60 protein-coding genes (1 of these 60 cut by a window edge) are annotated in these 56,413 nt (G+C 64.5%); 35 read left to right on the top strand and 25 right to left on the bottom strand.

Going from position 1 to position 56,413, the window contains the following annotated elements; translation table 11 throughout:
- From CHB74_RS12160 to CHB74_RS12130, 7 genes are all read left to right on the top strand, one after another.
- A protein-coding gene (locus CHB74_RS12160; protein WP_089219891.1) for a type IV secretion system DNA-binding domain-containing protein crosses the window boundary here: on the top strand, nt 1-552 show its end. It extends 1,530 nt beyond the left edge of the window; the window shows 552 of its 2,082 coding nt (coding positions 1,531-2,082); its start codon lies off the left edge, out of view; it ends in the stop codon at nt 550-552.
- Nucleotides 549-3,524, top strand: coding sequence for a MobF family relaxase (gene mobF, locus CHB74_RS12155; protein ID WP_089219890.1), 2,976 nt, complete (start codon nt 549-551; stop codon nt 3,522-3,524). Before CHB74_RS12160 ends, mobF begins: the two co-directional genes overlap by 4 nt.
- 8 nt (nt 3,525-3,532) lie before the next feature.
- A complete protein-coding gene (locus CHB74_RS12150; protein WP_089219889.1) occupies nt 3,533-4,123 on the top strand; it encodes a restriction endonuclease in 591 nt (196 codons plus the stop codon).
- Entirely contained in the window at nt 4,120-4,644 is a 525-nt protein-coding gene (locus tag CHB74_RS12145) for a lytic transglycosylase domain-containing protein (protein WP_245842863.1), read from the top strand. The genes CHB74_RS12150 and CHB74_RS12145 overlap by 4 nt, the downstream gene beginning before the upstream one ends.
- Nucleotides 4,645-4,713: 69 nt before the next feature.
- Complete coding sequence (locus CHB74_RS12140; RefSeq protein WP_144033787.1) at nt 4,714-5,574, top strand: hypothetical protein; 861 nt, start codon at nt 4,714-4,716, stop codon at nt 5,572-5,574.
- A gap of 82 nt (nt 5,575-5,656) precedes the next feature.
- Nucleotides 5,657-6,106, top strand: a complete 450-nt coding sequence (locus CHB74_RS12135) for a hypothetical protein (protein ID WP_144033786.1) — start codon at nt 5,657-5,659, stop codon at nt 6,104-6,106.
- Between the two features lie 255 nt (nt 6,107-6,361).
- Complete coding sequence (locus CHB74_RS12130) at nt 6,362-6,820, top strand: hypothetical protein (protein WP_089219886.1); 459 nt, start codon at nt 6,362-6,364, stop codon at nt 6,818-6,820.
- On the opposite strand, the gene CHB74_RS12125 is transcribed toward CHB74_RS12130, so the two are convergent.
- The 22 genes from CHB74_RS12125 to CHB74_RS12015 all read right to left on the bottom strand — a co-directional run bounded on the left by CHB74_RS12125 (nt 6,817) and on the right by CHB74_RS12015 (nt 28,726).
- A complete protein-coding gene (locus tag CHB74_RS12125; protein ID WP_089219937.1) occupies nt 6,817-10,587 on the bottom strand; it encodes a conjugal transfer protein TraG N-terminal domain-containing protein in 3,771 nt (1,256 codons plus the stop codon). The two genes, CHB74_RS12130 and CHB74_RS12125, sit on opposite strands and share 4 nt — an antisense overlap.
- Nucleotides 10,588-10,603: 16 nt before the next feature.
- Entirely contained in the window at nt 10,604-12,025 is a 1,422-nt protein-coding gene (locus tag CHB74_RS12120) for a conjugal transfer protein TraH (protein WP_089219885.1), read from the bottom strand.
- A gap of 55 nt (nt 12,026-12,080) precedes the next feature.
- Nucleotides 12,081-12,656 carry a hypothetical protein gene (locus CHB74_RS12115; RefSeq protein ID WP_089219884.1) on the bottom strand — a complete coding sequence of 192 codons (576 nt, stop codon included), beginning with the start codon at nt 12,654-12,656 and terminating at the stop codon, nt 12,081-12,083.
- Nucleotides 12,653-13,492: a conjugal transfer protein TraF gene (locus CHB74_RS12110; RefSeq protein WP_089219935.1), complete on the bottom strand. Its 840-nt coding sequence runs from the start codon at nt 13,490-13,492 to the stop codon at nt 12,653-12,655. The genes CHB74_RS12115 and CHB74_RS12110 overlap by 4 nt, the downstream gene beginning before the upstream one ends.
- Nucleotides 13,493-13,524: 32 nt before the next feature.
- Complete coding sequence (locus CHB74_RS12105; RefSeq protein WP_089219936.1) at nt 13,525-14,124, bottom strand: S26 family signal peptidase; 600 nt, start codon at nt 14,122-14,124, stop codon at nt 13,525-13,527.
- A complete protein-coding gene (locus CHB74_RS12100; protein WP_089219883.1) occupies nt 14,096-14,977 on the bottom strand; it encodes a type-F conjugative transfer system pilin assembly protein TrbC in 882 nt (293 codons plus the stop codon). Before CHB74_RS12100 ends, CHB74_RS12105 begins: the two co-directional genes overlap by 29 nt.
- On the bottom strand, nt 14,949-16,040 hold the full coding sequence (gene traN / locus CHB74_RS12095) for a conjugal transfer protein TraN (protein WP_089219882.1): 1,092 nt from the start codon (nt 16,038-16,040) through the stop codon (nt 14,949-14,951). The genes CHB74_RS12100 and traN overlap by 29 nt, the downstream gene beginning before the upstream one ends.
- Nucleotides 16,040-17,962, bottom strand: coding sequence for a hypothetical protein (locus CHB74_RS12090; RefSeq protein ID WP_089219881.1), 1,923 nt, complete (start codon nt 17,960-17,962; stop codon nt 16,040-16,042). The genes traN and CHB74_RS12090 overlap by 1 nt, the downstream gene beginning before the upstream one ends.
- A gap of 352 nt (nt 17,963-18,314) precedes the next feature.
- On the bottom strand, nt 18,315-19,331 hold the full coding sequence (locus CHB74_RS12080; protein WP_089219879.1) for a TraU family protein: 1,017 nt from the start codon (nt 19,329-19,331) through the stop codon (nt 18,315-18,317).
- Entirely contained in the window at nt 19,328-19,939 is a 612-nt protein-coding gene (locus CHB74_RS12075; RefSeq protein ID WP_245842875.1) for a conjugal transfer protein TraW, read from the bottom strand. Before CHB74_RS12075 ends, CHB74_RS12080 begins: the two co-directional genes overlap by 4 nt.
- A 55-nt stretch (nt 19,940-19,994) precedes the next feature.
- Nucleotides 19,995-20,231, bottom strand: coding sequence for a hypothetical protein (locus tag CHB74_RS12070; protein WP_089219877.1), 237 nt, complete (start codon nt 20,229-20,231; stop codon nt 19,995-19,997).
- Nucleotides 20,228-20,656 carry a hypothetical protein gene (locus CHB74_RS12065; protein ID WP_089219876.1) on the bottom strand — a complete coding sequence of 143 codons (429 nt, stop codon included), beginning with the start codon at nt 20,654-20,656 and terminating at the stop codon, nt 20,228-20,230. The genes CHB74_RS12070 and CHB74_RS12065 overlap by 4 nt, the downstream gene beginning before the upstream one ends.
- The gene (locus CHB74_RS12060) at nt 20,653-20,973 is read right to left on the bottom strand and encodes a hypothetical protein (RefSeq protein WP_089219875.1); all 321 of its coding nucleotides are present in this window, start codon (nt 20,971-20,973) and stop codon (nt 20,653-20,655) included. The genes CHB74_RS12065 and CHB74_RS12060 overlap by 4 nt, the downstream gene beginning before the upstream one ends.
- Nucleotides 20,973-23,456, bottom strand: coding sequence for a TraC family protein (locus tag CHB74_RS12055; protein ID WP_089219934.1), 2,484 nt, complete (start codon nt 23,454-23,456; stop codon nt 20,973-20,975). The genes CHB74_RS12060 and CHB74_RS12055 overlap by 1 nt, the downstream gene beginning before the upstream one ends.
- Before the next feature lie 26 nt (nt 23,457-23,482).
- Complete coding sequence (locus tag CHB74_RS12050; RefSeq protein WP_089219874.1) at nt 23,483-24,061, bottom strand: TraV family lipoprotein; 579 nt, start codon at nt 24,059-24,061, stop codon at nt 23,483-23,485.
- Nucleotides 24,062-24,096: 35 nt separating this feature from the next.
- On the bottom strand, nt 24,097-25,389 hold the full coding sequence (locus CHB74_RS12045) for a TraB/VirB10 family protein (RefSeq protein WP_245842862.1): 1,293 nt from the start codon (nt 25,387-25,389) through the stop codon (nt 24,097-24,099).
- Nucleotides 25,386-26,144, bottom strand: a complete 759-nt coding sequence (locus tag CHB74_RS12040; protein WP_089219873.1) for a type-F conjugative transfer system secretin TraK — start codon at nt 26,142-26,144, stop codon at nt 25,386-25,388. The genes CHB74_RS12045 and CHB74_RS12040 overlap by 4 nt, the downstream gene beginning before the upstream one ends.
- Nucleotides 26,128-26,760, bottom strand: a complete 633-nt coding sequence (locus CHB74_RS12035) for a TraE/TraK family type IV conjugative transfer system protein (protein WP_089219932.1) — start codon at nt 26,758-26,760, stop codon at nt 26,128-26,130. The genes CHB74_RS12040 and CHB74_RS12035 overlap by 17 nt, the downstream gene beginning before the upstream one ends.
- A gap of 8 nt (nt 26,761-26,768) precedes the next feature.
- Entirely contained in the window at nt 26,769-27,035 is a 267-nt protein-coding gene (locus CHB74_RS12030; RefSeq protein ID WP_089219872.1) for a type IV conjugative transfer system protein TraL, read from the bottom strand.
- A 135-nt stretch (nt 27,036-27,170) separates the two neighbouring features.
- Nucleotides 27,171-27,488, bottom strand: coding sequence for a hypothetical protein (locus tag CHB74_RS12025; protein WP_089219931.1), 318 nt, complete (start codon nt 27,486-27,488; stop codon nt 27,171-27,173).
- Between the two features lie 196 nt (nt 27,489-27,684).
- Nucleotides 27,685-28,455 carry a DsbC family protein gene (locus CHB74_RS12020; RefSeq protein ID WP_089219871.1) on the bottom strand — a complete coding sequence of 257 codons (771 nt, stop codon included), beginning with the start codon at nt 28,453-28,455 and terminating at the stop codon, nt 27,685-27,687.
- Nucleotides 28,445-28,726 (bottom strand): hypothetical protein, encoded by a 282-nt coding sequence (locus CHB74_RS12015; RefSeq protein ID WP_089219870.1) that lies wholly within the window; start codon nt 28,724-28,726, stop codon nt 28,445-28,447. Before CHB74_RS12015 ends, CHB74_RS12020 begins: the two co-directional genes overlap by 11 nt.
- A 385-nt stretch (nt 28,727-29,111) precedes the next feature.
- Between CHB74_RS12015 and CHB74_RS12010 the strand changes: the two genes are divergently transcribed.
- From CHB74_RS12010 to CHB74_RS11990, 6 genes are all read left to right on the top strand, one after another.
- A complete protein-coding gene (locus CHB74_RS12010) occupies nt 29,112-29,513 on the top strand; it encodes a helix-turn-helix domain-containing protein (RefSeq protein ID WP_089219869.1) in 402 nt (133 codons plus the stop codon).
- A gap of 186 nt (nt 29,514-29,699) precedes the next feature.
- On the top strand, nt 29,700-30,080 hold the full coding sequence (locus CHB74_RS21625) for a hypothetical protein (protein ID WP_144033783.1): 381 nt from the start codon (nt 29,700-29,702) through the stop codon (nt 30,078-30,080).
- A 190-nt stretch (nt 30,081-30,270) separates the two neighbouring features.
- A complete protein-coding gene (locus CHB74_RS12005; protein WP_089219868.1) occupies nt 30,271-31,944 on the top strand; it encodes a recombinase family protein in 1,674 nt (557 codons plus the stop codon).
- A 343-nt stretch (nt 31,945-32,287) separates the two neighbouring features.
- Nucleotides 32,288-32,743 (top strand): helix-turn-helix domain-containing protein, encoded by a 456-nt coding sequence (locus CHB74_RS12000; protein WP_144033782.1) that lies wholly within the window; start codon nt 32,288-32,290, stop codon nt 32,741-32,743.
- 187 nt (nt 32,744-32,930) lie between these two features.
- Complete coding sequence (locus tag CHB74_RS11995) at nt 32,931-33,611, top strand: hypothetical protein (RefSeq protein ID WP_144033781.1); 681 nt, start codon at nt 32,931-32,933, stop codon at nt 33,609-33,611.
- A 129-nt stretch (nt 33,612-33,740) separates the two neighbouring features.
- A complete protein-coding gene (locus CHB74_RS11990) occupies nt 33,741-34,076 on the top strand; it encodes a hypothetical protein (RefSeq protein ID WP_237449622.1) in 336 nt (111 codons plus the stop codon).
- 117 nt (nt 34,077-34,193) lie between these two features.
- Here the strand turns inward: CHB74_RS11990 and CHB74_RS11985 are convergent, their stop codons facing one another.
- Nucleotides 34,194-34,418, bottom strand: coding sequence for a hypothetical protein (locus tag CHB74_RS11985; RefSeq protein ID WP_237449623.1), 225 nt, complete (start codon nt 34,416-34,418; stop codon nt 34,194-34,196).
- 41 nt (nt 34,419-34,459) lie between these two features.
- A complete protein-coding gene (locus CHB74_RS11980; protein WP_048575834.1) occupies nt 34,460-34,798 on the bottom strand; it encodes a hypothetical protein in 339 nt (112 codons plus the stop codon).
- Nucleotides 34,799-35,063: 265 nt separating this feature from the next.
- Here CHB74_RS11980 and CHB74_RS11975 point away from each other — a divergent pair, with 265 nt between their 5' ends.
- From CHB74_RS11975 to CHB74_RS11870, 21 genes are all read left to right on the top strand, one after another.
- Entirely contained in the window at nt 35,064-35,978 is a 915-nt protein-coding gene (locus CHB74_RS11975; RefSeq protein ID WP_082166042.1) for a DUF7146 domain-containing protein, read from the top strand.
- 90 nt (nt 35,979-36,068) lie between these two features.
- Nucleotides 36,069-37,706: a PRTRC system ParB family protein gene (locus tag CHB74_RS11970; RefSeq protein ID WP_048575832.1), complete on the top strand. Its 1,638-nt coding sequence runs from the start codon at nt 36,069-36,071 to the stop codon at nt 37,704-37,706.
- Between the two features lie 36 nt (nt 37,707-37,742).
- Nucleotides 37,743-38,177, top strand: a complete 435-nt coding sequence (locus CHB74_RS11965) for a PRTRC system protein E (protein WP_048575831.1) — start codon at nt 37,743-37,745, stop codon at nt 38,175-38,177.
- Between the two features lie 47 nt (nt 38,178-38,224).
- Nucleotides 38,225-38,431: a PRTRC system protein C gene (locus CHB74_RS11960; RefSeq protein ID WP_048575830.1), complete on the top strand. Its 207-nt coding sequence runs from the start codon at nt 38,225-38,227 to the stop codon at nt 38,429-38,431.
- A gap of 154 nt (nt 38,432-38,585) precedes the next feature.
- A complete protein-coding gene (locus CHB74_RS11950; RefSeq protein ID WP_231923290.1) occupies nt 38,586-39,596 on the top strand; it encodes a hypothetical protein in 1,011 nt (336 codons plus the stop codon).
- 8 nt (nt 39,597-39,604) lie between these two features.
- The gene (locus CHB74_RS11945; RefSeq protein WP_048575828.1) at nt 39,605-40,420 is read left to right on the top strand and encodes a PRTRC system protein B; all 816 of its coding nucleotides are present in this window, start codon (nt 39,605-39,607) and stop codon (nt 40,418-40,420) included.
- Nucleotides 40,417-41,079 carry a PRTRC system protein A gene (locus CHB74_RS11940; protein ID WP_048575827.1) on the top strand — a complete coding sequence of 221 codons (663 nt, stop codon included), beginning with the start codon at nt 40,417-40,419 and terminating at the stop codon, nt 41,077-41,079. Before CHB74_RS11945 ends, CHB74_RS11940 begins: the two co-directional genes overlap by 4 nt.
- Nucleotides 41,069-41,827 carry a PRTRC system ThiF family protein gene (locus CHB74_RS11935; protein ID WP_048575826.1) on the top strand — a complete coding sequence of 253 codons (759 nt, stop codon included), beginning with the start codon at nt 41,069-41,071 and terminating at the stop codon, nt 41,825-41,827. The genes CHB74_RS11940 and CHB74_RS11935 overlap by 11 nt, the downstream gene beginning before the upstream one ends.
- Nucleotides 41,828-41,995: 168 nt before the next feature.
- Entirely contained in the window at nt 41,996-42,217 is a 222-nt protein-coding gene (locus CHB74_RS11930; protein ID WP_048575825.1) for a hypothetical protein, read from the top strand.
- Nucleotides 42,218-42,280: 63 nt separating this feature from the next.
- Nucleotides 42,281-42,556, top strand: coding sequence for a hypothetical protein (locus CHB74_RS11925; RefSeq protein ID WP_048575824.1), 276 nt, complete (start codon nt 42,281-42,283; stop codon nt 42,554-42,556).
- Nucleotides 42,553-42,825: a hypothetical protein gene (locus CHB74_RS11920; protein ID WP_048575823.1), complete on the top strand. Its 273-nt coding sequence runs from the start codon at nt 42,553-42,555 to the stop codon at nt 42,823-42,825. Before CHB74_RS11925 ends, CHB74_RS11920 begins: the two co-directional genes overlap by 4 nt.
- Nucleotides 42,826-42,889: 64 nt before the next feature.
- The gene (locus CHB74_RS11915; protein WP_048575822.1) at nt 42,890-43,369 is read left to right on the top strand and encodes a hypothetical protein; all 480 of its coding nucleotides are present in this window, start codon (nt 42,890-42,892) and stop codon (nt 43,367-43,369) included.
- Between the two features lie 20 nt (nt 43,370-43,389).
- A complete protein-coding gene (locus CHB74_RS11910) occupies nt 43,390-44,628 on the top strand; it encodes a hypothetical protein (RefSeq protein WP_048575821.1) in 1,239 nt (412 codons plus the stop codon).
- A 115-nt stretch (nt 44,629-44,743) separates the two neighbouring features.
- Nucleotides 44,744-45,070, top strand: a complete 327-nt coding sequence (locus CHB74_RS11905; RefSeq protein ID WP_048575820.1) for a hypothetical protein — start codon at nt 44,744-44,746, stop codon at nt 45,068-45,070.
- Nucleotides 45,071-45,248: 178 nt separating this feature from the next.
- The gene (locus CHB74_RS11900; protein ID WP_048575819.1) at nt 45,249-50,405 is read left to right on the top strand and encodes a helicase-related protein; all 5,157 of its coding nucleotides are present in this window, start codon (nt 45,249-45,251) and stop codon (nt 50,403-50,405) included.
- A complete protein-coding gene (locus CHB74_RS11895; protein ID WP_342746592.1) occupies nt 50,405-50,749 on the top strand; it encodes a type II toxin-antitoxin system ParD family antitoxin in 345 nt (114 codons plus the stop codon). The genes CHB74_RS11900 and CHB74_RS11895 overlap by 1 nt, the downstream gene beginning before the upstream one ends.
- Nucleotides 50,746-51,042: a type II toxin-antitoxin system RelE/ParE family toxin gene (locus CHB74_RS22780; RefSeq protein WP_048575817.1), complete on the top strand. Its 297-nt coding sequence runs from the start codon at nt 50,746-50,748 to the stop codon at nt 51,040-51,042. The genes CHB74_RS11895 and CHB74_RS22780 overlap by 4 nt, the downstream gene beginning before the upstream one ends.
- Nucleotides 51,043-51,333: 291 nt before the next feature.
- Nucleotides 51,334-52,554, top strand: coding sequence for a helix-turn-helix domain-containing protein (locus tag CHB74_RS11885; RefSeq protein ID WP_048575816.1), 1,221 nt, complete (start codon nt 51,334-51,336; stop codon nt 52,552-52,554).
- A gap of 163 nt (nt 52,555-52,717) precedes the next feature.
- Entirely contained in the window at nt 52,718-53,833 is a 1,116-nt protein-coding gene (locus CHB74_RS11880) for a deazapurine DNA modification protein DpdA family protein (RefSeq protein WP_239659667.1), read from the top strand.
- A 98-nt stretch (nt 53,834-53,931) separates the two neighbouring features.
- Nucleotides 53,932-54,513, top strand: a complete 582-nt coding sequence (locus CHB74_RS11875; protein WP_048575815.1) for a hypothetical protein — start codon at nt 53,932-53,934, stop codon at nt 54,511-54,513.
- 20 nt (nt 54,514-54,533) lie between these two features.
- On the top strand, nt 54,534-55,103 hold the full coding sequence (locus CHB74_RS11870) for an RES family NAD+ phosphorylase (protein WP_048575814.1): 570 nt from the start codon (nt 54,534-54,536) through the stop codon (nt 55,101-55,103).
- A gap of 96 nt (nt 55,104-55,199) precedes the next feature.
- Here the strand turns inward: CHB74_RS11870 and CHB74_RS11865 are convergent, their stop codons facing one another.
- A complete protein-coding gene (locus CHB74_RS11865; RefSeq protein WP_048575813.1) occupies nt 55,200-55,697 on the bottom strand; it encodes a Ros/MucR family transcriptional regulator in 498 nt (165 codons plus the stop codon).
- A 225-nt stretch (nt 55,698-55,922) separates the two neighbouring features.
- Here CHB74_RS11865 and CHB74_RS11860 point away from each other — a divergent pair, with 225 nt between their 5' ends.
- Nucleotides 55,923-56,321, top strand: a complete 399-nt coding sequence (locus tag CHB74_RS11860) for a hypothetical protein (protein ID WP_089219867.1) — start codon at nt 55,923-55,925, stop codon at nt 56,319-56,321.
- Nucleotides 56,322-56,413: the final 92 nt, after the last annotated feature.

Raw genomic sequence — 56,413 nt, 5'->3', positions numbered from 1 at the left:
CGCGACGGCGTGAACCTGTCGCGCATGCAGGTGACCCGCCCGCTGGTGATGGACACGGAGGTTACCAACCTGCCGAACTTCGCCGGTTATCTCCGCTTCGGTCGCAACCTGCCGGTCCTCCGCTTCGCCGACACCTTCAACGAGATACCCACCTTGTGCCCGCCCTTCGTCGAGCGCACGACGCCGCCCAAACGGTTGCCGGTCGGGCAGCAGATCATCACCCATGTACGGGCGGCGTCCCGCGCCCGCGCGGCGGCACAGCGGGAGGCAGCATCGCGTCCGGGACCTTCGACTCCGCGGCCCGCGAACCAGCCCGACCTGTTCGACCCCGGCAATGCGCCGCCCCCGCCGCCACCGCCCGAACCGATCGTCGAACCCGATCCGTTCGAGCAGGAGGAGAACAACGCCGCAACCGATCCGGCGACGCCGACAACGTCTCCGGACGAGGCCGGGCCGGTCACCTTCCTGGGTGCGGCGCGCGGCCGAATGAACGTACCGCTCGATGCCCATGCCCGCAGCAGCGGTCCGCGTGATCCGGCGAAACCGGCATGATCCATCCCCGGCGCCTCAAGGGCACGCCCGCCAACATCGGCCGCTACTATACGGTCGGCGACTATTATACGAAGGGCGGCGACGAACACAGCGAATGGGGCGGCAAGGTCGCGGCCGATCTCGGACTTGAAGGCAAGGTCGATCCCGCCCGGTTCGAGGCGCTTCTGGCCGGGAAGATCGGCGACCAGCAACTCGGCCGGCGCCGCAAGGAAGGAATCCAGCATCATCCGGGCTGGGACTTCGCGGTCAATGCTCCGAAATCGGTATCGATCATGGCGCTGGTACATGGCGACGAACGGATCATCGCCGCGCACGAACGCGCAGTCGGCGTCGCCCTCGGCTATCTCGAAGAACATGCCGAGCTGCGCCGGCGGGTGAACAAGGAAGTCGTCCACGAGACGACCGGCAGACTCCTGTTCGCCCGCTTCACCGAGCACAGCAGCCGCGAACTCGATCCCCATCTGCACACCCATGTCGTCGTGATGAACATGACCAATCACGGTCCGGATCGCGCCATGGCGAGCCTGGAGACGCGCGCCATGTTCACCGAGCAGATGGTCGCTGGTCAGGTTTATCGCAATGAGCTTGCCCGCGACCTGCGCGAGATCGGCTTCGATATCGACTTCGATCCCCGCCGGGGTCTGTTCGAGATCAGGGGCGTTCCCGAAGCGCTCACCCGATCCTTCTCGCAGCGCGCCGAACAGATCGAGGCGCACGCGAAGGAACATGGTCATGAAGGTCAGGCGCAGCGTAACAAATCCTATTACGCGACCCGGCGCGCGAAGGTGTCGATCGGCCTCGATGACCTCCATGCGCGCTGGGCCGAGCGCGCCAAACCGCATCGAGCGGAGATCGACAAGGTCGCAGAGCAGGCCGCCGGCAAGGAGGGCAAGCTGGCCGAGCCCGATCCCCGTCTGGCGATGCGCGCGACGCTGTTCGGCATCCGCCAGTCGGAGACCCACGAGGCCGTCAACAACATCGGGCGGATCTATCGCACCGCGCTCGCGTCGCATGTCGGCGAGGTCCGACTGGATGAGGTTCGCCCCCTTGTCGCCAAACAGGAGGCGGCCGGCAAGATACTCCGCACGAACAGACAGACCGGCGACAGGCTGCTGATACGGGGGCGTACGAGCCTGCGCTCGGCACGGCTCGAACTGGCGTTGTCCGAACATCTCTCGCTCGCGATGGGAGATGCCTTGTCACCGGCGTCGCCGGAGCGGCTTAACGAAGAAGCGCGGGCGGGCGGGCTGACCCAGGACCAGACGAAGGCGCTGCTGGCCATTGCCACGGGCACGGATCGCCTCGTCGCGATCCAGGGGGTCGGCGGCGCGGGCAAGTCGACGCTCGTCGGCGCGATGGTGAAGGCGGTCCATCCCGAGTTCAAACCGATCCTTGCCCTGGCGCCGACGTCATCGGCTGCTGCCGGGCTTGGCGAGACCGCGAACATCGAGTCCCGGACCGTCGCGTCCCTGCTCGCATCGGGCGGTCATGGCATCACCGACCGGCATATTCTCGTACTCGACGAGGCCGGCCAGCTCGGCAATCGGCAGGCTATGCGGCTGCTGGATATCAGCCGCCGGACCGGCGCCCGGCTGATCCTGATCGGTGACGTCGAGCAGACCGGAGCGATCGAACAGGGAAAGCCGTTCTGGCTTCTTCAGAAGCTCGGAATGCCGACCAGTCATCTGACGGAGTCGCTGCGTCAGGATACCGACGCGATCAAGGCCGCGACCAGGCTTGCGCGAGCGGGGAACTACACCGGCTCGATCGCCGCACTCGAGCGGGTGACCGGCGGCATGACCGGCGAGGAGCTTGCCAAGAATCTGGTCGGCACCTGGACCGAACTCAAACCCTCCGAGCACGATAAGACCAATATCCTTGTTCTCGACAACGCGACGAGGCTGGTCGTCAACAGCCAGATCCGCGAGGTGCTGCGCTCGGAGGGAGCGGTCGCCGCCGAGGACGCGCGGCTCCAGGTGCTCACGCCGGCCGGAATGACCGACCAGGAAAAGCAGTTCGCCCGCTTCTACTCCGGCGGACAGGTCGTGATGTTCAGCCGGGACAATGCCGGCCTCGGTATCGCGCGGGACACGGAATATCGCGTCGCCGGCACCGGCCGCGACAGCAAGGGACGGCAGGTCGTCCGCCTCGTCGACCAGAATGGCCGCACGATCGCCTGGAACCCTCGGCTCGGCAAGGCGGGACAGGTCAATGTCTTCAACGCGGAGCATCGCGACCTGGCCGAGGGCGACCGCATCCAGTGGCGTCTGGTCAACAAGGACCTTGGCCTCAAGAACGCCGAGCGGGGCACGGTGATCGCCCTTGTGGGGTCGCAGGCGACGATACGCTGGGATCGGGGCGAGCGTGTTCAGGATATCGATCTCGGCACGCAGAAGACCTGGGATCACGGCTATGCCGAGACCGTCTATTCGGCGCAGTCCAAGACCTATCCCAACGTCTATCTTCTCGCGCCGGTGGAATCCGGGCTGGTCAACGGGCAGAATTTCTACACCGCGATCACGCGTGCGCGGTACTCCGTGAAGCTCTGGACCGAAAACGTCTCACGGCTCGCCGAGAAGCTCAAATCCCATTCGGGCGAGAAGTCGTCCACGATCGAAGGTCTCGGCCGGCTGCATCGCGACAGCCATCGTGCCCGCGGCGAGCGCCACAAGGACCGGCTCGACAAGTCCCGCAAGGACAATGCGCGCGATCGCGAGAAGCGCGGTGCGGACCGCGACCGCGACCGCGAGCGCAACGAGCCGAAGGATCGCGAGCCCCGCAATGTCGGTGAATTCCTCGCCGGCCGCGCCCTCGAGGGCATGAGATCGATCGAGAGCTTCCTGCGCTCGACCATCATTCGTGACCGCGATGCGGAAAGCCAGCGCTCGGACCGCGATGGCCCCGCCGAACCCGTCCACCAGCCACAGCCCGTGCCCGATCATGGCGATCATGCGGGCGGGCACGACCGATAGGAGCGACCATGATCCCGATACTGATAGCGCTTGCCTGCCTTTGCCTTCTGGCACTGGTCTATCGCCACGCGCGTGTCCCGGTCCGTCATCGCTGGCGCCGCCGTCAGGCCCGCATCATGTGCAATCAGATGCGCGGCCCCGACCGCAACCAGCCGGCGACCCTGGTCTACGCCCGGCTCCGGGCGATGGACCCGCTGGCTTTCGAGGAACTGCTGCTCGAAGCGTTCGAGCAGCGCGGCAACCCTGTCATTCGCAATCGCCGCTATACCGGGGACGGCGGGGTTGATGGCGAGGTCATCGTCGAGGGTGTCCGATTTCTCATCCAGGCCAAGCGCTACCGCGAAACAATCCGGCCAGAGCATGTTCGCGCGTTCGCGGCATTGTGCGCGTCGCGTCGGCAGCCTGGGCTTTTCATCCATACCGGACGAACCGGGGGCGCGAGCCGGGATGCGCTTGCGGCGGCACCCGGCGTCGAGATCATCTCGGGCAACAGTCTTCTGGAATTGCTGACGGGCGGCACCTTCGCCCTGCCGTCCCAGCGGTTGCGCCGGCCCGCCGGCGCGGGGCCGTCATTCCCCAACGGGGTGAACCGGGCATGAGGACGATTCCCATCATCGCCGCAGCGCTGGCCACACTCCTCGTCTCGGTGCCCGCCACTGCATCGGCCAGGGGATCGCGCGCAGACGAGGCCGAGATCGGCCGCTGCATTCGCGAGGCCTCCAAGGGTCACGCCTGGCTCGAAAAGACGCTCTGGGGCCTGCGTCGACAGGAAGCCGGATGGCTGGGCGCTGAGGTCGCCAACACCAACGGCACGCATGACCTGGGTCCGCTTCAGATCAATAGCTGGTGGGTGCCGCGCATCGCCCGCCTGGTTGAGCAGCCCGACCATCAGGTGCGCCATTGGCTGCGCTATGACGCCTGCTTCAACGCGCAAGCCGCGCGCCGGATATTCCTGTCGGGCTTGCAGGCGTCCGGTGACTACTGGAAGGCTGTCGGGATCTACCACAGTCCGACCGGCTGGCGTCAGCGCGCTTATGCGGCAAAGGTGGCAACGCATATGCGCAAACAGTTCGGCGCCAACGCCTTCGCGAGCCGCAGCGGCCGGGGTGCAGAACGGTAGGCCTTGATGCGGCGGTGTAACCTGGCTGCCGAATAGCCATGCGAAACGTGAGGTTGAAAGGATCTGTCCATGACCACCCCTGCGTCAATGCTGCTTTCCGGCGACGTCAAGGCGCCGCTGGAAACGGCATTGCCGGAGCTGCTCCATGCGGTGATGGTCGCGGGCGGCAGCAACGTCATCGTGTCCCCGTCGATCCAGCCGGATCCGTCGCCCGCCGACGCCTTCGGACAACTTGTCGCCGGTGCATCTTCGTTTCAGCTTGCTGCGGACGTGCCGCTCGCCGATCACTTCTGGGATCATGCCGGCGAATATCGGCGCGGCGCGGTTGCCGCCCGTCTGCGCGATACGACAGGGCGGGTGGGCAAGTTTCTGCCTGGGTTTCTCGCCATCTATGCGACAAGTGTGCGGACGCCGCTTGTTTATGGCCCGCACCGCATGCCGTTCCGCGTAGCCGAATCGATCGACCTGGAGGAGGGGATCTCGGGTCCCTATCTCGTGCTGGTGGCATGCCGGCTGCTGGCGAACGGCAAAGCGCAGGCGGTCCGCGGTTTTGCGCAGCCTATCCTGGACGGTCGCCGGTTCGTGCCGGTATTCTCGGAGCTGGAAAGAGACGTCCTGTGCGGGCTGATCGGTCTTCAGGGCGCGCTCGACGCGCACGGCGTGGACTGCACGATCAAGCGCGCGATCGCGCCATCGTCCCAGACACCGGGCCACGATATCGAACTCGTGATTGAACGAGACGGGGCGATCATCCGTGAACTGAGCCTTGCGATCGCGCGCAACTGCGAAGACACGCAACTGTCGGGCCTGTCCCCCGCGGACTATGTCGTCGGAGCGGCGAACTGGGCCGATGGGGCCTTCATCTCATGGCTTGAGCAGGCGATCCTTTCACCATTGCCAAAAACACGCGCCGAAGTGTCTATTCTATAGGGCAGACGCAATCGATGCGCCGCGTGCCAATGCACCGGCGCGATCAGCGGCGCTCGTAGACATGCGGACGCGCGGAGGCGGGATGATCCACCTACCTAAACAGAGCGATGAAATGGATGGGCCACGGTTTCTTAAAGCCGTCGCAGTGGATCTTGTCGGCGATGCTATCTCGTTCCTGGTCGAGATCAGGCAGTTCGAGCCGATTTTCTACCTTGAACTTGCAATCGATGTGCTTGGCGCCAGCAGCGAAAAAAAGTCCAACCCGATGGACGATGACGCCACCGAAGACGAGGAAATCGCCATCCTGCGATCCTGCACGGCCGAGAACATCAACGATGCAATCCTGGTCCTCAAAGCGATCGGCGAGGGACGACCGATCCCGCATCTGGTGAAGGCGTTTGCGATGCTCCCCGGTTTCTCCCTTGTCCCCAAACGCTCCTCGCACCTTGAGGACATATTGATGGACGACACGGTCCCATTTGCCCAAACACTTGTCACCGCCGCCGAACAGCCTTGGACGGCGACTAGTTGACGACGGCCTGCCTACGCCCGGATTGTCGTTCCGAACATGACGCTATGAGCAATTTGCGATGGCTGCTGGAATCGGCAAGCATGTCTCGCCTGATCTGGCGCTTGCCCGGCTCGCTGCGGAATAGTCGTAAACAAATGTCGAATGTTGATTATAAGAACGTGCAGGTAAACACTTGATTTAGAATATCAATGGCTACCAATTGGTGTTTTGTTCGATCGTCGGATATGCTAAGCTCCAAGTCGAAGGAAACCTGTCGTGGACAAAGTATTCGGCACGCGAAAAGAACCGTTTGACCGGGCTTCGGCAGCTCGGCCGCTTGCATCCGATTGGCTCTGGCGGCCCTGGTATGCGAAGCTCTGGTGGGCCGCGATCCCGCTCTGGTGGGCGGGTATGGCGGCAGCCTCCGTGGCCGAACCGCTGGCGGGGTTCTACGAAAGTGCAGCGGCTGGTTTTCTGAACATCGTGTTCTTTCCGGTGACCGCGCTCATGGTTCTCGGAGTAGGATACGCGCAGAGCTTGCTTGCGGCGTTCCATACGCAGAGCGATAGTGGCTCGCTTTCCAATGAGACCGCAGCCGCGATCGCCGACCTATGGGAGGAGCATGAGCGGGGAATGGAAAACCTTAGCGCTGCTTTTGACATTCACGATCCTCGGTCCGGAGGCCTATACGTCGGGAACCCACTAAGTCTTCAACACCCCGGCCGCCGACTTTAGCGTTTCTTGAAACTGCTGTCTCCGTCGCCTGGACTGCCATCGATGTCGGTGGAGAAGCGTCCACTCTTCAGGACCGAATTTTGTTCGATGGACGTCAACGGTCCGGTGACATCGAACGTCGCGCGTCCGGAATCGGCATCGCCCAGGTAGCGATTGCGCATGCCATCAGGCCCAAGGATCCGGTTCGAAAGCTCGCGAGAGAAGGTTGCTGCCGGATCGCTGGAGCGCGCCGCCGCGCGTTCGGAAGCGGCAATGGCGTTTCTCACATCGTAATTGACGATATCCAGTGAAGACTGTGCGGTTTCATTGCTGATACCGACGTCTTGGCTGGTGAACCCCAGGCTGCCACCAGCTCTTCCCGATGTAGATCTGCCTTTTTGGTGAATTGAGCCGCGATCTGCTTGCTGCCCCCTGCCTGTGGCCTGACCTCGTCCGCTCGACACCTCTGATTCCGAGACGCCAATCGTGCCGCCGATCTCTCCCCCGACTTTGGTCCCTATCGTCACTTGGTCCTGCGCGGATCGTGATAGGGACCGCTGCCAACCGGTCTGTCCGATGATAGCCTGGACATCACGCTGGAGCGTGTCGGCCACCTGCGGGTTGAGCCGCCAGTTGCCGTGCCGGTCCATCTCGAATCCGCCCTTTAGCCAGTTCTGCATCATCGCCTGTCCTTCGGGGCCGCCGCTGAGGAAATGCTCGATCGTGTCGGGGCCGGCCTGTTTACCGGCCTCGAACCGGGTGCTGGTGTCATTGCGCGCGGATTGCTGGAACCCGACCGAGCTGGAGACCAGCACGTCATTGTCCGCAAAACTAAACCTCGCACGCCCGCCATTGGCGATCGCGCCAAGTTGGCTTTCGTTGATGAGACCGCCGCGCCACATCTGCGCGGCTGTCTCCGGGGAGAGGTTGAGACTGAGATCGCCGTTCTGCGCCATGGCGATCTCGCGCTTCGACATGTCGACCCCATGCTCTTTCAGAAGGCCCTGCATGCGCGTCAGTCGCTCATTCTCGACGATCCGGCCGAGCCGCTCGTTGCGCGCACGATCGGCGATCCCGGCCGCGCCGCCCTCGGCCATGTCGGTCTGGTTGCCCACGCCTTGGCTCAATGTCCGGATAAAGCTGTCGAGCCGCGCCGCCTGGCGCACCGACATGCCCGCCGCGGCCGCACCCTCGGCAAAGCCGGCATTGTCCGCCTGGCGCCGTTGCTCGCCGATCCGCGCGGCCGAGCGCGTGCCGTCGTGCCCGACCTCGCGCTGTGCGTCGAGCTTGCCCGACCGTTCCGCGAAGTCGTATCCGGCTGCCTCGCGGGTGCGGCCATAGACGCTGGTGCCCTCGCGCGCGGCTTCGGCGGTGGCGCCGTCGGCGGTGCCGACCTGCACGGCGGCATTGTAGGTTTCCAGGGCGCGAAGAACCTGCGCCTCGTTGCGGCCCGTTGCGCGGGAGAGCTGGGAGATGGCCGTCGAACGCGCTTCGCCCGACAGGCTGTTGATGAACGAGGTGCGGCGCGACATCTCCTGCACCGGAATCCCGAGCATCGCAGCGGCGTTGCGCTGGCCTTCGGTATTGCCGGTCCGGTGGGCCTGTTCGGTCGCGACATTGCGGCGTTCGATCCCGGCGACATTGTCGCCTGCAAAATCCCGCCGACCCTCCATCGCGCCAACCTGGACCTGCGCGCCGGTCAGGTCGTTGCGCAGCATCTGCTCCTGATCGAAGGTGTTGGCGATCAGCTTGGCGAAGGTCGGATCGGCTGACGCCTGCGCGATCACGGTCGAGGCCTTGAGCGCCGCATCCTTCGCATCATAGCCGCCGCGCTCGAAGTGCCGCTGCGCGCCCGAGTGCATCATGTCATAAGCGCGCTGATCGCCGAACGCGCGCCACTGGACCATCTTCTGGGCGAAGGCGGCAAAGGCGCGCTCGCCGGACTGGCCTTCACCAAAATAGCCGGTGCCAAGCGCCCGCAGTGCATCCTTCTCCGCGAAGTTATGGATCGCCGACGTCGCGGCATTGTCGCGGACGGCGCGGACGGTCGCGGGATCGGACAGGCTGCGCCCGGTGAGCGCGGGTGAGAGCCCGCCCATCTCGCGGGCCGCGTCGAGACCGCCCAGGCTGAAGGCCGCCGTGCCGCTCGCGCCGCCGCCATGCTCGCCAAGGACGCGGCTTGCCGAACCGAATGCCCGGTTCTGGCCGAAGGTCGAGCGTTCCCCGAAATCTCCGAAGGTCGAGGATGCGCCCGCGCGCGCCATCGTGCCCGAGGCGGACGCCTGCGCCTCGAGCGCACCGGCATAGCCTTCGCGGGTGGCGAGCGGCGCCGCGGCGGCGGTGCCCTGTCCCTGGACGCCGAGCGCGCCCTGCGTGAAGGCGGTGAACACATTGCCGCTGAACCGGAACACGGTGAACACGAAGGCGCCGGCGAGGCCGGCGGCGGCGGTACGGAAAGACCCGAAGATGGCGAGCGCTTTCATCGCGGACGAAGGCGCCAGCATCCAGGCATTCGCCGCGACATTGTTCGAACGCATCTCGGCCAGCACATCGGTCGCACGGCCCAAGGTGAGCTGATAGATTCCGGCATCGATCACGCCCCACAGCGCGACGAACACGAACAGGCCCAGCGCGAAGCTCGCCACCCGCAGGTTGATCGGGGTGAGGATGAACAAGAGCGCCACCGGCATCATGAACAACATGATCCCGAACACGGTGGCGCGGATGGTCGGCATCCATTCGTTGGCGGTGGACATGGTGGCGAGGCCCGATGAGACGACCGCGCGATTGGCCATGACCCTGGCGGCGGTCGCCGGGCTATCCTCGAACAGGACGTCGCCGACCGTATTCCCAAGCATCACATTGGTGAGGAACTGCTGAAGCGAGAGCGGCGTGTCCATCATCATCTGGCCCATCTCGCCGATGTTCGCGCGGCAGCGCTGAAGCTGCGCGGCGTTCGAGATGTCATAGCCGGTGCGGGTGCAGACCTGTGCGACATAGCTGTCGAACAGCGCCGGCTCGGAAAGACGCGTCGCAATATGCTCCCATGCCTCGTTGCAGCTTACCGTGGTGCCGGCCTTGTCGGTCGAGGTGAACACCGTGCTGAACGTCGCCGGCCCCGCCATCGCTGCGAAGGCAGCGGGTAGATCGGTTGCGGTGCGGAAGAGTTGATCGTCGTCGACACCATAGGCCGGCGAGACGCGCGCGACGGGATAGCATTGCCGGACATAGTCCTTAATCGTGGAATCGAGGAACACGTCGGTCATCGGGCCGCGCGGGGATGCGGCGTTGAGGAACAGGTCGAACGAGTGCCCGCCCGCGCCGAACTCCAGCTTGGCGTTGGGATCGGTGGTGTTGTCGTCGATCACCTCGGCCAGCGCGCGCTCCATCATGTTGGTGACGCCCGCGACCAGCACGATGAGGTTTGGGACATCGCCGACCGGCTGATAGGCGTTGCGGACCCTGTCATAGACGTGGATCGTGCCCGTGGTAGCGACGAGGCCGACGAACAGGCCGACGCCGATCAGCATCTGGAAGCCGAAGGCGACAAGGCCCATGCCCTGACCGCGCACGGTCGCCAGCAGAACGCCGAGCCCGATCCCGACCACCGCGACGATCAGCACCAGCGTCTCGTAGCGGGGATCGCCGAAGATCATCGACACGAGCCGGAAGGCGTCCACCGTCTCGGCGAAGCCGTCATAGGTGTGGAAACTCGTATCGAGCGCCATGGCGGGCGTTGCGGCGAAGATGGCGAACAGGGCAAGGAGGCTGCGCAGCAGACGGATCATGATGCTCGGCTCCGGGTCAGCGGTTGCGGTTGGCGGCCGCGCCGGCGGCATCGCGGGCGTCGCGGTCACGCTGGCGAACGACGCCGGCATAGTTGGCTGAGAGATTGGCCTGGCTCAGCGCCGCCATATAGGACTGACGCATCTGCGCGCGCTGGCGCAGCACCTCGTCCCGCAGCTCACGCAGTTGCTCGACACCCTTCGACAGGATGCGTGTCTGGCACATCTTCGCATTGCCGGCATCGCTGGCGCCCGCTGCGCTGACGCCGCGCTCGGCATTGGACACGGCGAAGTCGATGCTCCGCGTCAGATCGTTGAGCATCTGATAGGCGAGCGTCAGCGCGACCAGCTCGTCGGTATCGCCGATCACGCTGTCGACGACGCCTTGGCGCACGCCCCATTCGAGCAGTCGATAGACCGGGAGCGTGCGGACATTGGCGACGAACTGCTTCTCCTCGGTCGTCAGCGGCGAGCGGCTGCGGATCTTGGTCGCGATCGAGTCCATGCGGGCGCGGGCGAGAACCAGCGCGCCTTTGCCGCTGCCATCGACCGCGCAATCGGCGGCCGTCGGCGGCACGGCGATCGCGCGGCGCTGGACCTTGCCGGTCAGGAAATCGTCGACGCTCTCGGTATCCTGCCGCGCGCAGGCGGGTATCGCGGTGAACAGCGGCACCTTGTCCGCCGGGTCCCAGCGCATATAAACGTCACCGACACGGGCACGCATGACGCCGGCCCAGTCGGACGCGCCGACGCGGGCGGCGGCGTGGGCGAGCAGCGAGCCCGTCTTGAAGATCTCCGTCACTTCGGCTGGGCAGTTCTCCAGCGCATCGCGCAAATCCTCCGTCGGATTGCCCTGGTTCGCCTGGATCTTCTCGCGGCTGTGCTGATAGCTTTTCGAGAAACCCTCACGCACCGACTTGTAGCCGGTCATCTCCTCGATGATCCCTGACATATTGTCGTCGCCCTTGGCGATTTGGACCATACGGTTGGCGAGGCGGCAGTCGTTGACCTGGATCGAGTTCAGGAAATTGGTCGCCGCTTCCATCTTGGAGATGATGTTGCCCATTTTTTCATCGAGCGTTTCGAGCAAGTATTGAAACGCCACGGCGGGCGCGGCTTGCAGGATGCTTTCGAGCTTCTGGACGAGATAGTCGGGATCGAGAAACGACATGCCGCCCAGGAACATGTCGATGCCACCGCATCCGGCGCGGACCTTGGGAAGGGTCACGCTCATCAGATAGTCGTTATGAACGTCGACCCGGCCCGACATGCCGCCGGCGGTCACATAGCCGCGGGTCTGATCCTCGAAGCTGCCGGGCGAGGTATAGGTCACATTGTCAAACCAGCTTTCCGCCCAGCTTTGCGCGGAGGCGGGGGCGGCGGTCGCGGCGAAGGCTATCGTGCCGGCGAGCAGGGTCAGGCGCGTGGAGAGTTTCGCCATGGCGGGCTTCCTTTTCGAGACGATGCGAAGAACTGGCCCGCCATGCTCAGTTGCCTCACTTGCTGGGATTAGGGCGCGTGGAAGCACCCACGATCCCGGTGAACTTCGCCATGCCGCGCACGCCGACCGCGGGCTTCACGCCGGTCAGCATCTTGGCGGCAAGATAGAGATTCCGCGCAAGGTTGGGCGCGTGATCGGTGCCGATCGCGATCGGAACGATCCGGGTCGGATCGGCCACAGGGCGCACCCAGGCGACCGGATGGCCGACCCAGGGCAGCCCCAGACGCCCCGAGCGCAGCATAGCTTCCTGGCTGCCGATGGTGCGGACTTGCCAGCCATAGCGCCGGCCGAGCGCGCCGAGCTTGGTCCACAGATCGGCGCAGGGGATGCAGCCGGGCGCCGTGCTCATCTCGACGATATAGGCCGGCGCCTGTCCGGTCAGCGTCTCGGCGAAGTCGGGTGGCCAGTCGCGCGTCACCGGCACGCGGCCGAGCCATTCGCGCATCGCGGCCTCGGTCGCAACCGGATGGATGGCGGCGCGCATGGCCTGCTCGCGGCTGACCGGCTGCGCTGACGCCGCCGGGACCAGCGCGATCGATGCGAGCAATGCGAGGGCGGCCCGGCTGCTCATCGCTGCGGCTCCAGACTCGCGCCGACGAGATCGCCGCCGAGCACGCGCGGGTCGGTCGCCGATACCGGGCCGTTGGCAAGCGCGTCGAAGAACCCGTCTTCTTCGCCCGCGCCGGTCATGAACTGCTCGGGGCGGATGTCGCCGGCGAGCAGCCGCACCGCCTGATAGGCCATCTGGATGAGGTTGGGATAGGCTTCGACCCCGCTCGCGATCACCATGCGCTGCTGGCTGTTCCGCCGGATGATCATCGTCGTCGGCGTCACCTCGACCCCGAACCGCTGCGCCAGTTCTGGCCGGCGATCGATGTCCATCAGCGTCACCTGCCAGCCCATCTCTTCCTGGAAGCGCTGCACGATCGGCCACTGGACGCGGCAATAGCCGCAGGTCGAGCGCGAGAACATGACGAGGGCATATTCATTGGCGCGGCCGCGCAGATATTGCCGGCGCACCTGGTCCTTCTGCGCGGAGAGCTGGTCGCGCGCTTCGCCGACCATCGGATTGGCGGACTTGGCGTTGAGTTCGGGATGCTGGAGCATGGCGATCTGCGTCACGCCCGCGAAGGCGCGCGCCTTCCTCCGGGCAAAATCCTGCAAACGCCAGAAGTCGGCAACCGCATCCACGGTGAGCACGGTTGCGGCATAGTCGCGCTGCTGCTCGATCAGCTTGCGGATCTTGGGCGGCGTCCAGGTCGCCAATTCCGCCATCGGCGGTATCCGGGGCTTTTCCAGCGCGTCGGGATCGTCTGGCGTTTCCGCTGTCGGCGGCGCCTGATACCACCAATAGCCGGTGCGCGCCTCGTCGCGGCTCTGCGCCTGCGCGGCCGGCGCGATCAGCATGGCCGCGGCGGCGATTCCGATGACCAGGGCCTTCACAGCAGCCGCTCCATCCGGCGCAGGCGCTCGATCGTGACCGGGCCATAATAGCGACTGTCGAAGCCGCTGGCATGGGAGGAACCGACATAGATGGTGCCTGGCAGAATCAGGCCGTGATCGGGCTGCCAATGCTCCAGTTCCTGCCCGTCACGCCCATAGGGTTTGCTCACCCCCAACAGTCGTTCGTTGCAATAATACCAGCCATCCCATTTTCCGGGTGTCATCATCGAGGGCTTCTCGATCATCGAGATGCGGTCGCCGGGCAGGCAGAGCGCATATTTGGTGACGGTGACCGGCTCCGGCCCGGCGAGCGGGTGCGACAGCATGAACGAGACGAGATCGCCGCGCGCGATCGGGCCGGACCCCTTGCGGATCAGATAAGCATCGACCGAGGGACTCATCACGATCGTCACCTGCGGCAAGGCCCACCAGGCAAGGAGGCCGATCGGCAAGACGATGCCGAACGCCTTCCAGAGCTGGTGCGGGCGGGGCGGCTGCCCGAGGCCCGGACTGCCGAGCGCCACGGCGGCTTTCAGCGGCAGTTGCCTCAGTTCGGACCAGCCGGCCCTAGCGGCCCTGTAGGCGAGCCTGAGCATCATGCACCTCCTTCTTCCCGCCGAGGCGGGCATATTCTTCGAGCAGACCGGAAAGCGCGGCGTCGCCGTAGATGACGTGGGCAGCGCGCGGGCTGTCCTCCTCGCGCTCGCAATAGGGCAGCGCCGGATCGCCCGGCACCATGGCGAGCGCGGGAACGCGGGCGACGCCGTGCTGGCGGAAGACGAGCGGATCGACGATGAGCTGGACGTCGCGCATCGCGCAGGCCGGACCTTCGCAGCCGGGATCGAGCCGGAGGATCTCGGCCGAGAGCTTCGCCATCGGACCAACCTTGGTGAGTCCGCCAGGCATCCCGCGGAAGGCCAGGATGCCGCGGGCCTTCTCGAGCTGCGCCGCGTAGGTCCGCAGCGTCGTCACCGGCATGGACGACGAGACGAACAGCACCGGCACCCAGCCTTGCGCCGAAACCGGCCTGGTGACACCGGCGACTGCGTCCATCTCCGGCGCTTCGAGTCCCAACGCCTGACCGAGCCGCCGCGCCATCGCTTCCTGCTCGGCGGCGATGGCGTCCACACCCAGTTTGCGGGCGGACCGCGCACGGGTCTCCATGTCGGACGACTGCACCCGCTGGCGCAGGCCGTCGAACGCCCGGCGTCGGGTTTCCTCGGACGGCGTCGGCAGCGAGGATGGCCCGCGGGCTTCGGCATCCTTCTTACGGGCTTCGGTCGCGTCCTTCACGCGCGCCATCGCAGCGTCACCCTGTTCGGCTGCGCGCGCGCGGGCATTGTCCGGCGCAGCGGCGTCTTGCCCATGGGCGGGTGCGAACGAGACAAGCAGCAAGGCGAGCACCGAGACGGCGCGCGCGCTACTTGCCGATGGCCTGCATGTGGGCATCGATCTTGTCCTTCATGTCGATCTGGATGTCGGCCTGGGCGCGGGCTTCGATCTCGGAATAATATTCGGAGAGGTCCATTTTGGAGAAATCCAGCGCCTGGAACTCTTCCGGCGTGAACCCGCGGCAATAGGGCTGCTTGGGCGTGCCCCAGCCAACGGCGTTGAAGCTCTTGAGCTGCGGGCGGCCCTGTTCCTGGATGATGCGGCCGAGCTTGGTGTTGAAGCAGCAATGGCCGCGCGCCTTCTGGACGCAGATACCTAGAATCTTTGACGAGCAATAGCTGCCGACCTCGTGGCACATGCCCGAGCCGCGCAGCATGCCCACCTCCATATCCTGCTGGTCACAGCCCGAGAGCAGAAAATCCATCATGAAGTTGATGGCGAGGCTGATCGCGATCGAGGTCGGATCAATGCCGACGACGATGGCATTCGCGCCGGCGCTCGCGGCCTGGCCGGCGGTCGCGCCCGCCCTGAACGCGCCATAGGCGGCCTTCATGCCAGTGAACACGCCCTTGGCGACCGCGATCTTGGTGCCGATCGACGAGACCGAGCCGCCCATGCCGTCCTTGACGATCTTGCCCTTGTCCTTGCAGCAGTTGGAGAAGGTGGTGCGAAGGCCCGCCGGGCGACAGCGCGCGGCGCGTCCGGAGAAGATCTCGATATTGCCGAGGCAGGCGCCGTCCGCATCGACCGCGCCATCTGCCGGGACGCCAGGATCGTCGGGCACCGGCTCGTCCTCAATCGGGGTGATGGTGAGGTCGGCGCACTGATTGGGCGAACAGGCCGGGCCGCCGTCCTGCGGCAGGCAGGCGAACTGCGTGCCGAGCGGGCAGCTATAGGCGCCATCTTGCTCTTGGACGCAGGACACTTTTTGCAAGGGGCATTGATAGTCACCGAGTGGGGTGATCTCGCAGGCGGCGGTCTCGCCGGGATCGTCGGCATCGCCATTGCCGTTGAGGTCCGCGACGCAGAGTTGCTGCGCGTAAACCGGGGATGGGGCGAGCGCGCAGACGCTGAACAGCGCGGCGCACAGGCACAGGGTCTTGAGAAACAGCGCGCGCATCAGCGGGCCTCCGAGGTGCAGATCATGTCCGCGCCGCCGAGCCGCACCGTCTGCATCATCACAACGGCTTCGGGAAAATCGTCGAGGCACCCGCAGCCGGAGACCAGTTCCTCGCCGTCACCGACCGGACAGGAGGCGGCTCCGGCGCTGTCGGCCGTGCAGGCATGATAGTAAGTGTCCCAGCCGGTCGGCGCGTTCTGCTTTCCGCCCACAACGCCATCCACGGCGGCTTCGGTATTGCGCTTGGGCGCGCGGGTCTTGCAGATCGGTTCGCAGGCCGGGACGGAGCCGCGCTCGGGCAGCGCGAAGCCGCGGGACGATGTGGCATAGGTGCCATCACTCGCCTTTACGCGGTCGGCGAGCATCGTCTCGGTCGAATGGTCGATGATATAGGCGCCGCGGCTGAGATCGGGCTGCGGGAGGACGCCGGTGTCGATCGTGCAGCGATAGCGGCGGTCCCGTTCGAACCATGGGCGAGAGAGATTGAGCGAACAGGCGCCGCTTTCGAACAGGCGTGTCTGAGCGAGCGGCGTCAGGCCGGTGCCGACGCCGTTGCGGAAGATCTGAACACCGTCGACGCTTTCATCGTAGAGCTGGCAATTGGCGTCGCTGGCATAGCCGGCGCACAGGTCCACCACCCGTTCGGCCGGATTGCAGCTCAGGTCGAGCGTGGCATCGATCCGGGCGGACACTTCGCCTTCACCGCCGACCGCGACCCGCACCCAGATTTCGTGCGCGCCCTTGGTCAGATAGGGCTTCAGGTCGAGATTGGGAGTGCCATGCCAGGTCCGCCCGCGCTCGCATCGGCCCGGCGGGAGCCCTGTTCCGGTCCACCCTCCCGGATCGGCCAGCACCAGCGCACCATCGACGCGGACCTGAATCCAGTCGTCGAACAGATATTGCGAAAGCCGCGCCGAGACCAGGCGATCGGGATCGCCGACATTCAGGGTCATCCGGAAATCATGGATGCGGCAGCTTCCGCCGCTCAGGCTGTCGTCGCGCGGCGATCCCAGCAGAAACGAACGTGTGTCGGGCGTATAGGCATAGGTCGCATAACCGCCCGCGGTCCGCGCAATGATATCATCCACCGTCACCGCCTCGAGCTTCACCTCGCGCCGGATCGTGCAGGCGCGCATCTGCTCTGCCTTGCCCATGCCGGCCGGCGAGCCCCTGAGCGCCTGGAACACGCTGTTGCCGGCGGCAACGCTCGCAGCGTCGCCCTGAATCTGCGATGGATTGGCGCGATAGACGGTCTGCGCGACCGAAGGGTTCGGCGCGCAGGCGGTGGACTGGGCGCCGGTATAGCGGATGACAGGCCCGTCGATCACGGCCTGGGCGACACCGATACGCGGATCGGCCGAGGTCAGCGCGCCGATGACGCCGCCGCCCAGATCCTTCAGCACCGAGGCCATATTGCCCCAGACAAGGTTGCTGCCGCAGCTGTTGTTCACGCAGTAGCAGCCTGCAAGATCGGTCTGTTCGACTTCGCCGAGCTTGAGGTCGCCCGCGCCCGACACCTCCCAGCGATAGGAGCGGCACTGGTTCCAGGTGCCGGGCTGGCAGGCGATCACGCCATTGGCGCAAATGCCCGAGACTGGCATCGGCAGCATCAGCGTCTGGTCGACCGTGCCGTCGATGTCCTTGTCGCGCGAGATGCGCAGTGTGCTGATGTCGCCAGTCGAGCCGGGCTGGGCGAGCAGTTCCACCAGCGTCCCCGTGGTCTGGCAGGCGAGATTGGGGTTGAAGCTTCGGCTATTGTCGACGGTCGAGATCGTCTCGCCGGCGAGACCGGGCTTCAGGTAGTTCTCCTGGAGCGCATCGCTGTCCGAGGTCTTGGCGCGCGCGGCTTCGGCGGCGGCGCGAGCGCGATCCTCGACGCTTTGCGCGAGCAGCGGCGCCGGCAGCACGGTGAGCGCGGTCATGAGGAGCAATCCGCGACGGATCACATCTCCCTCCTGCCGGTGGTGCGGGAGCCGTAGGCGAAGCGCAGCACGTCTCCCGCCCGGAACGAGGGCGATCCGGGCGAGAGTATCCGAAACACGGCCTGTCCCTCGAAAATGGTCAGCACGGCCGCGACCGGGGCGACGGTGAGGGGGGAATCCGCCGACCCGGCCTTGGGGAGCCGGGAGGCCGTGCTGACCGGGGGTGGAGCGGCGGCGCAGGGGGGATACACCGCCGCTCCTGCCGCGCGCAGGGCCGCCTCATCGAGCGATCCTTGGCGGACGGACCAGCTCGGTTCAGGGGTTTGCGCGCGGCATGGGGGAAGCGATCGGCTCATGGGGTGGAGACCCCCGCGCAGCAGATCGCCTTTTCGAAGAGCATGAACTGGGCATTGTCTTTGCCGGGCGCGTGCTTGCCGCTGGTCCAAAGCGCGCCGGGCCGCCCGATATTGACGCATTTGCCGCCCTTCACGGGCTCCATGATCTGGAGCTTGTAGCGGCTCTTGGTCCAGATCGGCTGCGGCTTGAACGAACAGCCGTCTTCGGAATGAATGGTCAGCGCGCCCAAGCGCCCCATCATGAAGGTCGTGCGCGCGGCAAGGCCCGCCCAGGCCTCGACCCGGTCGCCCATATGGATGTCGCCGGCGATCGGATAGGTCGAGCCCCACGAGCCCATGCACCAGAACAGCGGATCGATGACCTTGCCCGCGGCGGCCGCCGCGCTGTCCGCCATGCAGGCGAGCCCGGCGGCGGGATTGCCGAACAGGACGGCCTCGGGCTGGATGATCGCGCCGAGCGTCCCCGACTGCCAGGTCGGCAGCACCTCGGTTATCATCGCGACGTCGAACCCGTCGTCCTCGATGCACGGCAGGTCGGTGAACATGTCGAGCATCTTCCAGACCGGCGCGACGTAATAATGCGCCTGCGCGAACAGCTTGGTCGTGTTGGTGCCGTCCGAGATCGACGATTGGCTGCCCTGGAGCTTGCCGCCGGTCGGCATCAGGTCGACGCCCAGCGCCATCATGCAGCCCGGTTCGGTCACCACGTCGATCATGCGGTTGGGCGACCAGAAGCTGACCTTCACCCCGAACCAGAAGGTCGCGCCCTTGCGGCAGGCGCATAGGGGCTTGGAGGCCGACTGGGCGTCGAGCGCCTTGTCGAGCTTGTCGTGGCTGCCGATCCGCACCCCGCCGATGGTGATCGGGAAGATGCAGTTCCAGCGCACCTCGGTGATCGGATTGAACACGGTGCCGGTCTCGCATTTGGAGGCATAGGCAGGCGTTGCCGGGGCGAGAAGCGCGAGGGCGAGCGCGGCCGCACCGGCGCGCAGCGCGGAGGTGATGCGGGTCATGGCCGTTTCTCCTGGGGAAGACCTTGGCCTCCCTTGCGTTCGAGGCGGACTTCGGTGAGTTCGAGGCGTTGGCCGGACTGGCGTACGATGACGGGTGCAACGGTGAGACCGAGCCGCTCCTTCACCCGCTCTTCGAGGATGAACAGCGCGCGGCCATGCTTCTCGCCGAGCGAGAGGGCATCGTCCTTTGCCTCGCCGCCGGCGGTCAGGATGATCCAGTCGGTGAGCGCGGCCGTCTTGAGCGCCCAGCCGAGATCGCGCGGATGGACGATGACGAGACGCTGCGGCAGCGAGACGTAACTCAGCGGATTGAAGGTGAAGCCCTTGGGGTAGAGCAGCTTGCCGTCCGGCAGCCGGATCTCCTGATCGAGCGTGTAGAACGGGACGACGGTGCGGACCCGGTCTTTCTCGGCGACGCCGAGCGGCGCGGCCTTGAGCGCGCTCCATGCCGATCGCGGTCCGAAGCGCGGGGCGATACTGGCGGGCTGTTTTGCGACCGCGGCCTCGATCTCGGTCATCGCGTCGGGCTCGGCGATCGGCCAGGTGCGCCCGATGGTCGAGGTCTCGGCGCGCGCCGCGCCGGCGAGGACCAAGGCGCCGACGATCATCGCGCCGATCAATGCCGACTGGATTGCGACCACATGCCAGCCATGCGGAAAGCCTTCATCGTCCACGGCGGCGCTCCCTCCAATTGGGCGGCGGATTGCGGCTCTCGCCCCAGACCGCGCAGCCAAGGCCTGCCGTGCCGACGAGCAGCGCGAGCCAGATGAGCGGGCGAGTGCCGTCAAGGTCGGCGCCCGACCAGATCAGCAGGAAGGCCTGGACCAGCATCAGCATCTGCGTGCCGACGAGCAGCCGGATCGAGGACTGGCAGGGCGCGGCGGAGAAGATGCCGTTCATCGCCGCCTCCGGATGAAGCGCATGGCGCGATGCCACCGGAGCGAGAGGAGCCAGTCGGCGAACTTGGGACCAAATGTCGCGCAGGCGAGCACGAACGCTCCGCCCGTAACGCCCGCCATGGCGATCACCCCGGCGATGAACTCGAACCTGGCGAACTCCGTGATCCCGGCACGGGCGAGCCCGACATAGGCAGCAGCAGCGATGAACGGACCCGCAAGGATCAGGATGATCCTGTCCTGCCGGAGACGGGCGCGCTCCAGCTCGAGGAAATACTCGGCGGCGTCTCGCCCCCGCGCGACCATCCGCACCCGGTCGGCCAGCACACGCTGCGATCGGACCAGATATTCGTGAAGCGTTTCCTCCGGCCGACGCGGAATTTCGAGCAGGTGTTCAGCGCCGTAGAACGGGGCCGGTTTGTAGGTCATGCCTTCCTCCGGAATTTGGTGAGAAGCCGGCTCGCAGCGTCCGTCAGGGCGATGAGGGCGACACCCGTCAGCAAGCAGCCGCCGCCTGCGACGCCCGCACCGAACACGACTTTCTCGGCCGGGAGATCGAGCGCGAGGCCCGCGGCCAGGAGCAACGCCGCGAGCATGAACGACTCGATCACGATGAGCCGGAATCGCCAGATCACTGCTTGCGCCTCGGCCATCTCGGCCGCCCGCTGCTCGATGATCCGGTCGAGTTCGTCGCCGGGGGCGAGTTCGAGCGTGAGCTGGTCGGCATGGGGTTTGCGGGTCGCCATCACAGCCTCCCTTCGGGTGCGCGGGGCGTGAGGATCTCGGCGGGATCGACGCCGGCAAGATCGCAGACCGCTTCAAGCGGCGAGCGGCCGTTGCGGACCAGCGCCTCGAAAGCTGCGACCTCTTCGGGCGCCGACGTGTTTATCCAGTAGCTGAAGGGATCGACGACGAGCCGGGCGATACCGAGCCCAAGCGGGCTATCGATGAAGACTTCGGAATAGTTCGGCTTGTTGTTGCGGACCGATTTCAACAGGTCGAGGACGAACCCCGAATAGTCGAGAATCCGGTTCTCGACCGCCTTGTCATAGGTCGATCCCTGGAGCAGGAACCGGGTCGCGGCATTTTCGAGGATGACCTGGCCGGTGCCGCCGAACAGCAGCAGATCGTTCATGCTCTGGAGAATGATGCCGAAGCTGCCGCGATATTTGCGTGCGCGGCGGTAACCCTGGCTGATCGCCTCGGCGAGTCGCGACAGATCCTGTCCCTCCTGACGCGTCATGAACTGCGCCGCCTCGTCGCACAGCACGAAGCGGGGACGATCGCGGGCCGACAGATAGAGTTCCTGGGTGACCGCGTTGATCACGACCATGATGACCACGTTGAAGAGGTCGGGCATGGCTTTCAGGCGTTCGAGTTCGAGCACCACGAACTCGTCGTTCGATATGTCGAAGGTGCTGGGGCCGTTGAAATAGTGGCCGTAGGCGCCGTCCGACCCGAAATCGCGCAGGTTGAACGCCAACTCGCGCGCGGCGGGCACAAGATGATCCACCCGGTCGAGATCGGAGGCGGTGTTTGCGGGATAGGCGCCGAGCCATTCGCGCACGGCATCGATCCCCGCTTCTGCCCGTCCGCTGTCGATCGCCCATTGCACCGCGGACTTCAGCAGGTTCCATTCCGAGGTGGTGACCGGCTTGCGCGTGGCGGCATTGGCCATCTCCGCGACGATCGCGACCGCCATCGAGATCGCGGATTCGCGGTCATCGCCGTCCATGGCAAGGCCAAGATCGAACGGGTTGAGCACGAGATGCTCTTCGCCGAGATCGATGTAGCGGCCCGAGCAGAGCGTGCAGAGCTTCTTGTAGCTGCCGCCGATGTCGATGATGCGGATCAGCGCGTTCTGCGCGTAATATTGCTGGCAGAGATTGTTGAGCAGGAAGCTCTTGCCCGCGCCGGACTCGGCCGAGACGATGAAGTTGTAATTGTTGATGCGCGGATCGAAGAGGTCGAGCGTGACGAGCTGGCCCTTGCGCCCGGCATAGAGCAGCGCCGGACGACCGCCGCCCCGGAAATCGGTCTGGATCGGCGACATCAGCACGGCGGCGCGCGCCGGCACGCGGAAATCGCGCTGGAGCATCCGGATCGTGCGCTTCTCGGGGTAAAGGCCGAACGGCAGGCTGGCGGCGAGCAGGATCGGATTGAGGTAGCTTTCCTCCTGCACCATCCAGGGTAGCGGTTCCGATTCCCACAATCGCTTGGCGCGCGCCGCCATCTCGCGCGCCTGGGCGCGGGATTCCCCAAACACCCACATGGTCGGGATCACCGAAACGAACCGGCTGTTGCCGATCTCGTCGAGAACCCAGCCAATTTCCTCGATCTGCTTGCCGACCTCGACCGCGAAGCTGCCCGCGGCCTTCTGCGCCGAAAGGATCTGCGCGCGCTTGTGGATCTCGAAGGCCGAATGGTCGAACAGCACGTTTAGCGTGAACAGGAACGGTCCGCCGATCTGGTCGCTGTCCTCGCTGCTGCCGCGCATGCCGCCGGTCAGGCGATTGGCGCGCTCGGCCGTGATCCGGCGCGGCGGCGACTTGGGTGTCAGGCAGCGGGCGACCTGGTCGCCGAGGAACACTTCGGGTCCCTCGAACGCGAAGGCCGGCCCGGCGTCGATGATCTGCTTGCGGATCGCCAGCGCCCGGGTCGCGTCGCCCTGCGAGAACACACCGGGCGCATGGTCGAACACGCCGTTGAAGATGCGCCGATAGAAGGAGACGGTTTCCTCGGGCGCGAGCCGGCGAATGCCGAGCTTGGCCAGCTGCTCCTCGATCTGGCGCTTGAGGTCACTGTCCATCGGCGTGCGCGTCTTCACCGAGAGGAACGTGCGGAAGTCGCGGATCGGAATGCCGTGGAGTGCCTTCAGCCCTGCGGTGCCGGCGCGCAGATAATCGAAGGTCCGCCGCGCTGAAGCCTGGATCAGCGGGTCGGGCCGGGTCTTCAAATCGAGATAGGCATCGAGCGCATCGTCGATCAGCGGATCGGCGAAACTGTGAAGCTGGAGCACGGTCCCTTCGGGGAAATGAACATTGAGCAGCCCGAGCAGCGCCTCGTGGACATGGCCGAACATATAGGCGGACGGCACCAGCTCCCACGCATAGCCCCAGCCATCGTCGATGCAGAGGAAGGCGTCCTCTTCCTCGACCCAGGCCACGAGCGGCAGGAAATCGGAGAAGCTGTCGCGCGAGACGCTCTGGCGCAGCCGCGCCAGCGTCATGCCGCCCTGCTGATCGACCAGCGCGCTCACGGCCGCTCGTCCAGGGCCGGCCCGCGTTCCTGGACCTGTTCGAGGATCGGCACGCGCAGCGAAGAGGATTGCGGGGTGACCAGATAGTCGCCGACCACCCATTGCGGGCGTTCGAGGATCGAGAACACATAGCGCTGCATGTAGAGCCGGTCGGGTCGGTGCTGGTCCGAATAGGGCAGGATCAGCGTGCGAACCGTACGCGGGGGCTTGAGCATCGGCGTGACCGGCTGATCGATCAGCCCCTGAAGCTCGCGATAGACGCTCTCCCGGTAACCGGCATAGCCCTGGCCCGCGGACCGGTTTCGCCCGGCGCCCGTATCCGCGCGGCCGCGCAGCTTGGCCTTGTCGCGCGTGACGGCGGGGTCCGACTTCGATGCCGTCCCCGCGACGGCATCGGCATAGGCCTTGTCCGGGTGGATGCACTGGCCATGATCGTCGTTCTTGCAGGAGAATTTCTCGCTGTAGGGCGACATGACCGAACCGAGCGTCGCGCACCCGCCCAACGCGGCAAGCGCGGGAAGGAAGAGGATGAAGGTGGAGGCGCGCTTGGCGCGCCGGCGCTGCGTGTGGGGCATGGGGCTGGCTCCGTGGCGGGGGATGGGCGGGCGCATCAGAACTTGCTCCCCGCCGTCGGCTTGATTTCGAGGGACACGCCCTCCTGGATCACCACGACCACATCCTTGGCCGCGCCGACCTCGACGATCGGACCGGCCTGGCGCGCGAGATCGAGGTAGAAGTCGGTGAGCTTCTCGGACGACCGGGACAGGCCGCCGGCAATGCCGGCCTTGGCGGCATCGCCCGCGTCGAAGGAGCGCACCGAGCCCAGCGCCGAGGTGGACACATCGCCCACCGTGTTCTCGACGGTATCGGCGATGCCGGTGATCGTGCCCGCAATGAAGGCGCGCGCGAGCGCGGCGCCGGCACGGGTGACGACCTTGCCGGACAGGCCCTTCTTCCCGTCCGCGTCGACGAAGAAGCCCTTGATGGGTTGATCGACCACCGAGCGTTCGTCGAAATCGACGCAGGAGAGTGAGACGAGCTGGACCTCGACACGCTCCTTGGCGAGGCTGCCGGTGGCGTTGCCGATGACGAAGCAGCCGGCAAGATTGGCCTTGACGTCATTGGGGAGTACGGCGGGCGCCTGCACGCGGGCGATCAGCGGTTCGGGATTGCTGGTCGCGTCGCGGCTCGCCAGCGCGTCGATCCCGGTCAGCAGCCGCGCCTTCATGAAACCAGGCGGCAAATAGATCGTCCGGGTCTTTTTTTTAGCGCCCGCCGCCGCGTCGCCGGCCGCGACCGGGCTGGTCGCGCCGCCGATCGCGCCAACCGTTTTCTCGACCGGGGGAGCGGGCGGCGCGGGCGGCGCTGAGGGAATCGCGGGCGGCGCGGTGACGGACGGGTCGAGATCGCTCGTATCCGGCGACGGCGGAAACTCGGGGACATCGCCCGGAAGGGCGGGCGGAAGATCGCCTCCGCCTGCGCCGGCGCTACCGGGGCCGATCTTGCCTTCCTCGATCGCGGTGACGCGATCGCCGAGCAGCGTCTGGCCGTCGAGGATCTTCTTCAGGTCTCCGCGCAGCTTGATTTCGAGGCTGTCGCCGCGAAGGCCGGCGCCCATATCGAGCTTCGAGGCGGCCGGCGCTTCGGTATCCTGCGTGGTGTCGCCGCTCGCGAAATAGAGCCCGACGCCGAGCAGCCCGACAGCGCCCGCGACGCCCAGTTGTTTGAGGCGAAGTTGCTGCCGCGAATTGAACGAGGCCCAGCGTGCCCGCATGTCGAGCAAGGCGGGGCCGCGCTCCGCCGTCGGCGCATCGGCGCGCGCCTGCGCGGCGAGGTGCTCCCGGTAGCTGCCGGTTGCGCCGCCGAGGTCGGCCGGGCCGGCGGGATCGTCCGCGCCGCTCACTGGGTCGCTCCCCGGCGCACGACGATGAGGCGCGCGGTCTCTCCGGCCTGCAACGTCGTCCGGTCGAGCGTGACCGCGAAGATGTTGGCGCCGAGCGCGGAATCGAGGAAGCTATGCTCGTCGAGCGTCGCGTCGCTTGCCACCGTGACCAGATATTCGGATGCCGAAAGCCCCGATCCTTCGATATCGATGCGCTTGCGCTCATCGATCGCGGCGCCGGGTAAAGCGGCGAGACGGATATTGCCGGCTCGCGGCGCGACCGGGGTGAAACTTCCCGGTATGCGGTCCTGGAGCATCGACAGGGTGATGGAGACGGCGCGCTCTTCCTCGACCAGCGGGCCGAGCAGATCCTCGTTGGCCCGCGCGCGCTGGCTTGTGCCGGGCTGGAGCATCACGGTCTGCGCGGGAATGTCCGAGGGTTCCGCGTAGAGCGCATAGACCGCGCCATTGCAGCTGATGAAGAACTCGGACGGGACCGTGACGAAGGTGCGCGTCACCGCGCCGGCATCGTCGATCTCGCGAACGAGGAACTTGATCCAGGCATCGGACCCGGCACGTTCTACCGCGATCGCCTTCTCGGCGGAGAATTTCACATCCTCGATCTCGCCGCCCGCGCAGATGACATGGTTGATGTCGCGGTTGGACAGGCGGATCGTGCTGGTCTGGTCGGGCAGCGCGACGATCGTCTGCGCCGCCGCCGGGAGCGGTGCGAGCGCGAGGCCGAGCGCCAGCAGCCGCTTAACGGGGATTGGCATCGAAGTTTTCCTCGGAAAGGGCGATCAGCCAGAAGCGGCCATTGTCGATCGCGTAGCGAATCCGCAGATTGCCCCGGAACTTGCGGATCACGCCGCCGATCACCCGGACCTTCTCGACCGGCACGAGAATCTCGCGGTCGGTCCAGGTCACCGGCTGATCGGGACGGATATAGGTCGCGATCGAAAGCGTCGGATTGTCGGCCAGCTCGTCGAGCAGCCGGTTGAGGCTGTCGCGCAGGCTGTTGTAGGCCGAAGGATGGGTGATGCTCAGCAGTTCCTGGAACTGCCGGTCCGCCGAATAGGCCGAATAGGTGCCCGAGAGCGAGACCATGTTGCGCGTGATCGTGCGCAGATAGGCCTCGGACGGCTTGCTGCCCGTCACATAGAGATCGCCGCTCGCGGCGAACGGGACCACGACGGTGCGCGTGTTCTGGTTCGAGGTGTAGATCAGCGTGCCGAGCACCGCAGTGATGCCGAACAGGCCGACTACGGCGAGCTTGAGCAGCCGGTTCTCCTCGAACAGGTTGCTCGACCCCTGGATGTAGCGGTGGATGCCGAAGCTGGCGGGCTTGCCGAGCAGCGGATCGGTCGGCGTGCGGGATGATCGACGGAACACGGGCGCGCTCACTCGAAGAAGCGGGTCTGCGTCGGACCCGGATAGTTGCGGAAAGCGATGAGGCCCCAGCGCCAGGCCAGGTGCGGGATGAACCCGCGCGGCTTGGTGCGCAGCCAGGGGACGAAAAGGAGAAGGCCCGCGACGAGCGCCCAACCGAGCATTCCGCCGACGATGACCGCGACGAAGATGACCGTGATCACCAGCACGAACTCGTCCGAGCCAAACCACAGGATCTGGACCGGCTTGTGCAGATATTGGGGCAGTCGCTCGTCCACGCACCTTCTCCTCTTGCTTCACAACCGTCCTGCAGAAGCGGATTGGACTTCGCGGGAGGGTTCACCGGGGCGCCTGCGCGCCCAGGTCCGGGGGTGTCCGCGCGCGCCTTTATCGGCACCGCGCGGACGGGAGGTTCAGATCACCATTCCGAAGGTCTGGAGGATCGAGTCCGCCTTGATCAGGCAGACGGCGGCGACGATGGTCGGGATGCCGATCATGATATTGCTGAACAGCCTGCTCACGCCGAACAGAAAGGCCGCGACGCCACCGACGAAGCCGAGCGGGCCTTTGACGCCCTGGTTCACGACGATATCGTAGATGTCGTAGCCAAGGTCGCCCGCCGCCGGTGCGGAGAAGGCATGAGCCCCTCCGGCGCCAAGCAAGGCGAGCGCGGTCAAAGGGATGCCGACATTGGCGACGGCGACGGTCTGTCTGCCGATGGTCCTCAACATATAGATGCTCCTGCGAAGTTGGGCCGTCCGCGTGACTGCCTGCCGGCATCGATCGTGATCGCTGTCGGCCGACGGCATGGCTGGACGGCCCGAATGGGCCATGGCCGCCGGCATCCCGGTCCGCCGCGTGTCGCCGTCCGCGCGAGGCAGAGGCAGGGACCCGCGCGCGGCCGCCATGAACGGGTATTGGGAACCCTCAGCGCGCGGCATTGGCCTGCGCCTGGTGGCTGGAGAGGAACTCCTCCAGCTCCGCCTGCTGGAACCCGGATACCAGCTTGCCGTCCGCGATGATGGTCGGCGTGCCGCTGACGCCGATCTTGCTGACCACCGCTGCGTCGGCCTTGATCCTGGCCGCACCCTCGGCACATTGCCGGAGCTGGTCGGGGGCCGCGCCGGAATAGATCGCGTGGAAGGCCGCCTCCTTGTCGGGCGAGCAATGGATATGCTCGCCTTTCGCGGCGGCTTCCGGATGGATGCCGCTGACGAAGAAGATCAGGCGCCGAACCGGTTTGCCCTCGGCCGCCTTGGCCGCCCAGAAGCGATCGAGCGCCCGGCAGTAGGGGCAGTCGGGATCGGTGAACTCGATGACCTGCGGAGCGCCCACGGGACCGATCGCAAGGGCCTTGCTGGTATCGATGCCGGCAAGCTTGCGCCGGGCGGCGGCGTCCTGCGCCAGCGCCGTGAGATTGAGGCCGTTGCTGTCATAGACGGCCGCGAACAGCAGATGTTCGCTTTCGGGCGCATAATAGATGATGCGGCCGCCAGCGCTCGCCTGGTAGATCGGACCCTTCACCGGGGACGGCCCGAAATCCTCGAAGGTGAGATTGGTGAAGGTCTGCTGGAGTTGCTGCTGCGCTTCATCGAGCGCGGCTTCGAGCGCCGGATCGGTCTGGGCCTGGGCGATCACCGGAGCGGCGGCGCCGAGCGCGAAGACCGCGCAGATCGTGTGGAAGCAGTTAGCGCGCATGGCGGATTTCCTCTCTGGCCCGCGCGGCGCGCTCCACGAGCGCGGGGTCGAGGCGGACGTTCGCGCCAATCCGGATCGGCTCGGGTCGCTTGTCGGCGGTCGCTGCGCAAGATGAGCCGCAGGTGCAGATTGCGAACCCTGCCGGAGTCTGGACGATATGGCTTTCCAGGCGCTGTGCGGGGGGCGGTCGCACGGCTTTGGCATGCGCGGGAAAGCTTCCCGTCCATAGTGCGAGGGCGGCAGCCATCGCGCTGGTAATCGGCTTCATCATGCACGACTCCCTGTTCGGCGCCCGAAGCGCCGGATCTGATGTTTGTGTGTCGGGGTGAGCTGCGAATCTCGCTGGTCGCCGCGGACAGTCAGTGGATGAAAGTGTTTCCGATTCGGCGCAATAGCGACCGGCAATGATCTGCCGCTACAGATCAACAAACTTACCTGAGGTGCAATTTAGTTAAATTGTGCGTGGTTTGGATGAAATATTCACTATCGGGATGTCTTGGACAAGATCGGAACGATTGTTCCTATTGATCCGATTTTGTGAACATTATTGCCGCCAATTTCTGAGACCATTTCCTATTGCGGGATTTTTGTTTCCCCACCTATTCACTCATGTTGGGGGTAGGTGGCGGAACGCATTCTCCAGAAGGGAGAGCAGGATGTCTCAGACTGACGAACTTATCGCAGCCGATTTTTCAGGCTTCCGGCTGGTCAAGCAAATCTCGGGCGAACGCATCAGGGAAGAGCGCCGACGCCGGCAGATAAAGCAGGTGGAATTGGCCGATGCCATCGGCGTGAGCCTGCGCTGGCTGCGGGAGATCGAAGCCGGAAACCAGGGCGCCCGGCTTGACGATCATCTGGCCGCCACGATCCGCCTCGGGCTTCCGGCCAGCAACATCGTGTTGCCCGTCCTGTTCATGGCGCAGCGCATGCCGGTTCCACGATTGCTCCTTCATACTGATCTTGAAGCAGTGGAGCGCGCGTGCGTCGATCTGGTGGCAGAGTCCACGATCAGGTTGGTGACGGAGGAGATGAGGCCGGGCTGGTGGGACGTGAAATGAACAGCGTCGGCACCTGTTTCAAACTGTCGTCGGGGGCGGGACGAAATGCAGACCCACGGTCGTAGCGGTGCCTCGCGAGTCGCCGAGCGCAATCGGCACCTACCACTATCCCGTTCTCTTGAAGGCGCTCCGGCCTAGGACCGCAACCCGCACGCCTTCCGGGTGCAGGATCACGGCACCGGTCCGATGAGGCGCTCCAGATCGCCTCATACCCGATATGGCCCCGTCGATGATCCGGCCGATCTGTCGACTGCTCCTTCCAGCCAAAAGGGAAAAGCGCGACCCGGCATCTCGAGCGCGGTCGTCCGCCCGCAACCCGGATCCTCCAATTCGGCCGAAGAGCGGCCAATCGACCTTCACGAGCCGCGAAGCACACGCAGGGACAAGTTCTCGAAAGAACTGATTGCCGACGCCAAGGTGATCTTTGCGCGCCGGCTCGGCCGGGACGTGTCGGAGGACGAGGCGCGGGCACTGCTCGGTGACCTCGCGGACTACTACACGCTCGCGGGCGATCACGCCCAGGCGGCGAAACTGGACAAAGCGCACTCGCAGCGGAGGAAGAAATGATCGGCTGAGAAACAGACAAAGCTATCGGCGTTGGAGTCGAACAGCGACTTGACCCCCGGCGTCTGAACCGGAATAAACAGGGAACATGAGCAGGGCGACGTTTCTGCGCTCGCCCGCCGGGGACGCGTATCTTTCATACCTGGAGGTGGAGGAGGATTGGGTCCAGGCATTCAGTGAGGAGTTTTGAAAAATGGCGAGGCCGCGGACAGCACCGAAACGGAAAGTCAAACGCGCGGTCGATGCGTTCGCCGCGCGTAAAGCCGTCCTCTATGCGCGGGTGTCCACCGCGGACCAGGAACGCGAAGGCTTCTCGATCCCGGCGCAGATCAAGCTGCTGCAAGAATATGCCGCGTTGAACGACATCAACGTCGTCTCCGAGCATATCGACGTCGAAACCGCGAAGAAGGCGGGACGCACGGAATTCGAAGCCATGCTCGCCTATCTGCGCCGGCATCCGACGGTTCGCATCATCCTCGTCGAGAAGACCGACAGGCTCTACCGCAACTTCAAGGACTATGTGACACTCGACGAGTTGGATGTCGAAGTCCATCTCGTCAAGGAAGGCGTGGTCCTGTCCGCCGAGTCTAGATCTTCGGAAAAGTTCATGCACGGCATCAAGGTGCTGATGGCGAAGAACTACATCGATAATCTCTCGGAAGAAGCCCGAAAGGGCATGAATGAGAAGGCGGCGCAGGGCTATTGGCCGACATTGGCGCCGCTTGGATATCGCAACGTGCGAAACGACGTCGGCAAGAAGGTCATCGAGATCGACCCGGAGACGGCACCGATCATCGTCCAACTGTTCGACCTGTGCGGGACGGGCAACTACTCGATGAAGGAACTTGCCGGGAAGGCGCGCGAACTCGGCTTGAAATATCGCAGGAGCGGCAAGCCGGTCGGGACCAGCACGCTTCTTTATGTCCTCAGGAATCGCATCTACACGGGCTCATACGAGTGGAACGGCAAGCTGTACCGCGGATTGCACGCTCCGATCATCTCGCTCGAAACTTGGGAGAACGCCCAGGAGATCATCGACGGCCGCAGCGCCGCCAATCTGCGCGCCAAGCCGGTCGAGTTTACCTACACCGGGTTGATGACCTGCGGGCATTGCGGCTGCGCGATCGTCGCGGAACTCAAGAAGAAGAAATACATCTACTACCACTGCACCGGCTTCAAAGGGAAATGCCCGGAACCCTATGTGCGGCAGGAAATCCTCGACACGTATTTCGAGAACGTGCTCGCACGCCTCCGCCTCGACGACGAGGTGTTCGGCCTGGTGCAGCGCGCCCTGCGTGAAGGTCATGCCGACGAGCGCCGGGATCGGGAAGCGAGGAAAGAGAAACTCATCGCGGAAGCCAGCCAACTCCAGGACCGACTGGACATGATTTATCTCGACAAGGTCGAAGGTCGGATCACGGCGGAGTTCCACGACCGCATCTCCGTCACCTGGCGCGATGAGCGCGCCCGCGCGATCCGGGGATTGGAGCTGCTCAGCAATGCCGACGATGCCTATGTCGACGACAGCATCGCCTTGCTCGACGTCGTTCGCACGGCGCACAAGGGATTCGCGGACATGGCTGTGGGCCACAAGCGCAGGGCTCTAAACCTGGTCCTCAGCAACTGTTCCTGGGCCGATGGAAGCCTGTCCGTTGGGTTTCGCGAACCTTTTGGAATGCTTGAGGAATTGTCGAAAAATGCCCTCCTTTTGGGAGGGCAAATTTCGACCGCTGGAGACTGCCACGACAGTCTGGTGACCCCTACGGGAATCGAACCGGATTTTGGGGACACTACAGGGGATCGGAGGGGAAATAAACCACTATTTTTCAATAGTCAGCTTGCCCTAGATTACCCTCCATTACCCTAAATGTGCCACGAAATGTGCCACGGAGCACGCCGACCCGTGGCGCTGAAAAGCCAGCTAACGCGTCGCATCTGAAAGTTCAAGCTAATGCGCTGGTTCGACGTCGCACGTCTTGTCAGGCGCTGATGAGCCACCGTGCCAATCTGCGGACGAGATCAGCGAAAATGTCTCGCGATGTTAACCACATCCATAGCGAATATCCCCTCATAACGACACATTGCCGCACGATGGAATTCGTGCATGATGCCCTTGGAACATTCCGTTCCATACAGTGGGGGACAATCAAGAGCGGGACATCGACGCGGTTCGCGCGATGATACTCGCGATGGGACGGAGAGCGATGCCCATGAAACACGATGCTCAAATTGAACCTATGCTGGACGAGCACGGTCGCCCAGCCGTTTTCGCGCCTCTTTGCAGGTCGATCATCAAGGCAAGAGCGACGTCGACAGCAACGTTCGGCTCACTCTGCTCAGATCCTGGAAGTGAGATGCTTCTCGACCTCTACTGGCGCGAAAGTCAGGGCCTGAAGACATCTCTAACCAGCTTGTGGCTTGCGTCCAAAGCATCCGAGATGACGGGCCGTCGGTGCCTGGCGGTGATGGAGGAGCAGAACATTGTCGAGCGGATGCCTGACCCTTCCGATGGACGCCGGGTCAATGTGCGGTTCACGTCGGAGGGCCGCAAGAAGATGGATGCCTGTTTTAGCGCCCTTTTGCTCGGCTACGCCGAAACCTGTCGGGATTGCGCTTGCAGTTGCAATGATGGACCGACTTCACAGGACTGCAAGCCGTTGGAATAACGTGCCATTCTGCACTCTGATCGGCGACCTCCCTGCCGCTTCCACATATTGGAGGCGATGATAAGAACCCGCGGTGGAGCGCTGGCGGGTGGCCATGGTAAGGTTTTGTCCGTGTATGGCGATAATCATCTATTCGTCAGAACGGATATGGCATGCCGATCTGATATTTGGATCGGCGGAGGAATGCATGAATGCGGAAGATGCTATAGAGTTCAGTCGCAGTAAACTCGCACGCGACATCGCGCGGCTGCTCAACGGGCAATCGCGGACAGAACGACGTGCCATTCTCACAATGGCAAACAATATTCTGGACGCGGTTGATCGAGAGCCACTGTCACCACCGTGCGATGCCGACCTTGAACCTTCAGGTAGAGCCGACCCGGCGATCGAGGCCTTAGCCGCCTGGCACCTTATCCTACCCCGCACACGCAACTGCCTGATACACGATGCAGCCTTCGACCTTGGCGGTGAGACGTTGCGCCTCAGCAATGTAGCGACCCGATCGCACGAAAGCCTCGTGTTGATCGGCGGATTTGGCCGGATCTCCTATTATGATCTTGCCAGGATCATGAAGCGCTATGGCTGGGGTTTTAGTGCTCGACTTCCCGGACAATCGGCCGTGCCGGCACATTTCTTTCGGGACCCGGAGGGCGGTCTTGCCGCTGTGGACCGTGAGCTTAACGCGTATAGGCGTAGCCATGCGTTCGACGTGCATCTCCGCGAGACGAAGCAGCGCGAGAATCTGACTTACGAACAGGTGGCCAAGCGCTGCGGAGTGTCGGCGCAGGCAGCGAAAGAACGAATTCGAAGGGCACGCTATCTCGAGGACAAACGGACCGAATTTCCTTTGCCCAACGGTGCCTTCTAACTGCCTGGTCGTACAATCTGGCCGGAAGGACAAACGATGGATCAACGCGTCATCGATCTTTGGGATCGGCTCATGTCCTATGGCGAAGGAGATGCGGTCCCGCGCCCCGCATTCCGTAATGAGGTATAGGTGCTGCATGAAGCGATCACCGATGAGCAGAGTCGGCTTGGCCTCATGCGGATATTCAATTTTATATGCGATCTGGTGGCAGCGCATCTCGAAGATGCAGGTGGTAATCTTGAAGCCTTCGCTCCACCGGCAGGACCAGATATGGATTTCCTGCGCGCCGAAAGCCTTGTCGACGGCGTGCTGGACTGGAGCCGGCTGCGTTATGTGACCGAGCGCGAGGTACTGGCGAGCCGCGTGACAGCAGATGATCCGCTACGTCGTTACGCATTGGGCGACGATTTCGCCTTTGATGAATTTCGTGGAACGCCACCCCCGACGAGGCCGCTCCGCCATTGAGACAACGATTCTTGGCACCTCGATATTGGGGGACGTGTCAAGATACCGAATAGCGACTGGTGGGTTATTGCAGCGTCTCCCGCTGCTGGGCCAGAATTCTGCAATAGCCGACCTCCGTCATCCACTTCGCGCGGCGCAGATGATCTTTCCAGCAATGCAGAGTCCGCTCCGGCTCGGCGATCGGATCACGGTGTAGCACGACCGGGCAACCTCTTGCCAATCCGCGCCCGCGACGTCGGCGCCCAATAGCCGGAAATATGTGATGGTATGCTGATCGTCATAGGGCGTGATGTTGTCCGACCAAGGCACTTCGTCGGCAACACTTGGATCAAGTTCGATCATCGGTCTCTTCACCTTGCCTGTCCTTTGAGTCGGATCGCCCACTAGTTTGTCGTCTTTGGCGTTCCGTTGGCGTGATTCAACTCGAGGAGAAGCCAGTCTCGAAACTTGCCCATATATTCTCCCGTATCCGCGACAATCTGCGCCACCAGATCCTCACTGAGATCATCCTTTGTCAGATCGAGATCACGAAGAGCGCTCGCCACCATATGGCGCTGAAAGACATATATGGCGTTGCGGATGTATCCGCGCACAATTGTTTCGATCGCTTTGTCATCACCTTTTGCGGCATGGATAAGCTTTTCTATCGCCAAAACCGTAGGATTTGGCTCATCAATCGTCTGCCGCATTTCCGGCGTCAGCTTCCTTTCCAGTTCGGCCATAGATTACTCCGGATCGCTTGCTCATGGCATGTCGGAATATTCGCACGGACATACCAGGCGGACAAGGCCTAGCTGCGGCGAACTCCCGTCGGACTTCCTTCCGCAGTAGGACCATCCATTCTTCAATCGAGATCACACGAGGTGCGGACTGTGCGGAAGGTTCGCTTCGCTGTCTGTCACAGACCTCCTGATCTCACGTCGCGTCACCATTCCGGAAGGGGAGGGGGCTTGGGTTGGAGGATAGCCTTCAGCTGGAGTTTTTCTCATGGCCCTTTCGCGGACCAGCGCCGATCCCCGCTTGCATGCGGCCGCCGCCAGCATCGTCAAATCCCTGGGCGGCGAATGGAAGCCATCGGGTGCAATGTGCCGTTGCCCCGCCCATGACGATCATCGCCCGAGCCTTTCTGTCCGGGTCGGTGAACGCGGTATCCTGTTCAAATGCTTTGCGGGGTGCTCCACCATCGAAGTCATTCGCGCGCTTCGCGGTGACCAGCACCGCATCCCTTCGAACGAAGGCGGTCGCACCATGCCCGATGGGCAAGAGCGCCAACTCTCGGGACGGATACGCTCTCTCTGGAGGGAAGCCGGTCCGATTGGCGATACACCGGCCGAAGTTTATCTCGCATCTCGCAGACTGGCTGGTTCGTATCCCTCGCTCCGCTATCACGATCGGGTTCCCTACGGGCGCGGGGAAAACGTCTGCTTCCGCCCCGCGCTGCTTGCCGCTGTGGAGTGCGATACCGGCGTCATAGCTCTGGAGCGGCTCTTCCTCGATCCTCGCACTGGTCTGCCGATCGCCGACCTCGATCCCCCGAAACGGCTGCTGGGCCGACCCCTCGGCGGCGCGGTTCGCTTTGGTACCGCAACTTCCGTGCTCGGCCTCGCTGAGGGGTGGGAGACCGCATGGTCCGCGCATCTTCGGCTGGGCATTCCGGTTTGGGCCGCGTTGGGGTCCGATCGCTTGCCTCTGGTCACAATACCCGAGCGGGTCGAGCATCTTATTCTCCTCCCTGACGATGATCCTCCGGGTCGCCGTTGCGCGCGACGCGCCCGGCAGGCGCACACGCGGCCGGGTCTTGTGATCGAGACCAGGTTTCCCGGCGGCGGCTTCAACGACTGGAACGACCTGCATCGCGCAGAAGGGAGAGAGGGAAGGAGGTGGTTGGAGCAGGTGGCCTGACGGTCGGCTGCGATCCGCACATTCAGGCACGCGCGGCGGGACGCCGAGGCGGCTCTGATCAGCCCGCCAAATTCCACAAGGAGACGAGCCTTGACCTCGCCACAACAGAGCTATCCCGCCACACTGTCGCTATCCAGAATCGTGAAGGGCGACAATCCCCGCCGCTACTTCGACCGGAAAAAGCACGAGGAAATGGTCGCCTCGATCCGGCTGCGCGGCATTATTCAGCCCATATTGCTCCGCCCGAGAGCCGACGTCTTCGCCATCGTCTGCGGAGAGCGCCGTTACCGGGCGGGGCTAGAGGTCTACGGCGCCGACGGCGAAGTGCCAGTCATCATCCGCGAGATGACGGACCAGGAAGCCCTCGAAGCCGCGATCGCCGAGAACGACGATCGTGACGATCCTTCCGAGACCGAGCAGGCGGATGCCGCTGTCCGCTACCTTGCCGCGTGCCAGGGCGACCGGGCCGAGGCCATACGGCGGCTCGGATGGTCGCGCGATAAGTTCGATCGCCGCCTTGCGCTCGCCAATCTCTCCGAGGTGGTCAAAACCGCGCTCGACGAACGCCGGATCAAGCTCGGCCATGCTGAACTGCTCGCTGCGGTTCCCGGCGACAAGCAGGACAAGGCCCTCGATACGATCCTGAAAGCCGCTCTCGATGTGAACAAGACGCGCGAACTGCTTATGCGCGTCACGCAGCATCTCGGCGGCGCGCGCTTCGACAAAAGTGAATGCACGAGCTGCCCGTTCAACTCGGCCACGCAGCGCGCGCTTTTCGAAACTCATGTCGACGACGGCTATTGCACCAACGCGGCGTGCTTCGAACTCAAGACCGAAGCCGCCGAGGTGATCCGTTTCGAACAGGAAGAACGCGCCGCGAAGGCCGCACGGGCCGCGGCTCCACCCCCCGTCGAGACGGACGACGGTGACGATCATAGTGATGGGATCGAGGACACCACGTCATCGCCCGACACTCAGCCGCGTTCCGACGCTACCACCTTGAACTTGGATGGCGCCGGTACGCGCGCCGCGACGCCCGCCGCCCCGGTCAAGCCCGCAACCAGCGCCAGTGCGGCGGACAAGCCAGCTGTCACCGCCAGGTCGATCGCAGCCCGCACCACCGAGCTTCGCGAGGCGATGTGGCGAACCGCGCTTGCCCGGGCGCTCGCCGGCAATGCCGAGCAGGCTCGCACGACCATCCTTGTCGCGGCGATGTCGGGCACGCTCTCGCAGATCAAGTCCAATACGCTGACGTCGCGCGCCGGCCTGCTGGTCGGCCCCGAGTTTCCGGAGCTCGACTACAGCGCCCAGATCACCGCGATCCGCGCGCTGCCCGACGCCCGCGCGGCGAATGTGCTGTCCGTCATCGGCGCCGCCTACGCCAAGGATGTGGTCAGTTTCGGCCATGTCGCCGATCTCGCCAGGATGTTCGAGGTCGACCTTCGGCCAAGCTGGCAGGTCGATCAGTCGTTTCTCGAGCGATACACGAAGGGCGAGCTCAAATTCATCGCCCAGGAATGCGGCCTTGTCGCACATGTAGGCGAGAAGCGGTTCGCGAAGATGCTCGCCTCAAAGAAGCCCGAGCTGATTACCGGCATGCTCAATCGGATCGGCTTCGATTGGGCCGGGCGCCTGCCGAGCGCCATTACCCTCGACGGCACTTATGGTGCGCCCCCGGACCGCGGTGCCCACCAGGCCGAAGCGCCGATCGCGGAACTCGCTGCCTGACCGGCTTCCCCACACTCCCAGACAAAGGATACCGACATGCTTGTTACAAGCCTGCTCCCGCTGCTCGTCCGCTATTCGCTCGGTCTCGACATGGTCGCCGGACCCGACGAGACCGTCACCCTGACGATCATTCCGCGTAAGGCGGGCCCAAAGTCTGCCGCGCTCGACGGCAGCGAGACCCGGCCAATCTCGATCACGGCCAGCGCCGAGGAGATCGATGCCGAATTGGCGCGCGGCGCGAACGGCGCGCTCGGCCAGCTCATCGCCACGCGCAGGACGCTCGCGGACCAGATTGCCGAGCAGCGGCAGGCGGACGAAGACGCCAGGGCCGCCGCGGCGGAAGCTGCGAAGGCAAAGGCCGCCAAGGCTGCGGCGACCAAGCCGCCCGCTCCGACCAGCCCTCCGAAGATCGAGACGCCGACCAGTCCCCCGGCTGACGCCAAGGCAGATGAACCCGCCACCCTGTTCTGAGCCGATCCGCTCGACCCGTTCCCTCATCACCAACCCGGAGATCTCATATGCAGGTTAATCAACTCACGCGCGCCTATCGCTACGACGGTATCGACCTTCCGGTGCCGCCGCATCTCGCGGGTGACCCGGATGCCCTGCGCGCCTATCACGCCACCCTCTACCCGGCGATAACAAACGCCGAGATGATCGACGTCGGCGTTTCGGGCACGGCGCACGTGACCGAATATCGCCGCGCGGTCGGCACCAAGGGCTGACCCATGCCGCACGCTAAACGCGCGGCTATCCCGGCCGCACCCCGCAAAAGCCTCATCGAATGGATCGAGAACGATGGCAACTCGGCTGATATCTCCCAACCTGCCTGCAGCAGTCAGGCCAAGGCGCTCCATGCGCGGATCCTCTCCGACCCCTATGACGGGAACCGCGAAACCCCGGAACCGCTTGCATGCCCGGCCGGCTTGCCCCTCCCGCCGCTCGGCTGACCTCGCGGGGCGCGCCGTCGCGATCTCGGCGGATGTCCCCGCGATATTCGATGCGCCGCTGCCGCCGCATCACAAGCTGATCGGCCGCTGGGTCGCCGCGCGGGAAGCGTCGTCGGGATTATACACGCGCGCCGCGGCCCGTCAGCATATCGAAGGCATTTTCAACGCCGCCGTGCTCGAGATCCTCGATCCCATCGAAATCGCCGACTTCAGGGTCGCCGTCATTCTCAAGGAGGGGGACGGCACGCCGGCGATTGCCGTGATCTGCCAGAACTTGGGCCAGATCGAACTGGGATGGATCGAAACCGGCGATGCGCCCATTCCCTGGCGCGCCGCCGCATACAGGGCGCTCGAGCAGTGCCTCGGCCGCGTCCTTCCGATCTTCAGCTACGAGGATCTCTTCAACGAGATATCTATCTACTATTGGGATGGCGAGACCGACGACGAACGCGCGCGGCAAAGCCTGATAGCCTATCACGGCGCGGACGCGGACGAGCTCGACGAACTTACGCTGCCGTCCGAAATGAACGCGCGTCGGCCCGAATGGATGATCAAGGAAAACGCGGCGCCTTCAGCGCGGCTCCCATCAGGCCTGCGGCAGAAACTCAAGAGATTTCACGCCGCGCACAAAGCTGTCGGCTCTCTCCGGCCCGAACGCAACGCATGGGACTTCGATCTCGAGGTCGCCTACGACTATATCCCCGGCATCGAGGAATGCTCGTCCCTTCCGCCGCTCACGCTCGTTCCCTTCGATCACTTCGCGCGCGAACTCGATGATGTCGCCCGCAACGGCATGGAGATGGGCTTCATGGAGGTCGCCGGGCTGTGCCCGCTGCGGGATGCACACCACATCGACGACTGGTTCGCGTCCGTACGGCTCGGCGCGGAATTCCTGCTCGCAGCACAAGAGCTGATCCAGGTCGATCCAGCCAAACTCTGAGGTGTCCAATGTCCGAACATTCTACCCAGTTCGAAGCCGCTGGCGGCGGCCTGGTCCTGAGGGGCGCGATCCTGCTCTACCGCAGCGAAGGGCCGCGCAATTTCAGCTCCTATGGTGCCCACCGCGGGGATGCGGGGGCGTTCGCCAGCATGCACGCGGTCGAGCATGACGACGAGGGCCGGCCGACGATAGCCGCGGGCGTTCCGCTCTCTCGCGCGCATCTGCGGCAATGGACCGAAGCCCTCGGGCGGACAGTCCGACCCGAACTCCTGCCCGAAAACATACTGGTCGCTCACCCCGACATGCTTGTCTGGTGGGTTCCCGAACAGGTGCGCCCCGCCTATTTCAACCTGTCGACGCGTTTGGCGGGGCTTCAGGTCCTGACGGAACGAACGGTCGTGCCGGTGCCCTATCCCGCACATCTGTTCATCGCCACCGGGTCGCGCCTCGGTGTCTACGCGCTGCCCGTGAACGAGCGTCCGACCGCCGACACGCGCGTGCTGCACTCACCGATCCTCAACGTCTTCGTCAATGGATCGCTTTGCTGGGGCAATATCCCGACACCGCGCGCGCTCGCCATTTCGTCCATCCCGGAGTTCGAGCGGGCGGTGTTCGACAGTTGGTCGACGCACCCAAATCCGGGACAGGAGTTCACCATCAGCGGCAAGGGCGGCCTCGTCCGGCTCTGGGACGGTCTTGCCGCCCGCCGTGCGAAGCGCTTTCCGATCAAGCGCCTCAAGCCGTTTGGCGCCGGCGCCCGGCAGGGACGGCGCTCATCGACCGAACCAGTAACCGTTGGCAGAATCATCGGAGGCGCGAAATGACCGCCTTGCTCGCCGACGATCCCACGGCTGCCGCGCTCCTTGCCGATGTGCCCTGCTATCCGGTCCCGCTGCATGGCGGATCGCCGGCGCTCGACGCACTACGCGCCGCTCGGGTCGGGCGCGGCCTCGCTGTCGGGACGGATGGCGTCCTCCTGATCCTGCGCCGTCCATGGCTCGCGCTCGACATTCCGGTCACACGGCCGATTGCGGCGCACCTGCCTTATGGTAGCGTCGGCGGCCCAAAGGCAGACCTGCGCTGCGGGTTCATCCCCGCGGGATTCCTCACATCAGTCCTCGAGTCGCTGCGCGCGGCCCTACCGAATGAAAGCGCGGCTTTTATTCTCTGGAACGAGGCCTCGCGCGAGTTCGCCCTGGACTTTCCCGTCATCGACGAGGCCACGCCCTCGCGCCTTGTCTATCGCACGCCGGTCCTGCCGCCCGATTGGCACATGATCTGCGACATCCATAGCCATGGCACCGGGCCGGCCTTCTTCAGCGCCACCGACGATGCCGACGACGCGCACGCGACGAAGATATCGCTCGTGTTCGGCCGGTTGGACCAGCTCGACGGTCCCACAAGAGCGTCGCGCCTCTGCGCCGGCGGCATGTTCCTGCCGCTGCCGCGCAGCCCATTTGCAGGAGACCATCATGCCGCCTGACACCAGCGCCCGCCACTATCTTCCAGCCGCATTCGGCGACCGCACGCTCAAGGTTCTGCTCATAGGCTGCGGCGGCAACGGCGCGCAGATGCTTATGGGACTCGCCTCGCTCGACATGGCGCTGCGCGAGATCTCCTCGCGATCGCTGCACGTCACCGTGGTCGACGACGATATCGTCACCGAGGCCAATCTCGGCCGGCAGCCCTTCTTTCGCTGCGATCTCGGCAATTCAAAGGCGCGGACGCTCATCGAGCGCATCAACCTTGCGCATGGCCTCGCCTGGAAGGCGGTTCACGGACGCGCGCCCGGCAAGGTCGGCGTCGACGGCGCCGATATCCTCATCACCTGTGTCGACACGGCCTCGGCCCGCCGTGCGATCGGAGCGGCGCTTGCTGATGAACGGAACGGTCCCGCCTATTGGATGGACCTCGGCAATCGCTCGAGTGACGGACAGTTTCTGGTTGGCTGCCCCGCACGGGCCGGCGCCAAGGTTCGCGCACGGCTTCCGACCGTACTCGAATATTTCCCCGAACTCGCCGACGACAGCGTGCCTGACGACAACGCCCCGTCCTGTTCTGTTGCCGAGGCGCTTGAACGCCAGTCGCTGTTCGTCAACCGCGTCATGGCGAGCCACGCCCTCGCGCTGCTGTTCGACCTGCTCGGCCGGGGCTCGATCGGCCATGCGGGCGGTTTCATCAATCTTGCCAGCGGGCAGGCGGTCCCGATTCCGCTGCCGCGCAACGACTGAAGCCGTATTCGCTCGGACGGCATGTCTTCGACGGCCTGCCGACGGCTCACCATCCGGAAACCGGCCGCCTTTGGGCAACAGCGCATCGGTGCCGCCGCTTTTTACCCCCGAGATGGCGCACTCACGGGTCGCGTTGACACCGCTGAGCGAGACTAAAGGAGAACAAATATGCCTCAATTTGAAGTCCAGGTGATCGCGCGGCTGTGGGTCAATCAACGTATCGTGATCAACGCACCAAATGCGGAAATTGCGGCGCAACAGGCAATCGAGACGGCCCGGGAAAGCCCCGCTGCTTGGGAGGTTCCCGGCGCGAAAGATTTCACCGAGATACTGATCGACCCGGAAGAACTGACTGATTTCGACACGGACGAAATCACGGTTGAAGGATAGCGGCTAGCTCCGCCCAAGTAGTCCCACCCGTCCCTGTTTCTCTCTTTTGGAAGGATAGTGTGCATGACGCCTATTACTGACGATAACTGGACACTCCACTATACGATTGGCCGCGTTCTCGCCGCCAAGGTCAAACCCGGCGATGTGGTTCACATGCCGGGCGGGGGCGGCGACCTGATCGTGCTCGGCGGAAGAGCGCCGCTGCGCGCCAACGACCGCGGCAGCATCATCGTCCGCTATGCCCTCGCCGGGGATAGTGACAGGTTCGAGACGCGTCCCGGCGCGGTTGGGATGGTCTGGATCAGCGCCGCCGGTGGCTGGTCGGAGCTACCGGCATGAAACCGCACCATGTCCATGTCTACACGACGATCCGGGTCAAGGTCGCGGTGACCGCGGAAGATCATGCGGACGCCATGCGGCAAGCGGCAGCGATCGTCGGGACAGGGATTTTCCCTGTTCGTCTCCTTCCCAACGCTGCGGCGGTGCTCGACGCGCAGCCAGCCGAAGAGATCACCAGCTTTCTGGTGGACGAAGCGGACGATCCGGAGTTCGAGAACAGCTGCTTCTACGATGCGGAATACCGCAGTCGCGAGGACTGCCCAACATGACCGAATGAAGGGGAGGAGGAAGGGAAAGGCGCTCCGTTTGGTGGAGCGGTCTGGAGCATCCCCCATGAAAATCGAACTACGGCGCATCTCCTACAATGCCGCGCTCTCGCAGGAAACCGCCGCTTTTGCAGCCGAGGTCTGGATCGACGGCGAGCTTGCCTTCCACGCACGCAACCAGGGAACGGGCGGGGCGGACTTCTATCGTCAGGTCGGCCGATGGACCGAAGCTGAAGTCAATGCCTGGCTGACGGCCAATAGACTCCCGCGCAGCCTTGGCGACGACCTCGCTTGCGATCATGATCTTGAGATCGAGGTGAGCGACCTTCTGATGCGCGCCGTCGAAGGCAAACGCCTCAAACGCCTTCTCCGCACCAATCTGATCGCGATCGAACGCGATCAGATCCTGCAATATCCGCTCCGCAAGCGGCCACTGGCGATCGTCACCCGCGCCGTGCGCGCCACCAATCCCGATGCCGTCATTGTCAACGACGCCGGCGACGATGTGTTCGCGCGCGCCCTGGACGTGCTGCTCGCCAGCCGCTGACAGCCCGGATCGGAACGCCGATGACCAACGACTTCGATCCCGCCGATGCGGGATGCTGGATGGCGCAAGGCCGTCCGGCCCACCACGCGCATGCGCTCGCCGACGCTTGGCGCCGCTTTCCCGACCTGCCGAACGACGCGCCCCTGGACGAGCGCATGGCGCGTGCCCGCGAGCGTGTTCAGGCGCTTCGCCCGCTCAACGAAGCGATCGGACTGGAGACCGAACGCCAGCGCCAATTCGCGAACTTCGCCTGCATCGAACGCCAGATTGCCGAGGGCAGCACCGACAGCCGCAATGCCTTCATCCTCCATGCCCGCGACGTTCGTGGTTATGATTGGGACGCCTCTTACGCCTATGCTGACGGTCGCTATGCTGCGGAGGCTGGATGGGAATCGCGTCCACCGTCACCATGCCGCGCGGGGGAACAGGACGTCCGCCGACCCGCCTACCACCAGGGCTTTCTGGATGGCGGCGGTCAGCCCGACGACATCTTCGATGCCGCGCGGCGGTCCTTGGCGGTCACCCCATCCGAGATCGCGCACCCTGAAAACCCGCGCGCCGCCCGGCCGCTTCCCAGCCAATGGCCAGGCCCGACCGATACCCCGGCGCCCGTGTCATGGCATCGCCGCCTGCTGCTGCTCGGCGCTTCGGAGCGCGAGACAGGCGCGATCGGCATCCTCGCGATGCTGAGCGAACGGCCCGGACATGAGGCTGCGGCCCAATATGTCATCAGCGCCGAAACCGGGCTGCATCCGCTATCCGGCTTGTCGGCCCCGCCACCCGGCGATGGCGCCGCGCTCCGCCAGATCCTGCGCCAGGGCGACTATACGGACATCCTGATCGTCGCCGACGATGCGGAACTCGACCGGCTCGATGCCGATGCCGATATCCTGCCGCTCGCGCGAACGATGGAGCGGACCCGCAATTCGGTGCTCCAGCAGCGCGCGCAGTTTCGCCTCTGGCTCGCCCGGGGCCGCGCGCCCGGCGACCAGTTCGCCGCCGGCCATATCCGGTGGTCCAAAATGGCGGCCGGGCTGTCGGGACGCCTCGGGGATTTCACCGCGCGCTATGCCGGTCCGGCGCGACCTCGCGGCCACCGCATCGTGATCGAGGATGCGAGCGGCGATCTCGCCCATGGCTATCGCACGCCGTTCGGCGAGAAACTCCATCCCGAGATCGTGATCGGCAACAAGGCGCATGCCCGAACCGCGATGGCCGACCTGCTGCGGCAATATGCGGCTTCGCTTCGCCTGGGCTGATCCCGCATTTCCGGCCCGGCGGGACATAAACGCAGATGCCGCCTTTCGAGCAGACGCGTCATGGATGGGAAGGGGGAGGAGGATTGGCGGTATTTTCGACGAAGGACTTCCGCCAATGAACTCTGCCCTTGCCAACGAGCTTGACGCCCGAGCCGCCGAAGGCCGGCATCCGGTCACTCTCAGCCAAATCAAGCAGCAGTTGCGCGATCTGGGATACGCGCTCGATCGCACCCTCGACTGCCGCTCAATCGCCCGCATCATGACGGGGCCCCGCGCCGGACAAACCTACCCCAGTCTCTCGACGGGGATCAAGGAAGCGGACACCGGACGTAGCGCTTTCCACGTCGATGCCCGCCGCGACACCAAATTCCGGATGCTTCAAAAGCTTCGGTTTGAGGTCGGCCTCTATACCGTCCTCAAAGGGGCGATCCTGGACCTCTGATCGAAACCGCCCGGCCTCCCATCGATCACGCAGCGCCAGGGGCAGTCAGCCAAATCATTGCCAACCGCGCACGTAACAAGCCCGCTTGAGCCGCCGCTCGGCGTGAGGCCGCAGCCCCCCTGACATCCGACCGGGCCGCCACGCCGCGCCCGCAAGACCACCGAAAAGGAAGCATTCCATGCGAAACAGTGCATCCGCGCTGGCTCTCCAGCTGTGCCTCGACTTCGACCAGCCGGTCGCGCCCGCCAAGCCAGCCGCCCCCGTCGATCCGGAGCCGACGCTCTTTTCGGCAACCATCGTCGACACCGCCCGGCCGCCAGTCGAGGCAGCTATTGATTTCTCCCTATCGGCGGGGCGGACCCTGGCGTCCTCATGGAAGGAACGCGCACGCGACAATGTCGAGGCGATCCGGCTGCTGAACCTGCTCGACCGCGAAGGACGGTCCGCATCACCGGCCGAGCAGCAGGCGATTTCCAGGTTCATCGGCTTCGGCGCGTCGGAACTTGCCAACAACATGTTCGCCCGCCGCGGGAAAGAATATCGCGAGGGCTGGGAGGAACTAGGGCAGGCCCTGGTCGCCGAGACGACCGATGTCGAACTCCAGTCTCTCAAACGCGCGACGCAATATGCGCATTACACCCCCGAATACATCATCCGCGCCATGTGGGACGCTGCCCGGACCCTCGGCTTTACCGGTGGGCAGGTTCTGGAACCGGGGTGCGGCAGCGGCCTCTTCATGGGGCTCCGGCCGGATGCATTGTCGCAGGACACGCTGTTCGTGGGCATCGAGAACGATCCCGTCACCGCTCGCGTCGCAAAAGCGCTCTATCCCAATCAGGTCATCCGCTGCGTCGATTTCGACAAGGCGCCCCTGCCCGCCGACTTCGACCTCGCGATCGGCAATCCGCCCTTCTCGAACCTCACCATCCAGAACCGGACCGAACTCGGTAAGCTCGGCCTGTCGCTTCACGACTATTTCATCGCCAAATCGCTCGAGCATCTACGGCCCGGCGGCATCGCCCTGTTTGTGACATCGCGCTATTCGCTCGACAAGAGCGATCCCAAAGCCCGCCACCATATCGACGGCATTGCCGATTTCCTCGGCGCGGTGCGCCTTCCGGGCAAGGCCATGCGGCAAGAGGCGGGCACGGACGTCGTCGTCGATATCCTGCTTTTCCAGAAACACACCCCCGATGCCCTTCCACGCACGCAGAACTGGATCGAGCTGGCCGAGATCCCCGACAGCGACGAAGGTTTCGGGCCGCTGCGGATCAACCGCTATTTCCTCGACCATCCCGATCATGTGCTGGGGCGTCACGAATGGCGCAGCGGCCAGTTCGGCATGGACTATAATTGCGCGGCCGACCCCGACGCAGACCTCCCGGTCGTCCTCGCGGCCACCTTGTCCGCGATCGCATCGAAGCACGCGGGCGCCTGCAAGCCGCTCGAGCGCACCACATCCCTGCGCGACATGCCAAGCGCCACCCTGGATGTGCAAGTCGGCACCGCCGCGGACGAAGCCGAGTTCAAGGAAGGCAGCTATCTGGTTTCCGGCGGTGTCCTCCACCAGATCATAAATGGCACCCCGACCGTGGTCGGCGTCAAATCCGGCCGCGGCGGCGCTGGTCTGTTTCCCAAGCACGCGGCTATCATCAAGGCCCTCATCCCGATCCGCGATACGGTCCGCGCGATCCTGCGCGCGCAGTTGGGCGACCGGCCCTATGATGCCCTTCAGCAGGCGCTGTTCACCCACTACCGGCAGTTCGCGAAAAAATACGGTCCGATCAACCGCCCCATCACCAGCATCCGCACCGATCCGGAGACAGGGGCCGAGAAGGAGTATCAGCGCCGCCCTAACCTTCAGCCCTTCCTCGATGACCCCGACGTCTGGCTGGTCGCTTCGATCGAGACCTATGACGAGGCGAGCGACACGGGCACGCCCGGTCCGATCTTCACCGAATGCGTCGTCAAGCCGCCGGTAACCCATGAAATCCATTCGGCGCAGGATGCCCTGGCGCTATCGCTCCATGACCGCGGCCGCGTCGATTTGCCCCTGATCGCTCAGATGCTCGGCGTTACCGAAACCGAGGCGCTCACCGATCTTGCGGGGGACATCTATCTCGACCCCGTCCGCAGCACACCGCATTTCGATCACTGGGTCACGGCCGACGAGGTCCTTTCCGGGCCGGTTCGCACCAAGCTCGCCCTCGCGCGCGAGAAAGCCGGGACCGATCCGCGATTTTCTGCTGTCGCCACCGCGCTCGAAGCGGTCCAGCCGGTCGATCTGAAGCCCAGCGAGATCACCGCGCGTCTCGGCGCGCCCTGGATTCCGGTCGATGTCATCGAGGCGTTCATCCTCGAAATCATGGAGGTCGAGACCCGGATCCTCCATACGGTGGAGCTGGCGAGCTGGACGGTCGACAAGGCCCCGTTCGCCGGGCACGTCAGTTCCTCCTCGACCTGGGGCACAGCCCGCCGGAGCGCGGCGGACCTGCTCGAAGACGCGCTGAACTCCCACATTCCCAAGATCTACGACGTCCACCGCGACGCCGACGGTTCGGAACGCCGCGAGCTCAACGTCGTCGACACCGAAGCGGCCAAAGAGAAGCTGGCGAAGATCAAGTCGACCTTCGAGACCTGGGTCTGGCAGGAGAGCGAACGCGCCGATCGGTTGGTCCGCATCTACAACGATGCCTACAACAATCTCGTGCCCCGGAGCTTCAGCGGCCAGCACCTGAAGCTGCCGGGCGCGTCGACGACGATCCGCATGCGCGATCACCAGAAGCGCGTCGTCTGGCGGATCATCGCGTCGGGCTCGACCTATGTGGCCCATAGCGTCGGCGCGGGCAAAACCTTCAGCCTCTGCGCCGCAGTGATGGAGCAGCGGCGTCTCGGCCTCGCCAACAAACCGATGATCACGGTGCCCAACCATTGCCTCGCGCAGATCGCGCGCGAGTTCCTGATGCTCTATCCCACCGCGCGCATCCTGGTCGCCGACGACACGAACTTCGTGAAGGAGAAGCGGCAGCGGTTCCTGGCGCGCGCGACCACGGGCAATTGGGATGCGATCATCATCACGCATGATGCGTTCAAGTTCGTGCCCACGCCGTCATCTTTCGAGAAGCAGCTGATCGAGCACCAGCTCGACAGCTACGAGGTGCTGATCACCGGCATCGACAGCCAGGACCGCGTGTCGCGCAAACGCGTCGAACGCCTGAAAGAAGGACTGAAGCAAAGGCTGGAGAATCTCCAGTCCCGCAAGGATGACCTCGTCCATATTGGCGAGATCGGCATCGACCAGATCGTCGTCGACGAGGCCCAGCAGTTCCGCAAGCTGACCTTCGCCACCAATCTCGGCGACCTGAAGGGCGTCGACCCGGTCGGCTCGCAGCGTGCCTGGGACCTGTTCGTGAAGAGCCGTTATCTCGCCGGGACCAATCCCGGACGCGAACTGATCCTGTCATCGGGCACGCCCATCACCAACACGCTGGGCGAGATGTATACGCTGCAGCGCTTCATGCAACCCGACGAGCTTCACGCCAAGGGCCTGCACGAATTCGACGCCTGGGCGTCTGCCTTCGGAGACACCCGCACCGAACTCGAACTCCAGCCGAGCGGCAGCTACAAGCCCGTCACCCGCTTCTGCGAGTTCGTCAACGTCGCCGACCTGATGGCGATGTACCGCTCCGTCGCCGACGTCGTCTTGAAGGATGATCTGCGCCAGTACGTCAAGCTCCCCACCATCAGGGGCGGCAAACGGCAGATCGTCGTCGCGAAATCCGGCGCGCCGTTCAAAGCCTATCAGCGGGTGCTCGCCAAACGCATCCAGGCCATCGAGACCCGCGGCGGCCGGCCGCAAAAGGGCGACGACATCCTGCTGTCGGTGATTACCGATGGCCGCCACTCGGCGATCGACCTGCGGTTCGTCGACGCGGATGTCGGCAACGAGGAGGGCAACAAGCTCAATCTCCTGATCGAGAATGCTTATCGTATCTGGGAAGAGACGGCCGACTATCGCTACATCGATCCGGAAACCGGCAAGCCGTATCCGCTCTCAGGCGCGGTGCAGATGATCTTCTCCGATCTCGGCACCGAGGCCGCGCTCGAAACGCGCGGCTTCTCCGCCTATGTCTGGATCCGCGATCGGCTTGTCGCGATGGGCGTGCCGGCCGAGCAGATCGCCTTCATGCAGCATTACAAGAAGAACAGCGCCAAACAGCGCCTGTTCAACGATCTCAACCAGGGGCGCAAGCGGTTCGTTCTGGGATCGACCGCGACCATGGGCACCGGCGTCAACGCGCAGCAGCGCCTGAAAGCCCTGCATCATCTCGACGTTCCCTGGCTGCCATCCGATATCGAGCAGCGGGAAGGGCGCATCGAGCGCCAGGGCAACCAGAATGACGAGATCGAGCTTTACGGCTACGCCACCAGCGGCTCGATGGACGCGACCAACTGGCAGATGCTCGAGCGCAAGGCCCGCTTCATCAACATGGCCATGTCGGGCGACCGCTCGATCCGCCGGATCGAGGACGTCAGCTCCAACGTCAATCAGTTCGCGCTGGCCAAGGCTCTCGCGTCGGGCGACGACCGCCTGATGAAGAAGGCCGGGCTCGATGCCGAGGTCGCACGGCTCCTGCGCCTGCGGGATGCCCATGTCGACGACCAGTATAATATCCGCAGGACCATCACGCGAACGACGCGCGAGATCGAGGACTGCCACAAGCAGATCGCCAGGCTCGAGGCCGATCTTGCACATCGTGTTCCCACGAAGGTGGATGAGATCCTCTTCGATTGCGACGGCACGATGATGACCGATCGCAAGGCTGCCGGCGAACGTCTCCTCGGATATGCGCACCGGATGCGGAAAGGTCGCGCCGAGGCGCGCTGGACGCTCGGCACCTTCAACGGCATCGGCCTGGAACTCTCGGGCTACGAGGCCCTCGACCCCGATGGACGGCGCTACCTCTGCACCGTGATCGCGATGCAGCATCACGGCGAGCACGCCGACTTCGAGGTGACCGAGAAGACGCGGCCGAGCACGGTGATCGGCCGGATCGAGTCCTCCATCCGCGATCTCGACACGGATCTCGCCGTCGTCAGGGCCAGTCTCGAAGCCAACGAACGGCGTCTTCCCGCCTTCGAGGCTCGCTTGGGGCAAGCATTTCCCGACGCCGCCCTGCTCGACGAAAAACTCAACGAACTCGCCGAGCTCGAGGCCGAGCTGGCGAGCACCAAGGGCGAGTTCAACGCGGACAATGACGGTGACGCGCCGCTGCCCCCGCTTTTGGACGGCGCAGGCACGCCGGTGCCACAAGAAGCCGCCGTTGCTGCCTGATGCTCACATCGGTCTGGCTATCAATGGCAATTTGTGCCATTATGACCTCAGGAGATATGTCAATGGCGTCCATGAATGTTTCATTGCCCGATCCGATGCGCGATTATGTCCAGAAGCGCATCGACAAGGGGCACTATGCAAGTGTCAGTGACTATGTGCGCGATCTAATCCGTCGTGACCAGGCGGACACGGAGAATGAACAGCGCTGGCTGAGCTCGCTTGATGCTTCAGTCGAGGAAGCGGTAGAGGAACTGGAGAGCGGCGGCGGCCGTGAGCTCGGGGCCTTCTGTCGGGAGCTCACCTCCGAAATCGAAGCTCAAGGCCACCAGACCCCGCTTCAATGATTGTCATACTGGCGTCGGCCGCCCAGCGCGATCTACGCGCGATCGGCCGCTACATCGCGCAGGATAATCCCTTGCGCGCAGTCTCCTTCATCGCAGAGCTCGAGAGCGCCGCACAGGGCCTTGCCGAGATGCCACAGGGCTTTCCGCTGGTTCCGCGTTACGAACGATACGGTATCAGACGCAGGTCCTATCGCGGCTATGCTTTACTCTATCGTGTCGCAGGCGATCGGATAGGTGTCGTCCGAATCCTTGGACCAGGACAGGACATCGACCGGGCCTTGAACCTACTTTGAGATGAGCGGCGCGCACGAAGCGCCCGTGCTGTCTGCTGTCAATGCTGCGGTTTGTCGGCATGAAACATTATGCAGCCACCCCCAACGGACGGCGCCGAGCGCGGTATCATCAATAGGCTCCAGTCGTCCTGGCGACTGCGGAGCATATTGACACACAGGTTCACGCGCCTGGTCTTCGGCGCATGGGAAGGGGAGAGGGGAGAGAGCAGGCGAGGCCTGTTCAAATGGACCGCAGACCATCACGACCGCGGTTGCTCCAGGGCAGGCGCTCCTAGCACCGGAGTCCTTCCCATGACCATCCCAAGATCCGCGCCATGGACGGCGCAGGAAATCGTTACGCTGCGTGCCTGTTATCCTGCCGAAGGACACAGCGTCGCGCAGCGGCTTCCGGGCCGAAGCGTCCATGCCTTGCAGGTCAAGGCTCACAAGCTCGGCCTGAAGACAGCCCATAGAAATCCCGCGCCGAGGCCGCGCCTTGGCGGTGAGAACCTCGACGAAGCCATCCGGCTGCGTGAGGTCGAGAACTGGTCGTTCAGCGCGATCGGCACACATTTCGGTATCTGCGAAGCCAGCGCCTGCAACGCGGTGACGATCGCCCTTTGTGTCCGGCGCGGATACCGTCCGGCAGAGCGCGATCAGCATGGGCGCCTGACGGCTGAGGGTATCGAGCGACTGCGCTATGCGTTGAAGAAGGGTTACAAGGGCATCGACATTCAGTTGCGTCTTGGCGTCTCGGCCGCCTGCGTTTCCGAGCAGCGCCGGCGATATAATCGTGAACTGCTCGCACGCGGCAAGGCCGCGCTGCCCCCGCCGGGCGGCGGCGAGGCTTACAGCGGCGTCAAACTGTCGCCGGCAAAGCGCAGGCAGGTCGAGGAGCTGTTCCTGCAGGGGCTCGGCACACAGAAGATCGCCGAGCGCACCGGCGTGTCGAAGACGAGCTGCACCAGGATCAGGGGCCGCCTTATCCGAAGTCTGCGCCGCAAAGGGGAGTCGCTTCCTGGATGCGATAGCTGCGGGGTCCGTCATGTGCATGCTGAAAGCGCGCGTTTCGTAACCGATGAACAGAAAGACCTTCTGCGCGCGATGCTCCTCGATCGGGTGCCCGTCCAGCGAGCCGCGCGCGAACTCGCGATTGGCGCCTCGACAGCCTATCGGCTTCGTGACGCCTTCGCCGCCGAACTGGCGGGCGAAGGCCGGGCCCTGCCGCCTCCAAGGCGTCCTGGCCGGGTTCGCCACGCGCCCATGCGCAATTCCTGCTGGCCTCCGGCTTCGCCTCAGGAGATCTACGCGTTCCGGCGCCTCCTCGGCTGTATGGGGTTCGCTGAGGCGAAAGCACATTGGCAGGACACGCGGCGAGAGGAGGCAAGGATAGCACGAGAAGCGGCCGCGACGCACAAGCTTACTTTCGAGGAGCAGCTTGCCAAGGTCGCGTCCGGCGAACTGCGCATCACACGCGGCTTCGTTCGCAACCATCTCGAGCCGCGGCTTCCCGCACAAGCCGTCGACGCGTGATCGCGCGCGGCACCGGCGCGCTGGGGCGGCCGGAATCTCCTGGCATGATCGATCCCGGGCAACCGCCGGTCGCCCAGCCTCTGGCGGCGACGGCCTGACCGAAGAGGAGAGGGAGGGTTTGAGGCGGGCGTGCTGATGCGCCCGGACGGCAGGAACTGGCCTCATGCCCTATGACATCCCCTCTCGCTTCCAGCAGCCGCCCGCCGGCTTGTCCCAGGCGGACCGATCACCGGTGTACTCTTCGAACGTTGCCCCTCGGTTGGCCGCGGGCACCCCCATCGAGATCATCGTCGGCCTTCCCGGCCTGTCGGAGGGGCCCTTGCTCGCCCGCGCGCGCGCGTTGCAGCTTCCCGTCCTCATCTCCGCGAACAGCCTGTCACGCTGGCGGCAATGTGACGGCGGGCGTGAATGGGCCGGTTGGCGGTTGAGGCAGCTTGCCAACGCCCATGGCCTCGCTTCGATCATGCTCGATTCCGCCGGATTCGTCCTCGCATCAAGATATCGAGGCCTCCCATGGACCGTCGAGGATTATGTCGAAGGGCTGGCGGCCGCCTACCCCTGGCGGCTCTGGGCAAGCCTCGATCATTGCGTCGAACCCGAGATCGCGCGCGACCGTGAAGAAGTGCTCGATCGGATCGCGCGCACTGTTCGCCTCAACATCGAATGCCATGCCCGCGCACTCGACGCCGGTATCGTCTCGAATTTCATGCCAGTTTTGCAAGGCCGCCGACCAGGCGATTATGTGCGCTGTCTCGATGGCATCGCCCATATCCTGCGTCCGGGACAAACGGTTGCGATCGGATCGACCTGTCGGCGCGCCGTGCACGGGGAGGATGGCCTTCTCGCCGTGTTCGAAACACTCGACCGCCATCTCGATTCCACGCACCCGCTCCACGGTTTCGGGATCAAAGGCCCGGCTCTTAGTCATTTGCGCGCTTTCGAACATCGCAAGATCACGGTCGACAGCAGCGCATTCTCCTATGCGGCGCGTATGTCCGCGCTGTTCGACGGACACGCCAAGACCAACCACTTCGTCGCCGACCACATGGAACGCTGGACCGAACGGCAATATGCCCGGCTCGCGCGTCCTCGGAACGGGTTTCAATCGTCATTGCCGCTGCCGTTGCCTGCGGAACCCCTTCCGACAGGCTGGGAAGCCGCCGTTGCCGCCGCGCGAGAGGAGATTCGGGCGCTCGTGATGGACGGCGAAATTTCCCACGATCAAATTACCGACGCCTGGATCGCCGAGTGGGCGGCCGATTTGCTGGGGACCGCTTGACCGACCGCTCCGCACCAAAGTGAAGCGTCAGACAGAATGCTGGTTGAATTGGTCGCGATAATCCGCTAAATGTAACTCATTAAACTAGGAGTGCCCCCATGTCCCGTCCCGCCAGCACCGCAACCGTCGATGTCGATAGCATCCTGCGCGACCGGATAATGGCGAGCGCCGACCGCATCATCAAGATGATGCCGCCCGCCGCCAAGGCGGCCGCGATCGGCAGCGTCGATGTTGCGGCGCTCGTCTTCAATATCGCGCGCGGAATCCCATCGGTCGAAACCGATGATCCCGACAAAGCGGAGGACATCACACGGGCAATCGCCTTCAAGCGCCGGCTGATCGACGAAGCGGGCGGCGCGTTCGACGCCGAGGCGGTGCGCAAGCTTCTCGGCCACAAGACCGTGCAAGCCGTCTACAAGGCCGCCCGCGATCGCCGCCTGCTGATGGTCGAAGACAATGGCGCCAAGCTGTTTCCGGCATTCCAGTTCGACGGCGACACCATCCGTCCTGCAATGTCGCGCATTCTTGCCGCCGCGCCCGGCGCCGGCGGATGGGCCGTGCTGCAATATCTGGTGAGCGGCGATGGAGGTCTGGGCGACGCGCGGCCGATCGACCTGATCAAGGGCAATGAGGCGGACGTCGATCGCGTCATACGCTTCGCCGGTACGCTCGACGACTGACGATGGTCGCTCGCGCTACTATGCCGGTGGCGACCATCGCCGCCGGGCAAACGCTCCACCGCGTGCACGGCGCATCCGTTCCCGCGCGCTGGTATGGGCGCAAGGACGCGACATGGCGCTGGGACGACCCTCAAGGGCGCTACGGCGTCCTCTATCTCGGCAAGAGCTTGACCGGTCCATTTACCGAGAGCCTGCTGCGGACACCAGGCGACCGGGACGTCCTATGGGACCGCGTCCAGCAGAAGCGCGCCGCCGCCTTCGTCACCACGCGAACGCTCCGCCTCGCAAAGCTGCATGGCCCTGGCCTCGCCTGGTTCCAAACGACGGCCGCGGGCGTTTCGGCGGACTTCGATCCCGCAATCCATCGGGATGCCTATGCCACGACGCAGACGATCTCCGCGTTCGTCTACGCTGACACCGCGCTTGACGGCATCCAGTACCGTTCACGCTTCGATACCGATCAGCTTTGTGTCGCATTGTTCGAACGCGCCGATTCCGCGATTGACCTGGTCAGCGAAAACCTGCCGATCGGCAAGGACTGGACCCGGAAGATACTGAAGCCGAGAGGCTACGAATTGATTGAGCTATAGAGTCCCGTTTCAACTTCGAAGGCGCCTCCCAGGCGCTGACCTATCCGAGGCGTCGTCACCACCGGGGCGCGAAGAGCGGCGCCCTGCGGCTTCATGCTATGCTGACTGCTCTGCCTCGGTCGGCTTCTTGCGCGGTCGCCGGGTTGTCGGCGTTTTCTTCGCCTTAGGGGCCGGAGCGGTTTCCACCGTCCTTGGCTTACGACCAAGCCCGATTTTCTTGGCGAGCGACCGGCGCTGTTCGGCGTAATTGGGAGCAACCATCGGGTAATCGGAAGGCAAATTCCACTTGGTCCGATAGTCGGCAGGGCTCATCTGATAGTGTGTCATCAGATGCCGCTTGAGCATCTTCAACTTCTTGCCGTCTTCGAGACATACGATGTAATCGGGCTTGACCGAAGCACGGATCGAAACCGCCGGTTCAGGTTTGATGTCCGGCAGCACTGCCGGCTCCCGAAGACTGTTCAGCGCACCGTGAATATTCTGGATCAACACGGGTAAGTCACCAACGGCGACGCTGTTGTTCGAGACATGCGCGGCCACGATATCGGCGGTAAGCGTTATGAGTATTTCTGCCGTATCGACCTTCTCTGTCATGTCGTTCTTCCTTGTCGTGAGGAATAATGCGGCTGCGAAGACGGACACCCGATAGCAAGTCGTTGCGGGCACGGCCAGAGCTTCCATGCGCCCCACTTGCCGGGCCAGTGACCCGGCTTGCCGCCGGACGGGCTACGCATCCGAAAATGGCCGACCGCCGTCGCCGCGACGGGCCGGAGGAGAGAAGGGGGTGGTTGATGGTGATCCAATAGGGAGGCTATAGCCATGACCGCCGTTCACATGATCGCGCCCGACCGTCGTCGGCACGCAGAGCCGATTTTCGTATCCGGCTCGCTTTCCATCCGGCAACTTCCCCAGGCAGTGAAGGCTCGCCTCGGCAAGATTGTCGACGACGGCGTCCCGGTGCTGGTCGGCGATGCCCGCGGCGTCGATACGGCCGTGCAGCTCTATCTTTCGGATTGGAACGTCGACGCGGTGACCGTGTTCTGCACCGGATCCACGCCCCGGAACAATATCGGAGGCTGGCCGGTCACGCGCGTAAAGTCCGATGCGCGTCCGGGCACACGCGAGTGGCATAGCGCGAAAGACCGCGAAATGTCGCTCCTCGCAGGCGCCGGTCTCGTGATCTGGGATGGCACAAGCAAGGGCAGCGGCTTCAATTGAGAACGGCGGAGCAATATTCGACCACGGTAGCGGCGGGATAGCCCTGCTGCGGGCGGCGTAAAAGTCGTCCACCTTGAAGCCTTTCTGCCAAG

Origin of the sequence: Edaphosphingomonas laterariae (assembly GCF_900188165.1) — a bacterium.
In the GTDB taxonomy this organism is placed as follows: domain Bacteria; phylum Pseudomonadota; class Alphaproteobacteria; order Sphingomonadales; family Sphingomonadaceae; genus Sphingomonas_E; species Sphingomonas_E laterariae.
Note: the sequence above shows the minus strand (reverse complement) of the source record. Positions and strands in the feature narration are given on the sequence as shown.

Coding starts and splice junctions, on each gene's coding strand:
- CHB74_RS12020 (WP_089219871.1), bottom strand. CDS start 28,455: ATGCGCGCTAACTGCTTCCACACGATCTGCGCGGTCTTCGCGCTCGGC.
- CHB74_RS12075 (WP_245842875.1), bottom strand. CDS start 19,939: ATGATCGTCGGCGCCTTGGTCCTCGCCGGCGCGGCGCGCGCCGAGACC.
- CHB74_RS22780 (WP_048575817.1), top strand. CDS start 50,746: ATGATTGTCATACTGGCGTCGGCCGCCCAGCGCGATCTACGCGCGATC.
- CHB74_RS11860 (WP_089219867.1), top strand. CDS start 55,923: ATGACCGCCGTTCACATGATCGCGCCCGACCGTCGTCGGCACGCAGAG.
- CHB74_RS11900 (WP_048575819.1), top strand. CDS start 45,249: ATGCGAAACAGTGCATCCGCGCTGGCTCTCCAGCTGTGCCTCGACTTC.
- CHB74_RS12115 (WP_089219884.1), bottom strand. CDS start 12,656: ATGAGCAGCCGGGCCGCCCTCGCATTGCTCGCATCGATCGCGCTGGTC.
- CHB74_RS11925 (WP_048575824.1), top strand. CDS start 42,281: ATGACGCCTATTACTGACGATAACTGGACACTCCACTATACGATTGGC.
- CHB74_RS21625 (WP_144033783.1), top strand. CDS start 29,700: ATGAGGCGCTCCAGATCGCCTCATACCCGATATGGCCCCGTCGATGAT.
- CHB74_RS11905 (WP_048575820.1), top strand. CDS start 44,744: ATGAACTCTGCCCTTGCCAACGAGCTTGACGCCCGAGCCGCCGAAGGC.
- CHB74_RS11940 (WP_048575827.1), top strand. CDS start 40,417: ATGACCGCCTTGCTCGCCGACGATCCCACGGCTGCCGCGCTCCTTGCC.
- CHB74_RS11865 (WP_048575813.1), bottom strand. CDS start 55,697: ATGACAGAGAAGGTCGATACGGCAGAAATACTCATAACGCTTACCGCC.
- CHB74_RS12145 (WP_245842863.1), top strand. CDS start 4,120: ATGAGGACGATTCCCATCATCGCCGCAGCGCTGGCCACACTCCTCGTC.
- CHB74_RS11870 (WP_048575814.1), top strand. CDS start 54,534: ATGCCGGTGGCGACCATCGCCGCCGGGCAAACGCTCCACCGCGTGCAC.
- CHB74_RS12120 (WP_089219885.1), bottom strand. CDS start 12,025: ATGGCGAAACTCTCCACGCGCCTGACCCTGCTCGCCGGCACGATAGCC.
- CHB74_RS11945 (WP_048575828.1), top strand. CDS start 39,605: ATGTCCGAACATTCTACCCAGTTCGAAGCCGCTGGCGGCGGCCTGGTC.
- CHB74_RS12050 (WP_089219874.1), bottom strand. CDS start 24,061: ATGCCCCACACGCAGCGCCGGCGCGCCAAGCGCGCCTCCACCTTCATC.
- CHB74_RS12065 (WP_089219876.1), bottom strand. CDS start 20,656: ATGACCTACAAACCGGCCCCGTTCTACGGCGCTGAACACCTGCTCGAA.
- CHB74_RS12060 (WP_089219875.1), bottom strand. CDS start 20,973: ATGGCGACCCGCAAACCCCATGCCGACCAGCTCACGCTCGAACTCGCC.
- CHB74_RS12150 (WP_089219889.1), top strand. CDS start 3,533: ATGATCCCGATACTGATAGCGCTTGCCTGCCTTTGCCTTCTGGCACTG.
- CHB74_RS12105 (WP_089219936.1), bottom strand. CDS start 14,124: ATGCTCAGGCTCGCCTACAGGGCCGCTAGGGCCGGCTGGTCCGAACTG.
- CHB74_RS12015 (WP_089219870.1), bottom strand. CDS start 28,726: ATGATGAAGCCGATTACCAGCGCGATGGCTGCCGCCCTCGCACTATGG.
- CHB74_RS11880 (WP_239659667.1), top strand. CDS start 52,718: ATGCCCTATGACATCCCCTCTCGCTTCCAGCAGCCGCCCGCCGGCTTG.
- CHB74_RS12070 (WP_089219877.1), bottom strand. CDS start 20,231: ATGAACGGCATCTTCTCCGCCGCGCCCTGCCAGTCCTCGATCCGGCTG.
- CHB74_RS11965 (WP_048575831.1), top strand. CDS start 37,743: ATGCTTGTTACAAGCCTGCTCCCGCTGCTCGTCCGCTATTCGCTCGGT.
- mobF (WP_089219890.1), top strand. CDS start 549: ATGATCCATCCCCGGCGCCTCAAGGGCACGCCCGCCAACATCGGCCGC.
- CHB74_RS12080 (WP_089219879.1), bottom strand. CDS start 19,331: ATGACCCGCATCACCTCCGCGCTGCGCGCCGGTGCGGCCGCGCTCGCC.
- CHB74_RS12135 (WP_144033786.1), top strand. CDS start 5,657: ATGATCCACCTACCTAAACAGAGCGATGAAATGGATGGGCCACGGTTT.
- CHB74_RS11875 (WP_048575815.1), top strand. CDS start 53,932: ATGTCCCGTCCCGCCAGCACCGCAACCGTCGATGTCGATAGCATCCTG.
- CHB74_RS12000 (WP_144033782.1), top strand. CDS start 32,288: ATGAAACACGATGCTCAAATTGAACCTATGCTGGACGAGCACGGTCGC.
- traN (WP_089219882.1), bottom strand. CDS start 16,040: ATGCGCGCGCTGTTTCTCAAGACCCTGTGCCTGTGCGCCGCGCTGTTC.
- CHB74_RS11975 (WP_082166042.1), top strand. CDS start 35,064: ATGGCCCTTTCGCGGACCAGCGCCGATCCCCGCTTGCATGCGGCCGCC.
- CHB74_RS12055 (WP_089219934.1), bottom strand. CDS start 23,456: ATGACGCTGGCGCGGCTGCGCCAGAGCGTCTCGCGCGACAGCTTCTCC.
- CHB74_RS12110 (WP_089219935.1), bottom strand. CDS start 13,492: ATGCTGATCGCGCCGGCCGCGCAGGCGCAGAGCCGCGACGAGGCGCGC.
- CHB74_RS11930 (WP_048575825.1), top strand. CDS start 41,996: ATGCCTCAATTTGAAGTCCAGGTGATCGCGCGGCTGTGGGTCAATCAA.
- CHB74_RS12040 (WP_089219873.1), bottom strand. CDS start 26,144: ATGCCAATCCCCGTTAAGCGGCTGCTGGCGCTCGGCCTCGCGCTCGCA.
- CHB74_RS12090 (WP_089219881.1), bottom strand. CDS start 17,962: ATGACCGCGCTCACCGTGCTGCCGGCGCCGCTGCTCGCGCAAAGCGTC.
- CHB74_RS11985 (WP_237449623.1), bottom strand. CDS start 34,418: ATGATCGAACTTGATCCAAGTGTTGCCGACGAAGTGCCTTGGTCGGAC.
- CHB74_RS12005 (WP_089219868.1), top strand. CDS start 30,271: ATGGCGAGGCCGCGGACAGCACCGAAACGGAAAGTCAAACGCGCGGTC.
- CHB74_RS11910 (WP_048575821.1), top strand. CDS start 43,390: ATGACCAACGACTTCGATCCCGCCGATGCGGGATGCTGGATGGCGCAA.
- CHB74_RS11960 (WP_048575830.1), top strand. CDS start 38,225: ATGCAGGTTAATCAACTCACGCGCGCCTATCGCTACGACGGTATCGAC.
- CHB74_RS12100 (WP_089219883.1), bottom strand. CDS start 14,977: ATGCCCACATGCAGGCCATCGGCAAGTAGCGCGCGCGCCGTCTCGGTG.
- CHB74_RS11885 (WP_048575816.1), top strand. CDS start 51,334: ATGACCATCCCAAGATCCGCGCCATGGACGGCGCAGGAAATCGTTACG.
- CHB74_RS12140 (WP_144033787.1), top strand. CDS start 4,714: ATGACCACCCCTGCGTCAATGCTGCTTTCCGGCGACGTCAAGGCGCCG.
- CHB74_RS12025 (WP_089219931.1), bottom strand. CDS start 27,488: ATGTTGAGGACCATCGGCAGACAGACCGTCGCCGTCGCCAATGTCGGC.
- CHB74_RS11995 (WP_144033781.1), top strand. CDS start 32,931: ATGAATGCGGAAGATGCTATAGAGTTCAGTCGCAGTAAACTCGCACGC.
- CHB74_RS11935 (WP_048575826.1), top strand. CDS start 41,069: ATGCCGCCTGACACCAGCGCCCGCCACTATCTTCCAGCCGCATTCGGC.
- CHB74_RS11895 (WP_342746592.1), top strand. CDS start 50,405: ATGCTCACATCGGTCTGGCTATCAATGGCAATTTGTGCCATTATGACC.
- CHB74_RS11915 (WP_048575822.1), top strand. CDS start 42,890: ATGAAAATCGAACTACGGCGCATCTCCTACAATGCCGCGCTCTCGCAG.
- CHB74_RS11920 (WP_048575823.1), top strand. CDS start 42,553: ATGAAACCGCACCATGTCCATGTCTACACGACGATCCGGGTCAAGGTC.
- CHB74_RS12010 (WP_089219869.1), top strand. CDS start 29,112: ATGTCTCAGACTGACGAACTTATCGCAGCCGATTTTTCAGGCTTCCGG.
- CHB74_RS11980 (WP_048575834.1), bottom strand. CDS start 34,798: ATGGCCGAACTGGAAAGGAAGCTGACGCCGGAAATGCGGCAGACGATT.
- CHB74_RS12125 (WP_089219937.1), bottom strand. CDS start 10,587: ATGATCCGTCTGCTGCGCAGCCTCCTTGCCCTGTTCGCCATCTTCGCC.
- CHB74_RS11950 (WP_231923290.1), top strand. CDS start 38,586: ATGACGGGAACCGCGAAACCCCGGAACCGCTTGCATGCCCGGCCGGCT.